Source organism: Paenibacillus germinis, assembly GCF_013141785.1.
Taxonomy (GTDB): domain Bacteria; phylum Bacillota; class Bacilli; order Paenibacillales; family NBRC-103111; genus Paenibacillus_E; species Paenibacillus_E phytorum.
Genome location: NZ_WHOC01000019.1, coordinates 1 through 57,671 on the forward strand (window position 1 = coordinate 1; position 57,671 = coordinate 57,671).

The 57,671-nt window shown below is 46.1% G+C and carries 50 protein-coding genes and 1 pseudogene (1 of these 51 running past the window's edge); 6 read left to right on the forward strand and 45 right to left on the reverse strand.

The window, feature by feature from the left end; all coding sequences use genetic code 11:
- Positions 1 to 375 precede the first annotated feature (375 nt).
- Both GC102_RS02260 and GC102_RS02265 read right to left on the reverse strand, forming a co-directional pair.
- The gene (locus GC102_RS02260) at positions 376 to 1,854 is read right to left on the reverse strand and encodes a protein adenylyltransferase SelO (RefSeq protein ID WP_171688553.1); all 1,479 of its coding nucleotides are present in this window, start codon (positions 1,852 to 1,854) and stop codon (positions 376 to 378) included.
- 89 nt (positions 1,855 to 1,943) lie between these two features.
- Entirely contained in the window at positions 1,944 to 2,924 is a 981-nt protein-coding gene (locus GC102_RS02265; protein WP_171688554.1) for an NAD(P)-dependent alcohol dehydrogenase, read from the reverse strand.
- A 233-nt stretch (positions 2,925 to 3,157) separates the two neighbouring features.
- On the opposite strand from GC102_RS02265, the gene GC102_RS02270 reads away from it, so the two are divergent.
- Together GC102_RS02270 and kamA are read left to right on the forward strand one after the other, a co-directional pair.
- Entirely contained in the window at positions 3,158 to 4,606 is a 1,449-nt protein-coding gene (locus tag GC102_RS02270; protein ID WP_171688053.1) for a sigma-54 interaction domain-containing protein, read from the forward strand.
- Positions 4,607 to 4,724: 118 nt separating this feature from the next.
- Positions 4,725 to 6,125, forward strand: coding sequence for a lysine 2,3-aminomutase (gene kamA, locus GC102_RS02275; RefSeq protein ID WP_171644015.1), 1,401 nt, complete (start codon positions 4,725 to 4,727; stop codon positions 6,123 to 6,125).
- Positions 6,126 to 6,451: 326 nt separating this feature from the next.
- Here kamA and GC102_RS02280 read toward each other — a convergent pair whose 3' ends face one another.
- From GC102_RS02280 to GC102_RS02310, 7 genes are read right to left on the reverse strand one after another with little or no spacing between them, the layout of a single operon-like run.
- Positions 6,452 to 7,870 carry an aldehyde dehydrogenase family protein gene (locus tag GC102_RS02280; RefSeq protein WP_171688054.1) on the reverse strand — a complete coding sequence of 473 codons (1,419 nt, stop codon included), beginning with the start codon at positions 7,868 to 7,870 and terminating at the stop codon, positions 6,452 to 6,454.
- A 17-nt stretch (positions 7,871 to 7,887) separates the two neighbouring features.
- A complete protein-coding gene (gene gabT, locus GC102_RS02285) occupies positions 7,888 to 9,258 on the reverse strand; it encodes a 4-aminobutyrate--2-oxoglutarate transaminase (protein ID WP_171688055.1) in 1,371 nt (456 codons plus the stop codon).
- A gap of 2 nt (positions 9,259 to 9,260) precedes the next feature.
- Positions 9,261 to 10,550 carry a peptidase gene (locus GC102_RS02290; RefSeq protein WP_171688056.1) on the reverse strand — a complete coding sequence of 430 codons (1,290 nt, stop codon included), beginning with the start codon at positions 10,548 to 10,550 and terminating at the stop codon, positions 9,261 to 9,263.
- 51 nt (positions 10,551 to 10,601) lie between these two features.
- Entirely contained in the window at positions 10,602 to 11,264 is a 663-nt protein-coding gene (locus GC102_RS02295; protein WP_171688057.1) for a 3-oxoacid CoA-transferase subunit B, read from the reverse strand.
- Entirely contained in the window at positions 11,231 to 11,959 is a 729-nt protein-coding gene (locus GC102_RS02300; protein WP_171688058.1) for a CoA transferase subunit A, read from the reverse strand. Before GC102_RS02300 ends, GC102_RS02295 begins: the two co-directional genes overlap by 34 nt.
- The gene (locus GC102_RS02305; RefSeq protein WP_171688059.1) at positions 11,959 to 13,311 is read right to left on the reverse strand and encodes an aspartate aminotransferase family protein; all 1,353 of its coding nucleotides are present in this window, start codon (positions 13,309 to 13,311) and stop codon (positions 11,959 to 11,961) included. The genes GC102_RS02300 and GC102_RS02305 overlap by 1 nt, the downstream gene beginning before the upstream one ends.
- 34 nt (positions 13,312 to 13,345) lie before the next feature.
- Positions 13,346 to 13,609 (reverse strand): YokU family protein, encoded by a 264-nt coding sequence (locus tag GC102_RS02310; RefSeq protein WP_171644022.1) that lies wholly within the window; start codon positions 13,607 to 13,609, stop codon positions 13,346 to 13,348.
- A 350-nt stretch (positions 13,610 to 13,959) separates the two neighbouring features.
- Here GC102_RS02310 and ablB point away from each other — a divergent pair, with 350 nt between their 5' ends.
- Positions 13,960 to 14,817: a putative beta-lysine N-acetyltransferase gene (gene ablB, locus GC102_RS02315; protein ID WP_171688060.1), complete on the forward strand. Its 858-nt coding sequence runs from the start codon at positions 13,960 to 13,962 to the stop codon at positions 14,815 to 14,817.
- An 18-nt stretch (positions 14,818 to 14,835) separates the two neighbouring features.
- Here the strand turns inward: ablB and rpoN are convergent, their stop codons facing one another.
- From rpoN to GC102_RS02380, 13 genes are all read right to left on the reverse strand, one after another.
- A complete protein-coding gene (gene rpoN / locus GC102_RS02320) occupies positions 14,836 to 16,161 on the reverse strand; it encodes an RNA polymerase factor sigma-54 (RefSeq protein WP_171688061.1) in 1,326 nt (441 codons plus the stop codon).
- Positions 16,162 to 16,280: 119 nt separating this feature from the next.
- The gene (locus GC102_RS02325) at positions 16,281 to 20,333 is read right to left on the reverse strand and encodes an FIMAH domain-containing protein (protein WP_171688062.1); all 4,053 of its coding nucleotides are present in this window, start codon (positions 20,331 to 20,333) and stop codon (positions 16,281 to 16,283) included.
- A gap of 210 nt (positions 20,334 to 20,543) precedes the next feature.
- Positions 20,544 to 21,461, reverse strand: coding sequence for a C40 family peptidase (locus GC102_RS02330; RefSeq protein WP_312883145.1), 918 nt, complete (start codon positions 21,459 to 21,461; stop codon positions 20,544 to 20,546).
- A 2-nt stretch (positions 21,462 to 21,463) separates the two neighbouring features.
- The gene (locus GC102_RS02335) at positions 21,464 to 22,564 is read right to left on the reverse strand and encodes a dipeptide epimerase (protein ID WP_171688064.1); all 1,101 of its coding nucleotides are present in this window, start codon (positions 22,562 to 22,564) and stop codon (positions 21,464 to 21,466) included.
- A gap of 77 nt (positions 22,565 to 22,641) precedes the next feature.
- The gene (locus tag GC102_RS02340; protein ID WP_171688065.1) at positions 22,642 to 23,574 is read right to left on the reverse strand and encodes a S66 peptidase family protein; all 933 of its coding nucleotides are present in this window, start codon (positions 23,572 to 23,574) and stop codon (positions 22,642 to 22,644) included.
- A 76-nt stretch (positions 23,575 to 23,650) separates the two neighbouring features.
- Entirely contained in the window at positions 23,651 to 25,294 is a 1,644-nt protein-coding gene (locus GC102_RS02345) for a peptide ABC transporter substrate-binding protein (protein WP_171688066.1), read from the reverse strand.
- 31 nt (positions 25,295 to 25,325) lie between these two features.
- Complete coding sequence (locus GC102_RS02350) at positions 25,326 to 26,372, reverse strand: ABC transporter ATP-binding protein (RefSeq protein ID WP_171688067.1); 1,047 nt, start codon at positions 26,370 to 26,372, stop codon at positions 25,326 to 25,328.
- A 5-nt stretch (positions 26,373 to 26,377) separates the two neighbouring features.
- A complete protein-coding gene (locus GC102_RS02355; RefSeq protein WP_171688068.1) occupies positions 26,378 to 27,295 on the reverse strand; it encodes an ABC transporter permease in 918 nt (305 codons plus the stop codon).
- A 1-nt stretch (position 27,296) separates the two neighbouring features.
- Complete coding sequence (locus GC102_RS02360) at positions 27,297 to 28,229, reverse strand: ABC transporter permease (protein ID WP_171688069.1); 933 nt, start codon at positions 28,227 to 28,229, stop codon at positions 27,297 to 27,299.
- 21 nt (positions 28,230 to 28,250) lie between these two features.
- On the reverse strand, positions 28,251 to 29,075 hold the full coding sequence (gene dppA, locus GC102_RS02365; protein WP_171688070.1) for a D-aminopeptidase DppA: 825 nt from the start codon (positions 29,073 to 29,075) through the stop codon (positions 28,251 to 28,253).
- 124 nt (positions 29,076 to 29,199) lie between these two features.
- On the reverse strand, positions 29,200 to 29,556 hold the full coding sequence (locus GC102_RS02370; RefSeq protein ID WP_171688071.1) for a DUF3870 domain-containing protein: 357 nt from the start codon (positions 29,554 to 29,556) through the stop codon (positions 29,200 to 29,202).
- A 147-nt stretch (positions 29,557 to 29,703) separates the two neighbouring features.
- Positions 29,704 to 30,855 (reverse strand): serine hydrolase domain-containing protein, encoded by a 1,152-nt coding sequence (locus GC102_RS02375; protein ID WP_171688072.1) that lies wholly within the window; start codon positions 30,853 to 30,855, stop codon positions 29,704 to 29,706.
- A 557-nt stretch (positions 30,856 to 31,412) separates the two neighbouring features.
- Positions 31,413 to 31,703: a DUF3888 domain-containing protein gene (locus GC102_RS02380; protein WP_171688073.1), complete on the reverse strand. Its 291-nt coding sequence runs from the start codon at positions 31,701 to 31,703 to the stop codon at positions 31,413 to 31,415.
- Positions 31,704 to 31,835: 132 nt separating this feature from the next.
- On the opposite strand from GC102_RS02380, the gene GC102_RS40500 reads away from it, so the two are divergent.
- Together GC102_RS40500 and GC102_RS02390 are read left to right on the forward strand one after the other, a co-directional pair.
- Positions 31,836 to 32,006, forward strand: coding sequence for a hypothetical protein (locus GC102_RS40500; protein ID WP_171688074.1), 171 nt, complete (start codon positions 31,836 to 31,838; stop codon positions 32,004 to 32,006).
- Between the two features lie 119 nt (positions 32,007 to 32,125).
- On the forward strand, positions 32,126 to 32,557 hold the full coding sequence (locus GC102_RS02390; protein ID WP_171688075.1) for a DUF6326 family protein: 432 nt from the start codon (positions 32,126 to 32,128) through the stop codon (positions 32,555 to 32,557).
- Between the two features lie 199 nt (positions 32,558 to 32,756).
- Here the strand turns inward: GC102_RS02390 and tnpC are convergent.
- From tnpC to GC102_RS02415, 5 genes and pseudogenes are all read right to left on the reverse strand, one after another.
- Positions 32,757 to 34,335: pseudogene (gene tnpC, locus GC102_RS02395) on the reverse strand (IS66 family transposase).
- Positions 34,336 to 34,402: 67 nt separating this feature from the next.
- Complete coding sequence (gene tnpB, locus GC102_RS02400) at positions 34,403 to 34,756, reverse strand: IS66 family insertion sequence element accessory protein TnpB (protein ID WP_171688076.1); 354 nt, start codon at positions 34,754 to 34,756, stop codon at positions 34,403 to 34,405.
- The gene (gene tnpA, locus GC102_RS02405) at positions 34,750 to 35,085 is read right to left on the reverse strand and encodes an IS66 family insertion sequence element accessory protein TnpA (protein WP_171688077.1); all 336 of its coding nucleotides are present in this window, start codon (positions 35,083 to 35,085) and stop codon (positions 34,750 to 34,752) included. Before tnpA ends, tnpB begins: the two co-directional genes overlap by 7 nt.
- An 80-nt stretch (positions 35,086 to 35,165) precedes the next feature.
- The gene (locus tag GC102_RS02410; protein ID WP_171688052.1) at positions 35,166 to 35,324 is read right to left on the reverse strand and encodes a hypothetical protein; all 159 of its coding nucleotides are present in this window, start codon (positions 35,322 to 35,324) and stop codon (positions 35,166 to 35,168) included.
- Positions 35,325 to 35,452: 128 nt separating this feature from the next.
- A complete protein-coding gene (locus tag GC102_RS02415) occupies positions 35,453 to 36,151 on the reverse strand; it encodes a hypothetical protein (protein ID WP_171688078.1) in 699 nt (232 codons plus the stop codon).
- A gap of 230 nt (positions 36,152 to 36,381) precedes the next feature.
- On the opposite strand from GC102_RS02415, the gene GC102_RS02420 reads away from it, so the two are divergent.
- Positions 36,382 to 37,365 carry a right-handed parallel beta-helix repeat-containing protein gene (locus tag GC102_RS02420; protein ID WP_171688079.1) on the forward strand — a complete coding sequence of 328 codons (984 nt, stop codon included), beginning with the start codon at positions 36,382 to 36,384 and terminating at the stop codon, positions 37,363 to 37,365.
- A gap of 87 nt (positions 37,366 to 37,452) precedes the next feature.
- On the opposite strand, the gene GC102_RS02425 is transcribed toward GC102_RS02420, so the two are convergent.
- The 18 genes from GC102_RS02425 to GC102_RS02510 form a co-directional block, all read right to left on the reverse strand.
- Positions 37,453 to 38,358 (reverse strand): dienelactone hydrolase family protein, encoded by a 906-nt coding sequence (locus GC102_RS02425; RefSeq protein WP_171688080.1) that lies wholly within the window; start codon positions 38,356 to 38,358, stop codon positions 37,453 to 37,455.
- Positions 38,359 to 38,669: 311 nt separating this feature from the next.
- Positions 38,670 to 39,557 carry a Gfo/Idh/MocA family oxidoreductase gene (locus tag GC102_RS02430; RefSeq protein WP_246320704.1) on the reverse strand — a complete coding sequence of 296 codons (888 nt, stop codon included), beginning with the start codon at positions 39,555 to 39,557 and terminating at the stop codon, positions 38,670 to 38,672.
- Positions 39,558 to 39,680: 123 nt separating this feature from the next.
- A complete protein-coding gene (locus tag GC102_RS02435; RefSeq protein WP_171688082.1) occupies positions 39,681 to 40,760 on the reverse strand; it encodes a Gfo/Idh/MocA family protein in 1,080 nt (359 codons plus the stop codon).
- Between the two features lie 27 nt (positions 40,761 to 40,787).
- Entirely contained in the window at positions 40,788 to 41,693 is a 906-nt protein-coding gene (locus tag GC102_RS02440; RefSeq protein ID WP_171688083.1) for an AraC family transcriptional regulator, read from the reverse strand.
- Between the two features lie 25 nt (positions 41,694 to 41,718).
- Entirely contained in the window at positions 41,719 to 42,570 is an 852-nt protein-coding gene (locus tag GC102_RS02445; RefSeq protein ID WP_171688084.1) for a sugar phosphate isomerase/epimerase family protein, read from the reverse strand.
- Complete coding sequence (locus GC102_RS02450) at positions 42,570 to 43,748, reverse strand: N-acetylglucosamine-6-phosphate deacetylase (RefSeq protein ID WP_246320705.1); 1,179 nt, start codon at positions 43,746 to 43,748, stop codon at positions 42,570 to 42,572. Before GC102_RS02450 ends, GC102_RS02445 begins: the two co-directional genes overlap by 1 nt.
- Positions 43,738 to 44,508 carry a glucosamine-6-phosphate deaminase gene (locus GC102_RS02455; protein WP_171688085.1) on the reverse strand — a complete coding sequence of 257 codons (771 nt, stop codon included), beginning with the start codon at positions 44,506 to 44,508 and terminating at the stop codon, positions 43,738 to 43,740. Before GC102_RS02455 ends, GC102_RS02450 begins: the two co-directional genes overlap by 11 nt.
- Positions 44,509 to 44,568: 60 nt before the next feature.
- The gene (locus tag GC102_RS02460) at positions 44,569 to 45,588 is read right to left on the reverse strand and encodes a Gfo/Idh/MocA family protein (RefSeq protein ID WP_171688086.1); all 1,020 of its coding nucleotides are present in this window, start codon (positions 45,586 to 45,588) and stop codon (positions 44,569 to 44,571) included.
- 4 nt (positions 45,589 to 45,592) lie between these two features.
- Positions 45,593 to 46,444, reverse strand: coding sequence for a sugar phosphate isomerase/epimerase family protein (locus GC102_RS02465; RefSeq protein WP_171688556.1), 852 nt, complete (start codon positions 46,442 to 46,444; stop codon positions 45,593 to 45,595).
- 185 nt (positions 46,445 to 46,629) lie between these two features.
- Entirely contained in the window at positions 46,630 to 48,996 is a 2,367-nt protein-coding gene (locus tag GC102_RS02470; RefSeq protein ID WP_171688087.1) for a hypothetical protein, read from the reverse strand.
- 110 nt (positions 48,997 to 49,106) lie between these two features.
- A complete protein-coding gene (locus tag GC102_RS02475) occupies positions 49,107 to 50,723 on the reverse strand; it encodes an extracellular solute-binding protein (RefSeq protein ID WP_171688088.1) in 1,617 nt (538 codons plus the stop codon).
- A gap of 47 nt (positions 50,724 to 50,770) precedes the next feature.
- Positions 50,771 to 51,667 (reverse strand): carbohydrate ABC transporter permease, encoded by an 897-nt coding sequence (locus tag GC102_RS02480; RefSeq protein ID WP_171688089.1) that lies wholly within the window; start codon positions 51,665 to 51,667, stop codon positions 50,771 to 50,773.
- 25 nt (positions 51,668 to 51,692) lie between these two features.
- Positions 51,693 to 52,643, reverse strand: coding sequence for an ABC transporter permease (locus tag GC102_RS02485; protein WP_171688090.1), 951 nt, complete (start codon positions 52,641 to 52,643; stop codon positions 51,693 to 51,695).
- Positions 52,644 to 52,821: 178 nt separating this feature from the next.
- Positions 52,822 to 54,528: a sensor histidine kinase gene (locus GC102_RS02490; protein ID WP_171688091.1), complete on the reverse strand. Its 1,707-nt coding sequence runs from the start codon at positions 54,526 to 54,528 to the stop codon at positions 52,822 to 52,824.
- Between the two features lie 3 nt (positions 54,529 to 54,531).
- A complete protein-coding gene (locus tag GC102_RS02495) occupies positions 54,532 to 56,079 on the reverse strand; it encodes a response regulator transcription factor (RefSeq protein WP_171688092.1) in 1,548 nt (515 codons plus the stop codon).
- A 157-nt stretch (positions 56,080 to 56,236) separates the two neighbouring features.
- The gene (locus GC102_RS02500; protein ID WP_171688093.1) at positions 56,237 to 56,890 is read right to left on the reverse strand and encodes a M48 family metallopeptidase; all 654 of its coding nucleotides are present in this window, start codon (positions 56,888 to 56,890) and stop codon (positions 56,237 to 56,239) included.
- A 144-nt stretch (positions 56,891 to 57,034) separates the two neighbouring features.
- Positions 57,035 to 57,571 (reverse strand): NADPH-dependent FMN reductase, encoded by a 537-nt coding sequence (locus GC102_RS02505; protein WP_171688094.1) that lies wholly within the window; start codon positions 57,569 to 57,571, stop codon positions 57,035 to 57,037.
- A gap of 37 nt (positions 57,572 to 57,608) precedes the next feature.
- On the reverse strand, positions 57,609 to 57,671 hold the 3' end of the coding sequence (locus tag GC102_RS02510; protein WP_171688095.1) for an ester cyclase. It continues 339 nt past the right edge of the window; the window shows 63 of its 402 coding nt (coding positions 340-402); the start codon falls outside the window, past its right edge — the gene reads right to left on this strand; its stop codon occupies positions 57,609 to 57,611.

Consider the following 57,671-nt stretch of genomic DNA (forward strand, 5'->3'; position numbering starts at 1 on the left):
AATAACTGCATGGCTTTGAGCAACACCGCATCTTCATCAAATTCCTTAGTTCTAGCCATTCCAGTGACTCCTCCTTTCGATTTGATCTTAGCATATTGAGAACGATCGGTAAAGAATTATTTACACCAGAGGATTTGCATTATATTCTTTCTCTTTAAGAGTAACTATTTTCCATTTTACGTCGAAAATATTATAAAGCTAGTTCGAAGTCAATTTAAGATTACTTAACATTTATTATGTAAACAAATACCCGAGTTCCTTCCTGCTATTATTTTTATTTACGAAATTAACGATTCAATTAAAGCTAAAATTGCAAAAAAAATAACCTATCAATGAGGTTATTTTTAAAAGTTCCGAAATTCCTTACCTTCTATCTCAGGTACCGCAAAAGGTTTGGTAAGGACGGTCTGATAACTCAGGCAATGTATAGTAATCAGCCTGTTCGGTGGAGTGCGCATAGGGTCTCGAAAGAACATCAAGCAGTCGCTCCATCACACTATAATCTCCTTGTTTCACCGCGGCTTCTAATGCATCTTCTACCCGATGGTTACGGGGGATTATCGCAGGATTGCTGCTGCGCATCAACTGCTGTGAGGAGTCTTTTGTTTCCTGCTGTCTGCCTAGCCTCTCCTGCCACTGCACATGCCATTGAGCAAATTCTGTGGTGTCGAATAAGGCTATCTCTTCCAGCTTATCAAAAGTTAGTGCGCGGAAAGTGTTGGTATAGTCCGCATTAAACTTCTGCATCATAGTGAGCAGGTCTTTAATAAGAGATTCATCCTGCTGTTCTTCATTAAAGATTCCCAGTTTTGCCCTCATGCCGGCAAACCAATTGCGGTGATACACCTCGGAAAAACTTGCAATTGCATCCTCGGCTAGTTTGACTGCTTGCGCCTCGTCGTCATGAATCAACGGTAGTAGGGTTTCAGCAAATCTCGCGAGATTCCATGCGGCAATATATGGCTGGTTACCATAGGCATAGCGACCCTGCTTGTCAATGGAACTGAATACCGTTGCCGGATCATAGGCATCCATGAAGGCACAAGGACCGTAGTCAATAGTTTCTCCACTAATCGCCATATTGTCGGTGTTCATCACGCCATGAATAAAGCCAACGAGCTGCCATTTGGAGATGAGTACGGCCTGGCGCTTGATCACTTCCTGAAGTAGTAAAAGGTAGCGGTTCTCAGCAGCAGCTTCAACTTCTGGAAAATGTCTTTGCAAAGTGTAATCAGCAAGGGCTCGGAGATCCTGGACATTGCCAAATTTAGAAGCAAACTGAAAGGTTGCGACACGCAGATGACTCGCAGCTACGCGGGTAAGAATGGCACCAGGCTGCTCGGTTTCACGGAATATGGACTCACCGGTTGTTACCACGGCTAGACTGCGTGTTGTAGGAATACCAAGCGCATGCATGGCTTCACTGATGATGTACTCGCGCAGCATCGGTCCAAGTGCCGCTCGACCATCGCCCCCGCGGGAGTATGGTGTCCTACCTGAACCCTTCAACTGAATATCAACCCTCATACCTGCGGGAGTGATCTGTTCGCCAAGAAGATGAGCCCGGCCGTCCCCTAACCGGTTAAAATGCCCGAATTGATGCCCTGCATAGGCTTGGGCAAGAGGCAAAGCGCCTTCAGGAATCTGGTTGCCAGCCAGCACCGCTGCACCATCATTGCTTTGCAGTGACTGGACAGTTAACCCCAAGGATGTTGCCAACTGATCATTAAGAATAATTATCTTCGGTGAGCGAACAGGAACTGGATTAAGTCTGGTGAAAAGTGATTCCGGTAGACGAGCATAGCTATTGTCGAAGTTCCATCCTGTTTCTATCATTGTTTTTTTCTCTGTCATCATAGCTCCTTTTTCATTTGTCTTTTGTATTTTTTCTGACCGTTAGACTTATATTATCACAGTTCTCCGCAATCAACTGCAAAGCTTTGTTAGCTCTTACTATTATGTCCCATCGTGATGACTACACTTCCCTTTTTGTGTCCTTTATCTACATATCGGTGAGCCTCGGCAGTCTGCTCCAGCGAATAGCGTTGATCGATGACCGCTTTTATCTTCCCCGCCTCATACAGCTCTTTAAGGAAGATTAGATTTTCTTTGCTCTGCATTAAGCCAGCAGTCGTAAAAATTGCTTTTTTGCCGCCTAACATTGAAGTCCATAACATTTGCAGCACAATGGAAAACGTAGGGACAGTAGAAAGATAGACACCCCGTTGCGTTAGCGATCCTTTACACTGAGCAAATGAACGCTTGCCTACCGCGTCGAAAATAACATCATAGGACTCGCTGGCTTTGGTAAAATCCTCTTTGGTATAGTCAATGACCTTATCTGCTCCCAGTGACTTCACTAAACTTACATTCGTTGTACTGCAAACCCCGGTAACTTCTGCCCCATAGAACTTGGCAAGCTGAATCGCATGAACACCTACCGATCCGGAAGCGCCATTGATCAGGACTTTTTGATCGCTCTGAATCTTTGCCATATCTCTAAGGAAAGTCAACGCAGTTGTTGCCCCATCGCAGACGGCTGCAGCTTCTTCATAAGACATAGAGGACGATTTGATTGCTAATGGGGCGTCTTCAGGCAGACACTTGTAATCGGCATGTGCACCAGAGATCTTTGCGCTTAAACCAAAAACCTGGTCACCTACTCTATATAATTTCACATCCTTACCTACTGCCTCAATTTCCCCGGCTAGCTCAAACCCTAGTATGGGGTTTTTCGGTTTGCTAAGACCGTAAAAAAGTCTGACAATAATCGGGTCTCCCTTTCGAAAGGCGCAGTCCGCTGGACCAACTGTTGCCGCACATATTCTGATCCGTATTTCATTGTCCTTGGGGGTAGGTTTTTCTACCTCCCTAAGCTGAAGAACATCCGGCGATCCGTATTTGGTGCATATGATTGCTTTCATTCGGGTATTCATGCATTTCCCTCCTCAAACTGTACGTCACCCTTTACATAATGTAAAGTATTATATACACAATGTATTTTATAATATACTTAATGTCAATATAAATGTACATTAATTTGTCTCTTGTTTAGCCGATTTCGCCTTTTGTTTTTCCACGGGTTATTTTTCCAGACAAAATATCATAAGGTGTTAATTGAACCATTGAACCATTCTTCGTAAGGCGGGTGAACATATTGTTCGAGCAGAACGATCATGGATCGAAGTATTTTGAGAAAATGTTGAATATCATTGATGTCGGTGTTCATCTGATTGATAACAAGGGAATAACCATTTTTTATAATGATAAGATGGCTGAAACCGATGGTTTTAAGCGAGAACAAGTGGTAGGAAAGAACTTCTTCGACCTTTTTCCTTCCCTAACGAATGAAACTAGCACCTTCATTAAAGTTCTACAAACAGGCATAGAAATACGTGAAAAAATACAAACATACGTGAGTGTAACAGGGAAACGGATCACTACCATTAACAGTACATATCCTCTAATTGAAAATGGCGAAATCATCGGTGCCTTAGAAGTGGCAAAGGATATAACAAGCATTGTTCATCTCCACGACCAAATCCTAGATCTCAGGCATCAAATCTACGAATCACCGTCAAAAGATAAGAAAAACGCCAGCTCCGCTCGATACCATTTCAGTGATTTAATTGGCAAAAGCGAAGCCTTCTTACATACAGTCTCCTTCGCCAAAAAGGCATCACGTACAAGCTCGCCTGTTTTGATATCCGGACCTACCGGTACCGGTAAAGAATTGTTCGCCCAGAGCATACACAATGCTGGAGCCCGCCGAAACCGTCTATTTATTGCTCAAAATTGCGCGGCAGTCCCCAACGAGCTGATGGAAGGCATTATGTTCGGAACTGCAAGAGGCGCGTTTACTGGCGCTATTGACCGTGCTGGATTATTTGAGCAAGCTAGCGGCGGAACACTTTTTCTAGATGAGCTAAATAGCTTGGATTTATTTTTGCAGGCCAAACTATTGCGGGTGCTTCAAGACGGGATTGTTCGACGAGTCGGGGGAACCCAGGAACAGCAAGTCGATGTCCGCATCATTACCGCTATGAATATAGATCCGAAGGAAGCGTTAGACAAAGGATTACTGCGCAGCGATCTCTTCTATCGGCTAAATGTCGTGAATCTGTACCTTCCTCCTCTTGTGCAAAGAAAAGAAGATATTCCTCTGCTCACTTACCATTTTATTGATACATTTAATCACATATTCGGCATGAAAATAACAGGCATTACCCCAGCTGCAATGAATAGCTTAATGAACTACCATTGGCCCGGCAATATACGGGAATTAAGCCATGCCATCGAATCCACCTACAATATGATGGAACTGGAATGTGAAATCATTGAAGAAAATCACCTTCCCGCTTATTTCTTAGGGAATCATTTACAAACAGCCTCTCTCTCTCTACGATCCGCTCCGTGGGATGACCAAATGACAACTATCTCTGCCGGTAGATTGACCGATAAAATGAAGCAAATGGAAAAGGAAACCATCACCGATGCACTGGAAAATCATCAATATAACATCACGCTCACCGCACAAGCTCTAGGAATCAAGCGCCAAGCTTTACAATATAAATTGAGCCGCTACGGCATCGTGAAAAAGCCTTAACCATAATCAGATCAAGACTCCGACAGGAGTCTTTTTTGCTTTTCAGTTTGCGGGGAAATGTTGGCACGATTTTTGCATCTTCTTATTATAAGAAGGCATCATTACTGGAGGTGCAATAATGGAACGACGTGACTGGAAGCAAGTTGAGCTATGGAAAAACGTAACGGATGAGCAGTGGAATGATTGGCTTTGGCAGCTGACACATACCATTCGTACTCTGGAAGATCTGAAGAAAGTAGTGAATTTAACCCCCGAGGAAGAAGATGGCGTTCGGATTTCAACGCAAACCATTCCATTAAATATTACCCCCTATTACGCATCATTGATGAATCCAGATGACCCGCGGTGCCCGATTCGCATGCAATCTGTTCCCATTTCCGCCGAATTATTGAAAACAAAGTATGATCTCGAGGATCCTCTATACGAGGATGAAGACTCCCCTACCCCTGGTTTAACACATCGGTACCCGGACAGGGTTCTATTTTTGGTAACGAATCAATGCTCGATGTACTGCAGATACTGCACTCGCCGTCGTTTCTCCGGTCAGGTGGGCATGGGGGTTCCCAAAAAACAATTGGATGATGCGATTGCTTATATTCGAAATACGCCAGAGGTGCGTGACGTTTTGCTTTCTGGTGGGGATGGACTATTGATTAACGACAATATTCTGGAGTATATTTTGAAAAATTTACGGGCAATTCCCCATGTTGAGATCATTCGTATTGGTACGAGAGCTCCGGTTGTTTTCCCGCAGCGGATTACGGAGCATTTGTGCAGCATTATCAAAAAATATCATCCGGTTTGGCTGAATACCCATTTTAATCATCCTCTGGAAATGACGGACGAAGCGAAAAAGTCCTGCGAAATGCTAGCGAATGCGGGAGTACCTTTGGGCAATCAGTCGGTGATTCTGGCTGGTATCAACGACAGCACCTATATTATGAAGAAGCTCATGCATGATCTTGTGAAAATTCGTGTTCGTCCTTACTATATTTATCAATGCGACTTATCCGAAGGAATCGGTCATTTCCGGGCACCTGTTTCCAAAGGCTTGGAAATTATCGAATCGCTTCGCGGCCATACCTCTGGGTATGCCGTACCAACATTCGTCGTCGACGCTCCAGGAGGAGGCGGGAAAATTGCGCTTCAGCCCAACTATTTGATCTCGCAAAGCCAGGATAAGGTCATTCTGCGTAATTACGAAGGTGTCATCGTCGGTTACCCCGAGCCGAAAAACTATATGCCGGGCCGGGCAGACGAATATTTCAATGAAATATTCGGCATCGAGAAACAGCCGGAAAGCACCGGAATTATTGCGCTTATGAAAGATGAAAAATTTAACCTAGTGCCAGAAAATTTGCGCCGGATCGGCAGAAGGAAAATTTATCAGGATACACCGGAGCACGCGTCGTTGAAGGATCGTCGGCCAAAGAGAGATGAAATGAAGGACAAATTGATGAAAGCTCAGCAGAAAGAGATTAAGGAGGATAAAGAGAGTATTCCAGATACAGAGAACTAGAGCAATCTCGCTCGATTACCATTTCGTTATCCGAGTAGCGCAGTTACAAGTAGAATAGATGGATTTCCTGTAGCTAATTTAACGGAAATGGCCTTCTTTGAGAGGATAACTGGATTTCCTACCGTTAATTCGGAAAAATCTCTCCAGAATAGCCGAAATTGGCTGAATTAACTGGATTTTTTCCATTTAGTCCCCGCTACAGAGAGAAATCGATTTGCTGGAGCGGGCGACAACACTAGTAAAACCCCAAAAGACACCCCTCTGGGTGCCTTTTCCACTTTCAATAACTATATTATTCGTCTCCCGTCTATCCAATTACATGTAGCCTACTTTTTAAAACAAATCAATTTCAACTCCGTCAATTCCTGTATGGCGTACTTCACGCCTTCACGCCCAGTCCCGCTTTCCTTAACGCCTCCATACGGCATATGGTCCAAACGGAACGTGGGAATGTCATTAATCATGACGCCCCCTACCTCTAAAGCTTCGGCAGCGGCAAGCGCCGTTCGGATATTTTGTGTGTAAATACCTGCTTGGAGTCCATATTTGGAGTCATTAACCAGCTGTATGGCCTCCACTATCGTCGAAACTTTATTGATCATCACAATCGGGGCAAATACTTCTTGGCACGATATTTTAGATGTAGCATCAACATGAAGCAGGACCGTTGGGTGAACGATATTCCCGTCTTTCCTGTTACCGGTCGAGACTATGGCGCCAAGCTTCTCAGCTTCTGCGATCCATTGCAAAGAACGCTCAGCGTCACGAAGACCGATTAAAGCCGACACATCCGTAGCGAGATCCAAAGGATCACCTATTCGAAGCGTCTCAGTCTGCATTACGAATTTCCTGACGAATTCATCGAAAAGCTGCTCATGAACATAAATACGCTGAAGGGAGATGCAAACCTGACCTGCATAGGAAAATGCGCCTGTGACCGCCCTTGCAATCATGGCATCCACATCAACCCCTTGATCCACAATGAGAGCGGAATTGGAACCTAGTTCTAAAATCACCTTTTTCAATCCTGCCTTATTGCTGATTGAGATCCCTACCTCCGGACTTCCAGTGAAAGTCACAGCCTTAATTCTTTCATCTGTCACCAGGCAGTCCCCAATCACGCTTCCGCTGCCAGTAACCACGTTTAGAGCACCTGCTGGAAGACCAGCCTGCTGCATAAGATCTGCCAAAAACAAAGCGGTTAAAGGCGTTTGACCTGCCGGTTTCAGTACGACGGTGTTGCCCGCAGCTATGGCAGGGCCAACCTTGTGCGCAACCAGATTCATCGGAAAGTTGAATGGCGTGATGGCCGCAACGACCCCCAAGGGTTGACGGATCGTATACGCTACACGGTCCTCTCCTCCGGGGGCAGCATCCATGGGGATCGTTTCGCCATGAATCCGCTTCGACTCTTCAGCGGCAAATTTGTAGGTTGCGATTGTTCTCTCTACCTCGAGCCTCGCCGTTTTTAACGGCTTAGCTGCTTCAAGCGCGATCAGACTTGCGCACTCTTCCGACTTATCTCGGATTAAAGAAGCCAGCTTCTCTAAAATCGCTGCCCGTTCATGCGCCGGCATACCCGCCATTAGAGGTCTGGCTCTTTCGGCAGCCTCAATCGCACGCTCAACTTCGGCAGCTCCTGCATACGCGACTTCAGCGATTTGTTCACCGTTGTAGGGAGAGAATAAGGGTCGATACTCGCCCGCTTCCACCCATTCCCCGTCGATAAATAGATGCTTCTTCATACTGCAACCTCCTTCCTTTATGAAGGAATATTCTTACTGGTACACGCCTTGACAGCCTGCTCCAGAACATCCAAGCCTTCAGCAAGCTGCTCATTCGTAATGACCAGCGGACTTAGAATACGAATAACATTGCTGTAAATGCCGGCCCCCATCACGATGACTCCGTGTTGATGCGCCTCCTGTAAAACCCGAGTTGTTAGCTCTTTATCTGGTACTTTCGTCACCGGATTCTTCACCAGCTCTATCGCACTCATCGCTCCCAATGTACGCACGTCGCCAATGCAGCCAACTTCCTGCTGCAGCAGGAGAAAACGTTCGCTGACCGCTGACCCAATGGATACCGCACGTTCAGCTAGGCGTTCCTCTTCTAACATTTCAATTACTTTTAATGCAGCTACGCAGCCAAGCGGGCTGCCTCCATAGGTACCCCCGATTTCACCGATACCAGGTGCGTCCATGATTTCCGCCCGTCCGGTCACAGCACTAATCGGGAGCCCGGCAGCAATCGATTTGGACATGGTCATCAGATCCGGCACAACGCCGTAGTGCTCCATCGCAAAGTTTTTCCCTGTCCGTCCGAATCCCGTTTGCACTTCATCGGCAATTAGCAGAATACCGTATTTCTCACACAACGCCTTCACACCTTGAATAAACCGGACGGTTGGGATGACAAAGCCACCTTCTCCTTGAACCGGCTCCAATATGATAGCAGCAACCTCTTCACCCGGGACCTCAGCCAGGAAAAAATCCTCGAATTTCTGCAAAATCTGATCATCCACCTCATCCCGAGACATCCCGGAAGGAGCACGATAGTAGTATGGATAGGGCATTTTGTACGTATCAGGCGCAAAAGGGCCGAAACCATTCTTATAAGGCTTTACCTTGCTGGTTAAAGACATTGCCATATAAGTTCTGCCGTGAAAGCCGCGCTCAAAAGAAATCACGGCTCTGCGCCCCGTATATTTACGTGCAATTTTTACTGCATTCTCAACGGCCTCCGCACCGCTGTTTAGGAAGATTGTTTTCTTCTTATGGTCCCCCGGGGTCAACGCGTTGAGCTTCTCAGCCAATGCCACATAAGGCTCATACATCATGACATGAAAGCAGGGATGCAGATATTGGTCTAGCTGAGCCTTCAACGCTTCCACGACTTTGGGTGGACAATGACCGACATTTAAGGACCCTATCGCCCCCGCAAAATCAATAAAAGTATTCCCGTCAACATCCGTAAGCAGCGCCCCTTCCCCTTTGGCCGCAAAGGTAGGAAGCGTATTGAAAGGACCTCTCGGGATATTCGCCATGCGCCGCTCCAGCAGTACCTGTGCCTGAGGACCCGGGATCGCCGTCTTCATATCAATGTACTTCGTCTGTTTCGGGTTCCGATCCATCCCTATGCCTCCATTCCGTCAAAACCACACCAATGAATCAGGGTCAATGCGATGATTTCCGCTGCCTCAAACACATGATCAAGCGCAATGTGCTCGTTAGGATAATGGGCCACTTGTGTGATGCCTGGGCCGAAAACAATACAAGGCGTTTCGCCGAGCTGTGTGAGCAAACCGCCGTCTGTTCCCCATGGCGATGCCTCTATCGTAGGTTCTTCTTGCTTAACCTCCCGATACTGCTCTATCAGAACTCGCATCAAATCATGCTCCGGATCAACACTGCCTGGAACCCACCGGGCTCCAAACCATTCAACTACAACCGGATGTTCTTCAAACCAAGGGTCTTTTCCCTTAAGCCCCTCCATCCACCGGGCCATTTCCTCCTTAGCGTCATCAAGCTTTTCCTCAGGTGCAACTCCCATTCTTCCCTCTAACTTTACGGTGTCCGATACAGATGAAGGCCAATTTCCTCCTTGAATGACACCTATATTAATAGGGATAGGAATTGGGTTTTGAGCGTACAAAGGATCCGAGATCCGAGCATTTCTTTGCTCCTCAAGCTCCCGGATATGCTGCAGCACGATCATGCTTTTCTCAATGGCACTAACCCCTTCGTACCTGGTTCCGCCATGTGCCGAACGGCCTTTGATCTCAACACGGAACCACATAGAGCCCTGCTGCTTCGGAAATATGCGTAAATTGGTAGGCTCCGGGATAAGGGCAGCATCTGCTCGATATCCTTTCACAATCGCAGCCAGTGTCCCTACTCCTCCGCTTTCCTCTTCAATTACGCTTTGAACAATGACGTCGCCCTTCAACTTGATACCAAGACTCTGAATAGCCCCCACAGCAAGAAGAAGAGAGAGATTTCCGCCCTTCATATCCGTTGCCCCGCGTCCATATAGCTTCCCGTCCACCACATTGCCACTAAAAGGATCCTCTGTCCATTGATCCAGATTTCCTTCCGGAACGACATCGATATGGCCATTAAGTAGGATAGAACGTCCACCGCCGGCCCCCTTCATGACACCCACTACATTGGGACTGCCCGTAAAACGGTTTCTAGGGGAACTAAAATATGGATGTTTCTCCAGGGCCTCACCATCCGGCTCCCAGACATCAACTTCTAATCTCAACTCTCGAAATTTATCAGCAATTAAGACCTGAACCTCCTTCTCATTGCCTTGCGTACTGGGGATTCTGACCATCTTCTGCAGTAAACAGGTTCCTTCTTCACGATGAAGACTAATCCATTCATGAATTTTCTTTTGGAGTTCAGCGTTAAGATTGGGCAAAGGAATTCCCTCCTTCAGATAGGCATGAGAAATCGATTTTATAACACACGGTTATTGAATATATGTGATGTTCTCCGGAATGATTAATGCAGCTTCCGTGTGATTTACAACGTCCTCTATCGTATAAGGCAGCATGATTTCTTTTAAAAGCAATCCTTGATCCGTGACCTCCATCACGGCCATTTCCGTAATAATCAATTTGACACATCCCCGCGCTGTTAGCGGCAAGTCACATTGATTTTTAACCTTGGATTCCCCCTGCCGGTTGACATGGTTCATAAGAACGATGACTTTTTTGGCTTTTTGCGCAAGCTCCATCGCCCCTCCGATCCCTGCCACCCGCTTCCCCGGCACGATCCAATTGGCCAAATCCCCATGCTCACTGACCTCTAGTGCCCCAAGTATCGTGATATCGATACATCCCCTGCGAATCATGGCAAATGCAATGCTGCTATCGCAGTAGGAAGCTCCATTGGTAATCGTGACGGGGTATCCTCCCGCATTGCAGAGAAAAGCATCTTCTTCCCCAGGAAGCGGGGCTCCCCCTGCACACAATATCCCATTTTCCGCATGAAAAACGACATGAATACCTTCAGGAACGTAATCCGCAACCTGGGTCGGGATGCCGATTCCTAAATTGACGGCCATGCCGTCCTTTAATTCTTGAGCAGCCCGCATAGCTATTCGGACGCGGGTTTCTTTTCCCATACCCATTCCCAAGTCACCCCTCTGCTCAATATCACCATATCCACGAAAATGCCCGGCGTTACAATGTTTTCGGGGTCGAGCTCGCCTAGCGGTACAATCTCATCGACTTCAGCAATCGTAAATTTCCCGGCCATGGCGACCAATGGATTTAGATTTCTGCCGCTTTTATCATAGACAAGATTCCCATACGGATCAGCTTTTTTAGCATGAACAATAGCAACGTCTGCCGTCAAAGCTGGCTCCACCAGATACTTTTTCTCGTCGATGGACACGGTCGCCTTTCCCTGCTCCATGATCGTTCCGACGCCGACATCCACCAATATCCCGCCAAGACCTACGCCGCCTGCCCGAATTTTTTCCGCTAATGTTCCTTGCGGGTAAAACACCACCTCCATCGTCCCTTCCTCCATCCTTAGGCCGGCGTTAGGATTGGATCCGATATGGGAGGCAATCACCTTCTTGACTCTGCCTGCTGTGATTAAGCGACCAATGCCGATATGCGGAAACCCGGTATCATTCCCAATGATCGTGAGATCTTTAATCCCCTTTTGCAAAATGCCTTCGATCATCGTCGGAGGCGTTCCAATGCCGCCGAACCCGCCATACATCATCGTACAGCCATCGGTTATCGCTTGAAGCGCCTCTTCCAAGGTCCTTACCTTTCCGCATATGACCGAATGTGCGTTCTCATGTGACTCCATTATATCTCCTCCAATTCGGATCGGGTAACCTGGGCCATGACTTCCCGAATGGATTCATCCAAAATCAGCACGAGTTGGTCGATTTCTTCTTCTGTGATCACGAAAGGAGGGGCCACAATAATGGCATCTCCTGCCCCGTCCACCGCGCCTGCCGCAGGATACACGAGAAGGCCTTTATGAAAGGCTTTTTCGACGATCCGAGAAGTGACACCTAGCCCAGATGGAAACGGCAGCTTATCGGTCCGATCGGAAACAAATTCCATGGCCAGAAGAAGTCCTTGGCCCCTTACATCGCCGATGATCTCGATCTGGTCAGCCATTTGGCGCATCTTGCCCAGCAAATAGCTGCCTTTGATCTCTGCTTCCCTGACTAACTGATGCTTTTCGATATAGGCAAGAACGGCCAGTGAAACTGCCGCCGATTGCGGATTTGCGCTGTAAGTGTGGCCAGACATGATGCTTTTGGATCCCTTCAAAATGGGTTCCATCACGTGATCTTTGGTAAGTGTTGCCGCCATCGGCGTATATCCGGCGCTCATCCCTTTTCCTAGAGCTATCAGATCCGGTTCGACGTCATAATGCTCCATGCCGAACATAGCTCCTGTACGGGCAATCCCTGTCATGACCTCATCGGCGATGAATAGTATTTCATTCCGTTCGCAGATCTCCTTGATCTTCTTGTAATATCCTTCAGGTGGAACAATAGCGCCGCCTGCAGCACCAATGATCGGCTCTGCAATAAATGCAGCAATATATTCGGCACCGATCCGCTTTATGGCGGTTTCCAAATCGTCCGCACACGCTAATTTGCAATCCGGATAAGTCTTGTTCAAAGGACAGCGGTAGCAATAAGGGGGCACGACGACCGGAAAGTCCTCCAATAAAGGAATAAATCGTCTTCTTCTAAGTACATGGCCTGACATCGAAAGAGCGCCCATCGTTATACCGTGGTAGCTCATTCGTCGTGAAATAACTTTATTTTTTCCTTGGCGACCCTTCTCCTGCCAGTGCTGAATGGCAATCTTCATAGCCGTCTCCGTAGCTTCCGATCCGCTGTTCACAAAGAAAGCCCAGTAATCATTGCCTGGCGCCAAATCACTTAGCTTCTTTGCCAGCTTTTCGGCTGGTTCACTTGTAAACTGAGAGCGGTAGACAAACGAGACCTTGCCCGCTTGCTCCAGCATCGCATCGATGATTTCTTGAACCCCGTGCCCGATTCCAGCTGTCACAGCCCCCGAGGATGCATCTATATAGGCTTTGCCTTGATCATCGTACAAAAAGACGCCTTTTCCATATTGAATGGTGGGATAATGGTGATCCAAAACCGGCTTGATTAAATGCTCCCGCTTCATAAAGCACCCCCCATTGTTAACCATCGCTACAATTTTATTTGAGAAACATATTCTTAACCCGCGGAGCCTTCAACAGATCTTCATAGCGAAATGTCGTTCCTAACGCAGACACATCATGCCAATAAAGTGTCTCTTCGATTTGCTGCGCGGTGCTCTCCAATACGTAAGTACGGCAGTTGGAACATTCGATAGCGGGAACATCCAGAATCTGAACCGCCACTCTCCCATCCGGCAAGACCCAATAGCAATCTTTCACACTTTCACGAATATCCTCCGTATCACACCACATGCAATTCATATTCCTCCGCCTCCTCAATGTACCCCACAAAGTGAAGTAATGCTTCGAAGCTTAGTCCTATTACTTTGCGGGGGCCCCAGAATATATTTATTTAGAACATTCTTATCGCTACCTGATTTCTATGCAAAATAAATGCCAACTTTTCGAAATAGGCATCTAGACTTCTTTCAGGGTAAGTTTTCGCGGGAAAAGCCGCCAAACATTTTGCAGTTGCTAATTTTTTGGCACCAAAATTAATAATTCATACGAATTGTGCGTACGCTGTACCAAATGTGGTCTGGGTGTACAGATGGCACTATTTTTGCAGATAGTTTGAATGTAACGAATTTAGGAAGAAAGGGGAATGTTGGATGCCAAGTAATCTCCCTACGTATACGAATCAGGTTGAAATTGGCGAGGATTATAAAGTAAGCTTTTGCCTAGATTTTTTTAACAAAAGGTTACGGGTGGATGACTATTTGGGAAATGTGGATGCCATCTGCAAGCGAATAACCGAAATTGCCATAGCCAATGCCTTGACCAAAGTGTTTATTAAATCGCGAGAGGATGACTGGCAAACCTTTCTATCGAAAGGCTGCATGCTGGAGGGGATTTATAAAGGATATTTCAACGGTCGTGACGCTTACTGTATGGCTTTGTACGATGATCTTGAGCGGCGGACTAGCGATTATTGGATGGAGGAGGATCACATTCTAAAGCAAGTGCTCGCTCTTTCCCTCAAACCAGATCGGCCTTTGGTTCCGGAACAATGTTCACTGCGTATAGCTCGGATGGAGGATGCAGAGCGGCTTTCTGTTTTATACGATCAAATATTTCAAACGTACCCGACACCGATGAATGATCCTTTGTACGTCGAAAAAACAATGCAGGAGGGAACGATTTATTATCTCGTAGAATCGCCGCATCAACTGATTAGCGCCGCCTCCGCAGAGATCAATACAGTCTACGCCAATGCGGAAATGACGGATTGCGCCACACTCCCTGCTTATCGTAATCAAGGACTCATGAAACTGCTTATGCATGCCTTGGAAGATGAATTAATCGTACGAAACATCACATGCGCTTACTCCTTATCCAGAGCCCTTTCTTTCGGTATGAATGCCGTTTTCTTCCAAATGGGCTATCGTTATTACGGCAGACTAACGAAAAATTGCGATATCTACGATAAATTTGAGGACATGAATTTGTGGGCCAAAATCTTGAAGTGATTTTAACCCCTTTAGAAACTATATGCGTTTCCTTCTCAGGGAAGAAGAAATGCCTAATTCCTCCCGATATTTGGTTACTGTACGGCGAGAAATTTGAATACCTTCCTTCATCATTAGCTCTGCCAGCTTCTGGTCGGAGTAAGGCTTCGCATGGTTTTCCCTATGGATCCATTCCTTTATTCTCGCTTTTACGTGTTCTGAGGACGCAGCATCTCCAAGGTCCATTTGCAAACCGGAGGGAAAGAAGTGCTTCAGCTCGAAGATGCCCCATGGCGTTTGAGCATATTTGCCTGACGTCGCGCGGCTGACCGTTGATTCATGCACACTCAGTTTATCGGCAATACGCTTCAAAGTCATCGGTTTGAGATGAGAAGTTCCCTTCCAGAAGAAATCGGTCTGCTCCTCCACAATGGCTTGCGCTACGCGGAATATAGTCTTTCGTCGTTGCTCCAAACACTTTAGAAAGAACATCGCAGAATTTATTTTACCAAAGAGGTACTTTGTTGCCTCGTTATTGTCGCTGCTATCCTTCACCATTCGTTCGTAATAACCATTTAGCGAAAGGCGGGGCGACGCTGCTTGATGAATCAACACAACGAGCTGTTCACCTGCCTTTTCAATGATGACCTCGGGAATAATATATGGCACTGTTTCTGTATGAAATGCTGCACCGGGTCTAGGATTCAATCCTTTGATCACATCAATCGCAGCCTGAATTTCTTGTGCTGTCACTTGAAGCATCGCCGACATTTTATGAATGCGATAATCCGCAACATCCTTCAGATGATTACGAATTAGTAAGGATACTAACGGAAAGCACTCCGACAAGGACTGGACCTGAAGAAGCAGACATTCTCTTAAATTTCTTGCGCCTACGCCGACGGGCTCAAAGCCCTGCAAGATCCTTAATGCAAGCTCCGCTTGAGCAAGATCGACCTTAAATACGTCGGATATTTCATTTAAAGAAGGTGCAAGATATCCATTATTATCCAGATTTCCGATCATAAAAGCGATCATATTACGTATGGATGGCTGAAGCTTTTTTACAAAGCCCAACTGCTCCTTTAAATGCCTTTCCAAGGATACCTCGTTCGATGCTGCGTGAAGTATGGGGTCATAGATGTGATCACGCCTGACTGCCGCACTATGGATTGTATGAGAGGCGTTATAAGCTTCCCATTCGTTTCCGGTGAATTCCAATACCGGGTTATCATTCATCTCCTGCTGGACAACCTCCAACAATTCTGGTGTCGATAGTTGGAGAATCGTAATGGCTTTTCGTAATTGCGGAGTCAACCGCATTTTTGCGGCTTGCTGTTGGAACATCCCGTATCCTGGGCGCATGTACATCACCCCTTTATGTTTTTGCTTATATATGTATTCAAGTGCGATCCCGTTTTGTCCATTTCGATTAGAAAAGAAAGAAGACGCCGTTTAAATTAACGACGTCTTCTCATCTTACACTACGATACAGTCCACAATGCGATCAGGTAATTTGCGATCGCATTGAGAATAGATGCGGCATGATCCGTTACATGATCCTTCGATGTCTGGTTAGTCAGATGTTTGATGAAATCGCCTATATGCTTCGCCGCCTTGTCTTTCGAGCCTTTATTCAGCTGATGTTCTGCTTGCTGCAAGCTATTCTCAAGCTGAGTGAGCACAGTACCCGTCAATTCACCTGAAGCTGCGAAGCGGTTTAGAAGCTCATTCATCGCACGAACGCTTGTGGTTACTTTGAAGGTATATTGTATTTTACGCTCGTTTCCTGCATTGTCCGTTACGGTAATCGTAACGGTATGCGAACCGAGTTTACCGGTCAAATCAAGTGCCGTTCCGGCGGCATATGCCTCTCCATCAAGCAGGATGAAGTTTCCGTTAACACCCGACAGGTTATCTTCTGCTTGTACTTGCAGCGTTAAGGTCTGATCATTCTCAAACTGAGCTCCTTCGCTTAGATTGGCGCCATTTGCATTCAGCGACACAACTGGAGCAGTCGCATCTATTCTTACCTGTAAGTATTGATCAGCTTCCACATTCCCAGCCTTATCAACAGAGCGGTATGCGATGGTGTAAACACCATCCAATAGCGTGATCGGTCCTGTATATGCAACAAATCCTTCTATCGGAGCCGTCGAACCATAGACAGACTCGGTTACGACGGAGAGCTTATACTCCGTTTTGCCAATACCTGAAAAATCGTCCGTTGCGCTCAGCGTTACCGTAACGGGGGTTAGGTACCACTGGCTATGCTGCACACCTTCCAACTTCGCGACAGTAACTGGAGGCACGATAAAATCAACTCCAGCCGCGTTGCTGAAGCCCGACTCACCAGCTGTGTTAACTGCGGTCACTTGATAGGAGTACGCCGTATCCAGCGTAACACCTATGTCCGCATAGCTCGTGCCAATAACAGCAGAAACGTTTATCTTCTTAAAGGTTCCGTTCTTTGAATCAGCACGGTAAACATTGTAGCTTTGAGTCCCAGCCACAGCTGTCCAGTTCAGCGTAACTTCTTTCGCTCCATTCACTGCAGCCGTTAAACCAGCCGGTACATCAGGGATGACAACTTCCTCGACTGTTACAATCGCCGTACCTTGGCTAATCGCAACGATCTTTCCTTTGGTGTTCACTTCGGCAACAGCGATATACTGGCCGTTTGCTGCATCAATGGCTTGACCATCAACGATAGAAGACCACGAAGACGCATCGTCACCGTAATAGTTAGCAGGAACCGGGTTCGTATCCGGCGACAACTTATATTTGAACGTGTTCCCCGCTACGGAAGGCGCATTGAAGTGAACGATGGTCTTGCCATTGTTCCAATAGCCTTGTGCATCTGAGAAGGTGAGTCCTTTTACCTTGCTTGGCTCATAGACTTCTCTCGTCGCAAAAACTTTCACTTCATTGAAACCTTTAGACCAAGTTTGCGTGCTATTGTCTGACGCTTTTTTAATTGCTGAGATCGTTACCTTGATGTAGCGGTAGATCCCCGACAAGGTGTTGCTTGTAAAAGCCACTTGCTTGTTCGAGCTGTTATTTGAGAGCACGGTGTACGTGCTTCCATCCTTGCTGCCCTCCACAATGTATTGAAAATACATTTCAGATCCATTCACTTGCGGGAAGCTCAAATCGATTCGGCTTAGATCGTACAAGCCGTCAAGATCGACCTGCCACCAATAAGGAACGTTGGTGTTTGCCGTATCGAATTTGGTGGCATAATTGCCGTCAACCGAATTGGCTGATGGCAGCGCAGCGCTTTCGGTTGACGCTATCGCAGTTTTCCCTTGCGAAGCGTTGATGTAAAGGGACTGATCGATGATACCCGTCTCGGCGTTCAAGCTCCAATTGCTGCTGTATTCCATGTCAAGGGTCCGGCTCTCGGTATTAAGTTTGAGCGGAAGCCAAATATATTGCGAGCTTCCCAATTGATTTGCGTACCATCGGTCACCAGCATAAATGTAGGACGTTTCCTGTGAGCCAAGTACTGTAATAATAAATGATGGCTGGCTGTAAAAGGTCGAATTTTCTCCGAAATTCTTCAGATCCGACCACTTATTCTCCTTGATGGAGGTTGAAGTTGAATACTTCCCTTGATTCGGGTACCAACCAGATTGGCCGGAAGTAAGCAAATAATAAATACCGTCTTTCTTCAAAATGGCAGGCGCTTCTCTTCTCTGTCCGGCATACAGCGTATAAAGAGGCTTCTCTACTCCCGTGTAGTCCTCAGTTAGTTGATAAATACCGAGATCTTTATTGCCGTTCGTCGAAGAAATCAAGTAAGCCGTACCATCATCGTCCTGAAATACGGTAAAATCCCGATTGTCCTTTCCTAACCGGCCATCTGCTTCATATACCCCTTTATCTGCCAAAGGTCTGAACTTCGCGACAAATTGGTAATTGCCGTCGACTGTATCCGATACAGCCACATAAGCATTCGCCTCGTTGTAATTACTGCCCAATTCCCAGTGGCCCCACATGACATACTTTTTCGTTTTCTCATTGTACAGCACTTTAGGACGTTCGATCTTGGCGTCGGTGATGTTGGCCGTATCCGACGCAATCGTGAGCGCCTGGTTGCGGAATTCCCAGTGGATCAAATCCTTAGATGCATACACCGATACCGCCTTGAAGACAGCCGAATTGTGGCTCTTGTCTTCACCGAACCAATAGTAAGTATCGTCCGATTTGATGACACCGCCGCCATGGGCTTGCATCACATTGCCGTCCGTGTCTAACCAAGGGACGCCGTTGGCAATATTCCCCTGCTCCGTCGGGTCTGGGATTTGATCATCCGAATCCGTTGGCGTGACCGTGGTCGTCTCACTTGCAGCTTCAGACAGGTTCGATTCATCAAAGGCATTTTCTTCCGTCGCCTTAAAGGACAACTTGTAATAATACGTCTGTCCCATTCGGAGACTGGTATCCACATACGAAGTGTCGGTGCCCGTATATACCGCATTCGTGAATGGGCCAGACGCGCTGCCGCCCCGGTAAAGAACATAAGCGCTTGCACCGCTTATTGCATGCCAGTTCAAGGAAATGGAATGGTCCGTTGGATTCGATGCGGTTAGACCCGTCGGAGCGGCCGCTCTCGCAGTTGTCGTAACGTCCTTCGCTGTGGAGAATGTCGATTCCAGCGCACTAACTACCGACGATACTTTGTAATAATACGTTGTTTGCGCATTAAGTCCTGTGTCACGGAAGGCGTTAGCCGAACCTTTGTAGACTTGTGCAAACGTACCGTTAGCGCTGGTGGATCGGTAAACACGGTATGCTGTTGCGTCAGCTACATTATCCCAGGTCAACGGGATCGACGTCGCCGTTACTGTCCCAGCAGTCAAGTTGGCAGGAGTGGCAGGTAGGTTAGAGGCGTCTGTGATTTTCACGTCGTCAAACTGGGCCAGTCCCCATTTGGTACGAAATCCGACCTTGCCCGTCGTCCATTTGCTATCCGTCACATCGAAAACCAAGACGTCGTCGATATAACAGCGAATTGAGGTACCTTTTAGTACCATCTTCAGTGTGTACCATTTATTCGATACGCTGGCAAAAGGGACAGCAGCCGCAAGCATAGTTGACGTACCGGCCACATTTTTGCTGAGTTCGACTCTGGCTTCACTCGTTTTGTTTACCCTGAACATATAGTAATTGCTCGCATCTGTGTATCGGGTCACTATACCAGGATATGCGCCTCCATCTGTCAGCTTCACCCTAGCCTCAATCGCATAGTCGGCAGCCGATAGATTGTTCGCAATAGCAAAAGCTTCTGTTGATGTATTGTTCTGATAAAGTACCTTGTTGGCCGCATTGTCGGTGTCATTTGTAGCGTTTGACCACGAATTGGCCGCGCCGGTAAGCGTCCATTTGCTTGTTGAACCGCTTTCAAAATTATCCTCGAATAAAACAGTCGGCGCACTTGCGGATGCAGATGGTAAAGCAATGACTGGATACACCATCGAAAGGATCAGAATGGCCATCATGATCTTCGTTCGAAGGTTATTAAACTTCGTCATACTATGTACCCCCTTAGTTGAATTAGAATTCTACTGAAGTATACACAGCCCGCTTCAATCATTAATAGTGAATAATCTATACAGTTATCAAAAAGTATGTTAAATCACATATATAAAATATTGCTTTTTATGAACATTCTTAACTATTCACTCCTTTAAAATGAAAACAGCCCGTAAGATCATCATCTTACGAGCTGTTTGAACACTGTGCTAGCTCCAGTACCGCCTTGACACGCAGTGCTCTTTGGCTAACTTATAGCTGCTTAAATCCACAATTTCAATTGATTTGATCGATTCAGGGGAATGGATCATCCGATTGTCTCCGGCATAGATCCCCACATGGTGAATAGCTCCCTTGCCTTCTTCATAAGCGAAAAAGAGCAAATCCCCCGGTTCCAGCTGTTCCTTTGCAATGAGCATTCCCTGCTTAGCTTGTTCAGAGGCGTCTCTTGGAATTGAAATCCCAAAATATCTGTGCATGCTATAAGCAAAACCGGAGCAATCGTAGCCAAATGAGGACATTCCGCCCCATAAATAAGGCAGATCAAGAAATCTTCTCCCCTGCTCCACGATTCCACGCCCGATGTGGCCTTCACCTGTCTCAGGGATCAGAGAGCCATCGATTAAGCGAACCTCGTTCGCTTTTAAATAACCAGCCCCCTCTGGCGTCTTTACCTTTACCCATTCTTCGGTTTCATCAAGGACAGGTAGTAAGGTCAGATAGCTCAACTCGATCAAGCGCTCGGACGGATTCCGGTACAGCCATGCTTGTGCTGTTATCACTTCCGCGCTCTTCGAGCCAGCAGGGGCTTCCGGCTCTGTAACCAGCTGGCATCTTGGCACCCAGCCGGGGTAACCCAAAGCTTCCTTATGTGTTCCCTGCTGCGGAATGAGCACTTTGATCCAATCTTCCAGTTCTTCCACAACCAGCACCTTGGTACCATAAAGAATTTGAGTCTGAATTCGGTTCCCTTCCCACAAGTCCAGCTTATCGTCTATCGTCATGAGCTTCAGCCATTCTCTAATTTCAACCGGATGCATTAGAGCAGGTTCATCCAAAGGCCGTGGAGATTCGGGCTTCGTCCAAACCGTTGCGACGGACACAGCGACTGTCATCCTCTTCTGCATACTCATGACCCCACTACACTTTCGCTGGGGACCACATCACGAATGCCAAGACCTGCTTCTTTCGGGAAGGTCATCATTCTACCGTCATACTTCACACCGCCTATCACGATATCGTTCAACATCATGAGAGGAGCATCGAAATCGAACCGTGTAATGTTCTTCTTGCTAGCTGCCAGATGAGCTGCTGCTGTTACAGCCACACGGGATTCGATCATACTTCCCACCATGCACTCGACACCGAATTCTTCCGCGATATGGTTAATAATTTGCGCTTTGTAAATACCGCCGGATTTCATCAGTTTGATATTAATCAAATCGGCTGCGCGGTGTTTCAGCACTTCGAAGGCTTGTGCGGGAGAAAATACACTCTCATCTGCCATAATGGGGGTTTCCACGCTATCTGTAACCATTTTCAGCCCTTCAATGTCGTTAGCTTTCACCGGCTGCTCTACCAATTCAATATCAAGCCCCAAATCCTCCATGCGGCGGATCGTCCGGATGGCGTCCTTTACCTGCCACCCCTGATTCGCATCTATGCGAATTTTCACACTGCTTCCGACACAGCTGCGGATTTCCTTAATTCTTTCGATATCCTCTTGGATATCATCTTTGCCAACCTTTATCTTCAGTACATTGAAGCCTTCCTGAACATAACGGATAGCGTCTTCTCCCATTTCCTTAGGTGAATTTACGCTTACTGTGTAATCCGTCTCTATCTGATCCTTATAACCACCGAGGAATTGGTATAATGGCAGACCGCAATACTGCGCGACTAGATCGTATATAGCCATATCTACTGCCGCTTTAGCACTGCTGCTGCCTATCATGGAATGATGAATCTCCTGCAGAATGCGTTCGTACGCCAGTAGGTTTTTGCCAATAAGCAAGGGGGTGAACGTATTTACAATTGCTGAATGGATACTATCCAGGCTGTCACCGGTTATAACAATCGTTGCCGGTGCCTCTCCCCATCCGATCCTACCATCGTTAGATTGAATACGAACGATGATAGACTCCGTTTTATACACCGTACGCAGTGCTGTTTTAAAAGGCTTAATGAGCGGAGTCGATTGCCGCATTACTTCAACACTTTGAATGTTCATGTTTGCCTCCTGAAAGTTTTGTGCAGCTATGCAAGCGAAGCGGGCTTATGCCACAAAACGACTTCGGAAGCATAGGCCTATGCCTCTACACCGGGTTCCGTACATGCCAGCAGCTTATCATACGTACTCATTCTTGCTCCTATGCCCATCGGAACCGCAATATTGGGAGAGCAGTGGCCGATCTTAAATCCAGCGAGTGTCGGCTTCCCAGCAGAAATGATGTGATCGTTAAATATTTGCTCTAAAGTAAGCGAGACCTTCCGTTTGTTCGGCATACAATTGTTAAAATCGCAGATTAGAATTCCGGCTGCATCGGCGAATTTACCTGCTAGCCTTAACTGGTTTAGCATCCGATCCAACCTATAGGGCTCTTCGTCAATATCTTCAATAAAAAGGAGTTTCCCCTTCGTGTCCAGTTCGTAAGGAGTTCCAAGCGTACTAACAATCAAGGAAATGTTCCCTCCCACGAGGGCACCGAACGCTTCTCCTTCAACTAAAGTTTGTAGAGGAGAAATCTCCTCCGTATAGTGAAGAACGGACGGGCGAAGAAGCGTTTCATAATTTTGAATCGTGAGCGGGTGCACATCCTCTTTTCCTAGATCGATCAACATCGGACCGTGAAAGGTAACCAAACCCGCTAAACGTCCAATCGCCGCATGTAGAAAGGTAATATCGCTGTAGCCCCAGAAAATCTTCGGATTAGCGCGAATGAGCTCATAGTCCAGCAAATCCGCCATTCTCCCAGTACCGTAACCGCCACGCGCACAAATGATCGCTTTGATCATCGGATCGGCGAACATGGCATTCAATTCCGCTGCACGCTGCTCATCCGTTCCTGCCAAATAGCCATGCTGCATAGAGATAGTCTCTCCCAGCCGCACATGGAGACCCAACTCCTCCAGATAGGAAGAAGCAGCTTTCACTTGATCCTTGTCTGCCCAACTAGCCGGGGCCGTTATGGCTACCGTATCGCCAGGGCTTAACCGCCTAGGCTTTATAAGCTCAACCATCCATGAAGCACTCCTTTCACGCCTGAAAAAAAAGGGAGAAGCACCTCTTACAGGTGCATCCCTCCGTCATTCAATTTTATTTCAAATCTGCCCATTTAAAGTCGAGGAAGCCGAAAGCGTGTCTAACGACGCCTTCCAATTTATCGCTTTGCAGGTAAGTGGAGTTATAGAAGTAAAGCGGCAGAACCGGAGCTTCGTCCATTAAAATCTTCTCCGCATCATGCATCATTTTGTATCGTTTAGCCTCATCCGATTCTACATATGCGTCTTTGATCAATTTATCATAAGAAGCGTTAACCCACCCTGTTCGGCTGAACGGATTCGTCGATTGGAAGCCGTCCAGGAAGTTGATCGGATCGGCAAAGTCCGGGAGGAACGAAGAGCGCGACAATTGCAGCTGCAGAGCCTTTTGTTCTGTAGTCAGAACTTTGCCTTCTTTGTTTGCCAGTTTCACATCAATACCTAAGTTATCTTTGAGCATAGCTTGAAGCGTTTGTGCAATTCGTTGACTCACATCGTTCGTGTTATAAGTCAAAGTAACTTCAGGCAGCTTCGTGTAACCGGCTTCCTGCATCCCTTTCTCCAAAAGCTTTTTCGCTTCGGCTGCATCAAACTTGATCAGGCTGCCGCCAACCTTGCGGAAGTCTCCACCCGCAGGATCCTTAAGTCCAGGAGATACATAACCGTCTGCCGGTTTCTGCTTTTGCTTTAATACCAAATCTACTAGCTTCTGTCTGTCTACAGCCGCAACAAAAGCTTTACGGATGTTGATGTTATTGAAAGGTGCCATTTTCACATTAAAGCGGTAGAACGCAGTTCCTGCGGCATCTTCAACCTTCACTTTGTTTTCTGCAAACAATTTATCGCTCATGTCAGCCGGAATGGATCCAGTTGTATGAAGCTCTCCAGTAGTGAAGAGCTGGTAAGCGGTGTTGGTATCATTGATCATTTTGAAAGTAACACCCGTCAGTTTTACGTTTGCGGCATCCCAGTACTGGTCGTTTTTCACCATTTTCAGCTCGCTATCGTGCTTCCATTCGGTAATTTTGAACGGCCCGTTACTTACAATCGTAGCGGCTTCGCCGGCCCATTTGGCATTGCCCTCCACGGTAGCCTTATGCACGGGAAAGAATGCTGGACTGGAAACCATGCCAACTAACCAAGAAGCGGGCTGAGTCAAAGTAACCTCTAGCGTCTTGTCATCCAGAGCCTTAATTTTCACATCACTGGCTGTCCCTTTACCGGAGTTGAAAGCTTCTGCACCTTCAATAGGATATGCGAGGAAAGCCGCATCAGAAGCTGTTTTTGGATCCAAAAGACGCTTCCAGGCATACTCAAAGTCGGCAGCTTTAACGGGATCTCCATTGGACCACTTAATGCCGTCGCGCAGCGTAAACGTGTACTTTTTCCCATCAGGACTGACTTTCCACTCTTTCGCCATAGCCGGCTCAGGAGCCTGGTTCTTGCCAAGACGCGTCAATCCTTCAAACGCATTATTGACAACGTCGTAAGAAACTTGGTCAAATCCTTTTGGAGGATCGAGAGAAGTTGGTTCTTTTAAATTGTTGTAAAGGAGGATTTTGGACTTCGTTTCTTTGGCTGCTTCCGTCTGTTTGGCTCCAGACTCTTGCGTTCCGGACCCTGGATCTTTGCTGCATCCGGCTAGTAACGTACCGAATACTAATACGGAGCTGATTAGCAATGCTGAAACTTTTTTCATGAGCACATCTCCCCTTCGTTCATGGTCTTATTTATCCTAGAGCCGACATAATGTTACTCTTCATCGGCGGCTGGAATACAAATTGAGAGCGCGGATCCTGAAGCCAGCAGGCTACCGAGTGGCTGCCTGATACGGCTGACTGCGGCGGCTGGTATAAACCGCAAACCTCCATGGCATAATGGCAGCGCGCCGCAAAAGCACAGCCTTGTGGCGGAGCAAACAAATCCGGCGGTGTTCCCGCAATCGGAGTGAGCGGAAGTGACTTATCAGTGTCCAGACGCGGCATGGAAGCTAGCAGCCCTTTGGTGTAGGGATGCTGGGGATTATGGAACAGCTCATCCACTGTCCCTGCTTCAACGACCTTACCGGCATACATCACATTGACCCGATCAGCCATATTCGCAACAACACCAAGGTCATGCGTGATGATGATAATGGAAACACCTGTTTTCTTCTGGAGCATTTTGAACAGCTCAATGATTTGGGCTTGAATGGTGACATCCAGTGCCGTAGTCGGCTCGTCCGCAATAAGAACGGAAGGTTTGCATACCGCAGCGATAGCGATCATTATCCGTTGTCTCATGCCTCCACTGAACTCATGCAAATATTGCTTCAAACGCATCTCGGGGTTGGAAATGCCTACCAATCCGAGCATTTCAGTGGCTTGCTTACGGGCTTCTGCACGCGATATTTTCTGATGGCGGATGATTCCTTCTATAATCTGCTCACCAATGGAGATGGTGGGATTTAAGGCTGTCATCGCATCTTGGAAAATCATAGAAATTTCAGAGCCTCTCAGCTCTCGCAGCTGCTTCTCACTGAGTATTGTCAGTTCCCTGCCCTTATAGCGGATGCTGCCTTGGCTGATCTTCGAGCTATGCTCGGGAAGAAGTCGCGTCATGCTGCGGGCGGTCACACTTTTACCGCAGCCAGACTCGCCTACGATAGCCAAAGTCTCTCCTTTACTTAGCGTAAAGCTGACTCCGCGAACCGCCTTCACTACTCCACCATGTGTGGTGAACGAGACATGAAGATTGTCAACTTCCAATAGAACATCGGATGAGTTCGTTGCATTCACGTTGGCTACCTCCTCCTCTTCGGATTAAAAGCGTCCTGCAATCCATCGCCCACCAGATTAAAAGCAAGCATTGTCATCGATATGAAAAACGCCGGATAGAACAGCCGCCACCATTGGCCTGACAAAATGGTTGACAGACCGTCATTGGCCATGACGCCCCAGCTTGCCAAGGGAGGCTGAATACCTAGGCCAAGAAAGCTTAAGAACGCTTCTGCGAAGATGGCTGATGGCACCGAGAACGTCACTTGCACGATAATGACACCTAGCGCGTTGGGCAGCAAATGTTTGCGGATAATATACCCCGCGCCTCCGCCTAACGTCCTTGCCGCTAGCACATACTCCGATGATTTCAAACTAAGCACTTGTCCGCGCACGATGCGTGCCATTCCGATCCAGCCTGTGGCACTTAAAGCCACGATGATGGTCAATAAGCCAGGGCCCATGACGACCATCAAGAGGATGACGACAAGCAAATAAGGGATCCCATACAAAAGATCAACGAACCGCATCATGAGATTGTCGATCCGTCCGCCTAAGTACCCGGCGATGCCGCCATAAATAATGCCGATGACGAAATCGATTAAAGCAGCCATGAGGCCGATAAATAGCGAGATGCGTGCTCCGTAAAGAATACGGGCATAGACGTCGCGCCCAAGCTCATCCGTACCAAACCAGTGGGCTGCCGATGGTTTTTGATTGGCATCGAGCAGCACCTGTTTCGAGTAGCTCTGGTCGGTAAGGAACGGTCCAAAGATGGCCAGCAGTGACATTAATAGAACGATGATTAACCCCACCATGGCCAGCTTGTTTGCCCGAAGCCTAATCCATGCTTCCTGCCAGAACGACAGCCGTATTCGAACAATCGCTTCAGCCGTACCTTTATTCTTTCTCATTGGGACAAATAAGGAATCTGGAACGTTCATCCTACCCCTCCTTCCTGTGCAGCTTGATGCGGGGGTCAATGATGCCGTAGGCGATATCCACCAGGAACATCATAAAGACTAAAAGAGCGCTATAGAATACAGTCGTGCCCATAATTAGCGAGTAATCCCGATTATTAATGCCATCAACGAAATATTTACCCATTCCCGGAATGGCGAAAATCTTTTCGATAACGAAGCTCCCCGTGAGAACGTTAGCTACCAAAGCGCCGAGTAAGGTAACGACCGGAAGTACCGCATTGCGAAGCGCATGCTTCAAGACAATCGTTGCGGGCGACAAACCCTTGGCCCTTGCCGTTTCGATATAGTCTGCGGTCAATACCTCGAGCATGCTGGCTCTTGTTAATCTAGCAATAATCGCAAGAGGTCCTGTAGATAACGCAAGTGCAGGCAGGATGACATGTTTCCAGGTTCCCCAAGTAGCTACCGGAAGGAGCTTCCATTCGACGGATACATATTTGATCAGCAAGGTCGCCACAATGAAGTTGGGTACCGCAATGCCAATTACGGCAAAGATCATGGCGAGATAGTCTATGATTCTGTTCTGCCTCAATGCAGCAACTGTGCCGAGTGCGATACCGGTCACGATAGAAATAAGGATGGACACGATACCGAGCTTAAACGAAACCGGAAATCCCCTATCGATCATGGAATTGACGGTGTCGGGAAAGTGGCCAATGGACGGTCCAAGGTCCAATGAAAGCAGCGATTTTAAATAAAGCACGTACTGAGTCGTAATGGGTTGGTCCAAATGATAAAATTCCATCAAGTTCTGAACCGCCGTCGGATTCGAATTCTTGCCCTCCTTTTCGAAAGGTGAACCCGGAACTGCATGCATCAGTGCAAAAGTAACCGTAATAATTAGCCACAGTGTGACAATCATGGAGATAAATCTGCGAAGAATATATTGTGCCACGCTATCACCCACTCCCGCTTTTTAACAAAATGCCGTTCTCATCGCCAATTCCGTCATGACCAGCATGGCTTGGTAAGCCTCCAAAATATGCTTAGCCTGAAAAGTAACAATTGGGCTATTATTATCAATGGTCGTACCCGGCATCAGGTGAGCCCACTCCGCTTGACCATAGTTGGCAAATTCAATCTTCAGCACCGGATGATCTGGAGGTACGAGCGGCTTGACCTTACTGCGATTAGCCAATGCTTCCTTCGTTTTCTCCCGGAGCAGCTGGCCGCTTTTTTCCGGGGTTAGGCACAAAGCCGAAGTCCGGGAAATCCGCCTTTTCACAATCGCTGTCGTGATTCCCGGAATAAGTTCCTCTGCTTCAATCGCAGTCTCATCGTCCCCAGCTACCAATAGAACAGGTACGCCGTAATGTCCAGCAACATAAGCATTAAAACCCAGCTCGCCAATTACTCTATCATTAATGTACATATTACGAACGCCGAAGATCATCGTATGGCTTAGTACCCCTTTGGTAGCCGCTCTGGTGTGATAGCCTAGAAAAGCCGCTCCTGCAAATGAGGCGTCTAATCCCTGTACCATAGAAAAAGGCTTCACATCTCCTGAGATCAACTGTGTTTCGGGATGGAGCTTCTCGATCAATAGATTGTTCATTTTGGAGTGACTATCATTGACAATGACTTCTTTGCAACCTTCATCAAAAGCGGTTCCTATAACATGATTGGCTTCTTCCGTCATGATGTGCTGCCCACGTGTGTAGTTGTACTGCTTAGAATCGATAAACGTGTTATCGACAAGCCCGGTGATGCCTTCCATGTCAATGGAAATATACAGTTTCATAGGTTATCCTCCCACATTGTAGAGTTGCAAAAACCCAGCAAACAGCCTTGGGAACATTCCTCCCAAGAGACTATTTGCTGGGTTTTATTTACGGGTATGTTTCCATACGGATAAATAAAGCAGCTTACACTGTACCGGAAGATTGGAAACCCAGTTCTTCTCGGCCGTTAAGTGCTAATTTATATTTTTTTTGCGCGTCTTTGTACGCTACGCTCAGAGCCTTTTGAGATGATCCATGATATCTGCGTCGGATTTCTTCCGTCACCACATCAAGGAGCAGCATATTGTGACCGATAAAGATCGAGCGGACAAAATCCGATGTGAGCGGAATTGTAGATGAACAACCTGCATCGATAATTTTATGGCTGGTGGTATCTACGACAAGTCCGATAAAAAATGCGTTGTACTGCTGGGTAATAGGATTGTTCACTGAAGCTTGAGCGTCGCCGATAACATAAATTGTGTCTTTGTCGTATAGCAAACGACCACTCTCCTAATTAGCATTCTGTTCGCTTTCCGAGCGGGATGTGGGAAGGGTTGATCTTCCTACGACCGCCAGAAGCTAGAACACTAGTGATGTAATATATTCTAACATTGAATTAACATGATGTAAATAACGAATCACTTACTAAGCGAAAGTGGCATGCAATAACCGAGCAAGTTCTTCTTCTGCCTCAAAATAAACGCCCTGATCTTTTCTTTGGATAAGGCCGTTCATGAGCAGAATGAAGCCCCATTTTTCCTGTTTATGAAAATACATATCGCTAAGCAGTCCATAAGCATCACCGGAATGTCCAATAAGTCTGTGCCCCGGGATCAGATCGTCTGTAATCTGAAACTGGAGCCCGCAATTACGGAAGAAGCCATCTTGCCTATGCCCCAACCAATGAGGGAAGTGCATGAAATCCACCGTTTCTCGCTTCAAAATTTGAACATCGTTCAATTTACCCGCGTTCGTATGCGCTTCCAAAAAGCGCGTCAAGTCATCCACATTTGTGCGCAGTCCGCCTTGAGGGCTGAAAAGCGCTCCGTTGGTGCCCGGAACATATCCGCTGTAATCGATCGCGTCCGGTTTTCTTCCACGAAAATCGTCCGTTCCTACAATAAATTGATCATCGACTTCGGAATATTCATACAGCACAGCAATGGAATCCATCTCATTCAGATCGCCGATATGAAAACTCGTCTCATTCATTTGAAGCGGTTCGAACAGATGCCTTTTGCAATATTCGTCAAAACGTTCATACGAAAGCTGTTCCACGACAGTTGCTAGAATGACGGCACCCAGATTTGAGTATTCAAAGCAATCCGGATCCCCGGGCTTCCCTTCTCCCCAGAGGTTGTCCGTGTAATAAGTCCCGCCTGGCAGCAAAATATCCGCAAGACGTTTTTGGGGTGGGTTCTCACTTCGCGAATCAACGACAAATCGAACATATTCATCTTGCAGCCCCGAAGTATGGGTCATGATGTGTTTGAGCGTTATCGGGTTATCTGGATACTTTGGATTACGCACCGGAAACCCAAGTAGGTCTCCTACATCCTGATCGATACCGCATAAGCCCTTCTCCACAAGCTGCATAATCGCTGACGCGACCACTGTCTTCGATATTGAAGCAATCCTGAAAATGGTTTGAGTCGAAACGGGTATGCGCCTTTCCACATTCGCCCATCCATACCCTCCGCTCCATATCTTACGCCCTTCGTAAATCATCGAGGCTGCTAGACCAACGATCCGATGCTTGTCCATAATCTGTTGGATCCGTTCATCCAAAGATTTCAAGGCGTTCCTCCTTTGTCCTTTTTTGGCAAAAGAATTTATCGATATATTTACATTATAATAAAGTCTATTCCTGCTGTGTAGCATTTTTTTTGTTAGGAAAACATGGGCTTAGTGAGCAATACACAAAAACAGTCAAACCTCGACTGCTGCCGATGGTTTGACTGTTTTCTTAGGATTATGCTAGCAATATCTTTATTTATCTATATTAATTATTAACATCATTAAATTGTTTCATATTCAGGCTTGATAGCTGATTATGCATCAAAAGTCACAAAAATAAAGTAATAATCAAGATTAATTTTCTCAGCATGTTTACTTCAATTTTGCACTCCAAGGCATATCAACTTCACCAAATCCATCTGCACCTTTAATCTGTTCCTGTTTTGCAATTCGCCTTCGTTCCGTAGCTATCCAGAACAAATGTAACTTTAAAATACATTTCCGCTTCAACCGTAAAACTTGTCGAAGAACAGAAGAATAAAAGTTAGCATGGTACTCCTAATACACCGATAAATCAATTTCATCACCTTTTCCCAAATCGTTAGTTCTGTAATGCTTTATTTTAAGAGGTCTTGATAATTCGGTGGAAAGTCTTTTTTGTTGGGTCCCTTCAAATGTTCAAATTTGACGAGTTTAACTCCTACTCCGGATTTCACTTCAAACGTAAAGAGATCCTCGCCAACAGCAATATGAGGTCCCACAGTAGAAGTTGCTTCAAGCGTAATCTGAAATTCAAACCCTCGAAACCCATTTAATCGATCTATATGTTTAACATCAATAAAATAAGGATACAAATCAGGTGCAACTTTTAAATCCTTGGAATACACCTCAGAGAGTTTGTCATTCATATATGGGTGAGCGTATTTGAGCTGCTAGATTGTTTTTCAGGTGCTGGAGGGTCTTTTATGCATTAACTTTGAATAAATTTAATATTACAGGTAAGAATTCTAATAAATAGTAGTAGAAAGAGGTGACTAGAGTTGGGTGATAAAAAACGTGAGGACTCCTGGAATGACGAGCATGATCAATTATTAGCCGAAGTAGTATTATCTCATATTAGGACTGGCAGCACACAATTGGCTGCTTTTGAGGTGAGTGGAAAACCACCAATGGATGTGGATGGACTTGTTGATGAGCGGCAAAACCCATGAACCCTCAAAATGTTATATTTTAGAAAATTTTTAGAATTGCTTTCGAGGGTGTTTATACTTCTCATTTAGACTAAGGTTGTATGCAAGAGAAACCATATAACCTTAAAGGAGAGATTAATATGAATACACAAAATAAAGCACAAAATGCACTGGAAGACATCAAAGTCAGTTCGAAACTGAAGATTGCTACGCTGTGGGCGAGTTTTATGTTTCTCTATATTTATGTTGATTATTTCGCCTTATATATGCCGGGCAAAATAGAAGGTATTCTGGCAGGAAAAATATTTATATTTGACATTTCATATGTCTTTCTATTGATAGCACTGATTTCGGTAACAATTCCAGCTCTTATGATTTTCCTTTCTGTTGCCCTGCCGGCAAAAGTAAGTCGCTGGGCAAATATCATTATTGCCGCGGTGTATATTCCCTATACATTGTTTAATTTGACAGGAGAGGCTTGGGTGCACATGGTGTTTGGCGCTGTTGTAGAAGTCGCTCTTCTTTGTCTAATTATCTGGTATGCATGGAAATGGCCTTCTTCGTTACGGTAATTACGTTACTAATTATCTTTACTGCATGGAAGTGGCCTAGGCAGGATAGCTAGCAACGCGGGTTTCGGGCATTACTAAGAAGAATGATGATGACATAGTCGCAACTTTTGCATATCGTATGCGAAAAACTGGCTATCAAGAAAAAAATGAATATCAAACAACCCCCACCTCGGGATGGGGGAGAAGAAATGTCTACTGTTTAAGAATTTAGCCGGCAATGCGTTGGCAGCGAAGCTGACCATGGCATGAATGGCTCCAGTGCCTTCGGATCGAGCTGACCTGTTAGTTGAGGTAGCTGTTCAAAGAGAAACTTCAAGTAGTCGAATGGCTTGAGTCCATTTTCCTTGGCCGTTTCGACAACGCTGTAAATGTTAGCGCTGGCCTTTGCGCCTCGCGGCGTGTTGCTAAAAAGCCAATTTTTCCAACCAATTACAAAAGGTTTAATCGACCGCTCGCTTCTGTTGTTGTCGAGATCGAGTCGTCCGTCCGCAAGGAATGCCGTTAGTTTCTCCCATTGATTTAAGCTGTAGGTGATCGCTTGTCCTGTCAAACTCTTAGGTAACGTTCGGGATCGCTGTTGCTTCAGCCACGTATGGTACGCTTCGATCACAGGAAGGCTTCGTGCCTGCCGTGCGGCAAAGCGTTCTTCCGGCGTTGCTTCCTTCAGATCCCGCTCAATGGCAAAGAGTTGATTACAGTATTTCAGGCCTTGCTTCGCCACCGTTTCCGGATTGTTCCTTGCCTCTGGCGGCGCCGCCTTTAAAGCCTCGTCATATTTACGCCGTGCATGTGCCCAGCAGGCGACAAGTGTCACACCGACCACTTTGTGATAACCTGGGTAACCGTCGACATGAAGGTAACCCTTAAATCCGGCCAAAAAGTTTCGCGGATGCTCACCGCCTCGGGTTCTCTGGTAATCGAACACAACAGCCGGGTCTTCTCCGCGTCCGCTGCGATATAACCACAGATATGATGTGGATTCGGCCGATTTTCCTGGCTCACGCAATACCTGTAAAGTGGTCTCATCTGCATGTAAGATATCTTTCTTCAGTAAGTTTTCTTTCATGGCGCTAACCACTGGCGTCAGCCACTTCTCCGCTCCGTAGATCATCCAATTCGCCATCGTTTGCCGGGATAATGTGAAGCCTAGGCGAGCAAAGTGCTGTTCTTGCCGATAAAGCGGTAAGCTTTCCACATATTTCTGGCACATCACATGCGCCAGAATCGATGGTGAAGCTAGGCTGCCCGGATAGACAGGCTTTGGCATAGGTGCTGTGACGATAGGTGTCTGAATTTCATTGCGCTCGCATGATCGGCAGGAATAAACCTGCCTCACGTGGCGGATAACTTTGACTTGAGGCGGCACAATAGCGATTTCGCTGCGTGTCTCGGTGCTCATCTCATGGAGCGCACCGCCACAGCACGAACAGACCTGATCCGCCTCAGTAAGTTCATAAGTCACCGTTTCAACTGGCAAACGTTCAAAATCCGCCTCACGCTTACCGTTCGTTTTCCGGCGCTCGTAGGTCACTTGCTCCATCGGCGGCTCTTGTCCTTCAGGCGACGCAAGCACCTCGGCTTCGTTAAACAGATTTAGTTCCAATTGGTCAGGACTCGTCTTCTCGCTCGATGCACCAAAAGCGTTTTTGTTTCGCAAGACGGTTTTGCTCCTCATACCATTTGAGCATAGCAGTAAGCTCAGCAATTTGCTGTTCCTGCTTGGCAATTCGCTGATTCAGTTTTTCGATTGTTTCCAAGTTTTCCGCTCGATTTTCCATACCATATACTTCGGTAAATATCGCTTCATCCCTGCCGCAAGGTATGGCGATACAGCGAACATTCAAGTTAAATGACCGTTTCGGCTATAACTTTTTGGTGTGCCTGACGCTGACTAAGCGAAAGTCCATCCAACAGCCAGCGAAGCTCGCGGGAGGTAATTGTTGTGGTGCCCACGCTTTCGTTCGGCCACTGAAACGTGCCTCGTTCAAGTCTGCGGTAAAACAGCCAAAAACCGTTGTGCCCCCAGTGTAAAATCTTGAGCTTGTTGCACTCGCGGTTGCAGAAAACAAACAAGCATGAAGAAAAGGGATTGAGTCCAAAGCCTTCCTGTACGATTGCGGCTAATCCGTCGATAGACTTTCGCAGATCTGTTGATCCAGTGGCAAGATTGACATTCTGGACACTGGATAATGTTAACATGGCTTTTCCAGTGATTGCACAACTTCTTCTCTAAGCAACCGTGGGTCAAAGCCAGGACGGATCTCAATTTGGACTGAACCGATACGAACGACAAGTGAAGATTCATGGGTGGTAGACTGGATTGGATCGGAAACCTTTATCGGGACCCAGCTAGAGAAGATAGGGCCATCAGCCTCTGAATGAACTACTTTTAGTTTGCGTAGCCAGTACTTCAACTGCTCTTTGGTTACTTGGTGAGCATCGCACCAAGCTGCCATTGAAAGATCACTCGCTCGATAATCGGCGATACGAGCTGACCAATCCTTGCGACGCTGTTCTTTTGTGGTCATAAGGCAACCTCCAATTTAATTGGGATGCCTTCATTTTCTCATATATATTTGGGTTCTTGAAGGTGTGCTGAATTTGACGCTTACATATATGGTAATAAAAACAGGACAAGCATATCTTGAAATTTCAATTCCCTAGAATCTTTTTCGGGGTTTTTATTTGCTGCAGCAACACAAGAAATTTTGAATGTAATTAATGATGCTATGATTAGAACACAAACAATGACCCATTTGTTTCTCATTGATAATCCCCCTTTGTTAAACTACATTGATAAGTTTTCCAAAAGGAATGATATTCATCACTTTAACCTGTCCACTATCACAAAAAAATAGCAGGTCGCCGCGGCACCTGCTTCATTAGCGTTTTATATTAGTTAACGTTCCTCGTTAGATACTTATTAGCATTAAACCCAACCCGAACGACCATCGCCCACTGTGCGCTTTGAAGAGTCTCAGCAATTGAAGAGTAAGATAACATCTGTTGCTTATCAGTACCCTGCAACCCCCAAACTATCGTACTTTCATTAAGAGGGACTTTTTCCTTCTGTTGCAATCTCATCTCCCCTGTCATGTTGAGCCCAGCTGGTTTGTCAACTCTGACAGCCGTACTGGCGTAACCACTTTCGGAAACAAATGCATAAACCAGTTCACTATATACAGTTCCACTCGGATCATGACGGTCCTGTAACGAATATACGAAATCTCCATCATATTGATAATTACCCTGATTGTTTTTTCCCTGAAAGGTCGTTCCCATACCACTCGATATATTTGTTTTCACGCCGTCCTTCCAGTATTCAATGTTAACTTCTACCGTTTGACAAGGACCTTCGTAATGTAGTGCAACTGCCCCTGACATCAGGCCGAGTAAAGGCTTCAGTTTCTTGTTTTCATTTCCGTCAAATAACGATTCTGGAGAGGCTAACCATGTCGAAGCGTCTGTTTTGTTATCTATTGATATCGCAAAGTCCTTAACTTTACGGTTTACAGCATCATGTACAACGGCCAAAGAGATCGTGCCCGTAATGACAATTAACGCAAGTATTCCTGTAAACTTATTTGCTCCCATATATCCCCCCCCCTTTCCATTAACACTTCAACATAATACCATAATTTGTAATATAAATGTGATGTTACTACCTCTGGATCACACATTATGCCTGATCACGTGATACTAGCCCTCCCTACTACTTAAAAAAACACCAATAAAACATAAAAAATGCCCTACAGTTAAAAATCCATTCTGATATAATCAAAAATTGTAAGCGATTACATTTTGAATAATGGGAGGAATTATTAATGAATTTAAAAGTAAAGGCATCTTCACGATTACTACTGTCTATCGCATTGGCCGGTGGTTGTTCACTATGGGGCGCAGGCACAACGAACGCCGCCACTATCAATTGCAGTACGAGCTCTTGTTTGACGAACGCTTTGGCAAACGCCATGCCCGGAGACATTATTGTACTGGCTGCGGGTGTCACATTCAATGGCCAGTTCACTAGCGCTGTGAACGGAACTTCATCCGCACCGATCACTATCAAAAGTGCCAGTTCTTCGAGCAAAGCGATTTTGAAAGGTCCAAGCACCAGCAGCGGTTACGGCCTGCATGTGACAGGTGATTATTGGATGGTTCAAAACATCAAGGTAACCAATTCTCAAAAAGCCATCATGCTCGACAATTCCAACCATACGACGATCGACGGAGTGGAGGTATATAATATCGGTGCAGAAGGTATACATTTCCGTGACGGCAGCTCTTACAACACGCTGAAGAACTCGAACATTCACGACGTAGGCAAAGTGGATCCAGGCTATGGTGAGGGAGTGTACGTCGGTTCTGACGAGGCAGCCTCTTACAACCACACAGTCAAGAACAATTCAATCCTTAACACGACGATCGGTCCAAACGTCACCGCCGAGCACATTGACATCAAAGAAGGTGCGGATGGTACCCTCGTTCAAAATTGTACTTTTAACGGAACAGGTATCAGCGGAGCCAACTCAGCAGACAGCTTCATCGATATCAAGGGAGTTAATTCCAAGATTTACAATAACACCGGTAATCGAAACGGTAACAGCAATATCGCAGACGCGTTTCAGAACCGCATTCACGGCTCCAGCTATCCAACAGGCACGAATAATGATTTCAGCGGCAACTCGGTCAACCTCAACGGCGTCGGTTATATCGTGAACGTAGCTTCCGGCAGTGCAAAGGTGCACGCTAACACCCGCTCCGACGGCTCTTCAATGCTGTACAACGGAAATTACACACCCTATTAATTATTAGCAAAAAAAAGAAGCTCAGTTGTTCAAATACACTGAGCTTCCCTGTTTCGAATAGGATTTACTTCCCTTTATCGTTGTTCTCTATAACCATTTTCGCAAAAAAGAAATACTTTCTTTTCGCATTTCTTCCGTTTCTACATGTCCTACGTCGTATCTTAATAATTTCCACGCATCTGTAGCATTGTGATCTAAGTATACTTTCTTCAGTTCGTTATCAATTTTGGTCAATCCTGCGTATGGAGTCAATTTATCAAGATTGCCTGCTAAGCTCAAATGAGGACGAGGAGCGATCAATGCATTAATTTGTGCTGTAGTAAAATGGTTCAATAGATCAGGTACATAATAATATACGCCGTGTCTATCTAAACCACGTTCGTCTAATAATGCCCCATAATCCGTCAGGCAGCATATATCGATGGTTACTTTAATTCGCGTATCCAAAGCGGCTAACCACCAGGCCATTGTACTTCCCATCGACATGCCCAATGTGCCGATTCGGTTAGGGTCTACATCAGGCCGGGATACGAGATAGTCTAATGCACGTAAGCTGTCATAAACCATCATTCCCCACATGTTTTGACCCTTCCAAAGCATTTCCTTAAACGTCTCCGATTCGGTTCGATCACTTCTCTCTCCGAAAGCCCAACAGTCGATGCACAGAACGGAGAACCCTTGTTGAGTAAGAGTTTCACCGTAAGATGGCTTTTGCATATAAGGTGGGGCTGACAATAACTCATCCTTCCCGACAGCGTAAAATCCGCCATGGGAATGGTTATATAGGATGGTAGGCGCTTTACTCCCCGCTTTCTTGGAACTCAGAAAATAGGCGGGAACCAGTTGAATCCCATTGAGTTCCAACAACAGCTTTTCCAATATATAATTCTCATGCTCTTCCTCATGTATTTTAGTAACCTGAATAAACTCCACGTTAGTTGGCAGTTTACCGAGGAGCCCATATAATTGATCTCTACGTATCTGGTTATTCATTGTTCACCGCATCCCCTTAAAAATCTGCTCTAGATCAAATCGATATATGCATCCGTTCTTCTTTCTTTTTTAAACAAGCTGCGAGATTCCCAACAGCTTTGTGAAAATGGAAAACCACCAATTTTGCCAATTTAATCGCATGGACATCGTGAAGCCCCTCTTTCTCAAATCCTAAGAATCGATCCATCATATTTGACAGTGTTATTCGACAATTAACTACGCTTTCCTCTTACGCAAAAAAAATCTGCTCGAGCATTCGAATAGCTCGAGCAGACAATTTAGTTTTGTGTATTCCGTTTATGTAATGATTACTAAAGGCTGATTTCCACAACATTGTTCTCGGATCTAGATCGTTCTGCTGCAAAGACGATTTGGTGGCCATAAATCGATTTCTCCAGAGATGTCGAAGACAGAGAAGGTTTATCTCCCCGTAAGGTGCGAACAAAATCTGCAATCAGCCGCAAATCGCCGCCACCGTGCATGTCTGATGTGACATTAGACTCGATCCGTACTTCCTTGTATAAATGACCAGGCCTTGTATCCGGTTGCCTAACCAAGAAGTAGCCATCTTCCATATTGCCGGAAATTTCGCCTTTGGTCCCCGTGATATGAATCGTCCGGCACGACTTGGAGGTGGCGCCAGTTAGATTGTGCGATGCCGTACTTCCGTCTTCGAATTCGATGATGACCGTTTGATGATCGACAACATCGTTATCGCAGCGCCATACGCAGCGTCCGTATGGATTGGATGTTCGCAACGATTCAATTTTTTCTTCGTGGGTAGGGACTGTACCTAGGTGCATATTGTCCCATGCATAAATGCCCCACAACTCTTGTTCCATATACATTTTCTTAGCGGAATACGTACACGTGGCTTCAATCGGACAATCAACAAGACACCTTGTACCAGCGCCTTCCGGGGCTTTCTCCTCACGAAACTGGAATAATCCGCCAAAACTGCTAACTTTCTTCGGTCGTATACTGCCTTTCATCCAAGAAATCATATCTAAGTCATGGCAGCATTTGGCTAATAGCATGGAGGAATCACAGTTCGCTATACTATTCCATTTCCCCCGTACGAAAGAAGTCGCCATATGGTGGTAGCTGACATTTTCCTCTGTCTGAATGGCGATGATATCCCCGATGATTCCGCTTTCGATTTGCTTGCGGATTTCCAAATAAAAAGGTGCATAACGCATGACATGACAAATCATCACGGTACGATTATAGGAGTTCGCTGCTTCGTACAGTTCAAATACTTCCGTTTCACTTACGCCGATCGGCTTCTCTAACAGAACATATGCTCGTTATCCCCCCTCGATTTAAACAAGGTAGATATGCGGATTTTGACGGCGGCATTCTTCCATTACCCACATCTGCTGCCGTACTTGCTGCGGTGTGATTTCTAGTGGGGCACCGTCGCTTAACGTACGATAAAGCATCAAATACAATTTCTCCGTCATATGCTCAAACGCCGACTTGCCCTCTGGGATCGACACGTCCCAACTTTCAGTGTTCCACGTCAGTGTCTCATTACAGTAAGCAGGCATTCCATTGCTATCGAATAGCGGTTCTTTCGTCAACCGTTGAGCCGGCGCTTCCTCCGGTTTGAAATATTTCCATTCTAGTTGCCCAGCAGTACCGTGGAGACCGCCATTCGTGCCTTGAATATTAAATTGCTCATTAGGGAAAGCAGCGCACGATGATATTTCAAGATCGATAATCGGATAGCCTTGTTTTCTGAGAATCAGCTTCACATAATCTTCCGCATCCCCAAACGTATTCGTTCGATCCATCATACACGTTACTTGAGGTAGCCCATCGGTTCCGAGAAATTGCAGCGCTTGATCTACAGGATGCGGTCCGGTGTTCATAAGGTTGCCGCCATTGTTACTTTGCAGCGTCTGCCAATCCCAACGACGAGCGAAGCCGTTCAAGGAGAAATCAATCTGGACGATACGGCCTAGCACGCCGGAATCTATTACTTTTTGAATCTGGACAAAAGCAGGCTGATAACGAGATTGCTGAAATACCGCCAATATTTTACCGGATCGCTTCGAAGCTTCAATTAGTTGATCCACTTCTTCCACAGATTTGGCTAGCGGTTTTTCGCAAAGCACATGAAACCCCTTATTTAACAACTCCAGGGTGATAGGGAAATGCAAATGGCTTGGGGACGCGTTGACGACTAAATCCAGCTCCTCGTTCGCAACCATTTCCTCCCAGGTATCATAGGCTTTGCAACCATACTCCTGTTCCGCACGCTTCTGACGTTCTGGAATCGAATCGGCTACGGCGACAATCGTATAATAATCCTTAATTTGTACGAGCAAATTACCATGAATGTCGCGACCGCTGCGGCCTTGTCCGATAATACCAACCTTCAATACCTTTTGACTCATAAATGGTACACCTCTTTCTTTGTCAATTTACAGTTTATTGCCGAATGTTTTCTTGTATTCCGTAGGTGTGATTCCACATCGTTTCTTAAAAGTTCGGATAAAATGGCTCAAATGATGGAATCCGACCTGAAATCCGATCTGTGTAATCGTATGCGTATCGCGCCGGATAAGCTCCATCGCCCTCTCAATCCGTACCTCAGTGACGAAATCTACAAACGTTTGTCCCGTTTCTTTTTTGAACTGATGGCTGAAATAAGCAGGCGCCATATTCGCTATGAATGCTCCATGCTCCATCGGAATATCTTGACTGAAGTTATCATAAATGTATCTTTTCACATCATTAATCGGATGTTGGTCCGCAAGTGCTGGTTGTTTGGCAGGCTTCCGCTTCGTCTTTCGATATTCGCGGTCGACTAAGATCAGCAACTTGGCTAAGTTAAGCAGGATCGAGTGTTCGAATCCGACTTCACGATGCTCGTATTCATCCTGAATATCCTGAAGGAGCTGCTCGACGAAAATCTGCTTGTTTTTCCCGAAATGAAGCCAAGATTGGTGTACGAAAGGAATCTTGTAGTCCTCATCGGAATGCTGAAGTAAAGGATTTAGTGTATCGGAAAAGGGCTTTAATTGCTCCTGTACTAGACTAGGTATAAAATCGACAAGCACCACCTCGAATTCTTTATCCTCGATCGCACTCAGACTATGCCCTATATTGGGAGCAATGATGAAAATATCTCCTCTGCTTACTGTAAGCGACTTACCGCGTAATTGATGATTGCACACCCCGCGAAGGACATAAGCGATCTGAACATAATCGTGACTATGCATGGGCTGCTTCAGCAGACTGCTGGAGTAACGCAAGATTTTAAAAGGAAACGCTTTATTAAGCTGATCCTTGCTTTGATAAAAGGGTATTTCCCCTTCCATCCCCATATCACTACCACCTACTATCATTTCATTATGATGGACTCATCAGCTTCTTCACGAATTGAAAATCGTGTGCCAATCGTTCATAAGCGGGAAACGGTGCATGGCATTCCAACGTAACCCAACCTGCGTAGCCCGTTTCGAGAAGAGTATCAAACAGCGGCTTGTGATCAGCCTCTCCCTCACCTAGACGACATTGAAGGAACATCTCTTCACCACGGTGGGTGACATTGGTAAAGGTGCCTGGAGCGCCAACTTCACTGACACGCAACTCATCTTTGACATGCACATGAAATAAATGCTTGCCCAATTTCAAGACGGAATCACGGCCATAATCAGTGTCGGTAATATACATATTTCCCGCATCATGGATCATGCCAATATTATCGTAAGCGATAAGGTCAAGTAGACGCAAGCTGCTATTTACGGTTTCGATGAGTGATTGATTATGAATTTCCATTACTATATCGACCTGATGTGCTTTCGCTTCTTCCGCACATCGATTGAGCCAGTAAGCTGCCTTAGCGTAGTGGTAATCTTGTGCCATAAAGGCATTTGGACCACCTGGTGAAACACGAACCATCGAGGAACCTAGCTGATCTGCAATATCAAGCAGCCTTTGAAACTCGTCGAACGTCTGTTGGCATTCTTTATCGCTTGCCGTAGAAAACCCACCAGTATAGGTGGCCAAAACAGGAATCTCGAGATTCAAGCTTTCGGACAATGCTTTAATTTCATTGATCCGGGGTTGACTGATCGATGAGGATAGATGGTGCTCACGGACAGCGATTTCAATGCCATCCATGCCTAATCGTTTAGTGAGCAGCATCGCCTCTTGAATGCTATGCTCCATAAATACGCCACTAAATGCCGCGAACTTCATTATATTTCCTCCCTTAAGAAGACTTGTTTGCCCGACTTAAACGTACGTTCCAAACGAATTCGGCTTCCTTCTCTACGGAACAGAACCAAATCGGCCGGAGCTCCTGGAGTCAGGCCTGCAGCAGAAGGCAGCTTCATAAATCGGGACGTTCTTTCTGAAGCCATGTCCCAAGCTACCGCTAATTCGGCTAGATCCCGATTCGTTACATGCTCAATGCCCCTAAGCAGCATTTGCGCCGATCCAGCTAAGATGTTCTCGTTATCAGCGAGATGCAGCTTGCCCTCAGGTGTCAAAACGACGGAACCGCCAATGTGCGATGTGTAAGTACCCGCTGGCAGTCCACTTAGTGAAACCGCATCACTTACCAGCATGGCTTGAGCACCTTTCACTTTAAACACAACCTTCAGTACTTGATCGGGCAAGTGGAAGCCATCAGCGATCACACAGCTCCACAACCGATCCTGAGCTAATTGCTCCCAGATATAATTAGGATGGCGCGGCATCATCAGGTGAGCACCATTGCCAAGATGAGTTGACATCCGGGCGCCTGCTTCCACCGCTTCAGCTATTTGTTCCGGTGTCGCGGATGTATGCCCGATCGAAACCGTTACGCCGTTTTCCGTACATTTGGAGATAAATTGAGCACTGTTTGGCCATTCTGGTGACAGAGTGATAATCCGGATTCGTCCACCGGATGCTTCCTGCCAACGGTTAAACAACTCCCAATCCGGCGGTCTTACATAATCACAATTGTGTGCTCCGCGAGCGCCGTCATTCGGCGAAATGAACGGACCTTCCAGATGGATTCCGGCAATGCCATGATCTGCAACAGGATCCTGCAGGCACGCCAAAGCTATCGATTCCAAAGCTTCTTGTATCGCTTGATCACTATTAGTTATGACCGTCGGAAAGCAGGATGTCACCCCTTCCTGCCAAAGCTTGCGAATCACTTCCCCAACCATCTTGTCAGGATACGGCACTTGATTAAAATCATGACCTGCATAACCATTAATCTGCAGATCGACTAGTCCTGGAGCGACAATCGCCAGCTCTGACGTATCTCGGTTCTCCGATTTAACCGGCTCTATGCTCTTGATAACCCCCTGCTCCATGCAGATCGAGACAGGCTCACCCGTTGCATAATGAATGGCCTTCAAGTTCATGTCTTTAATTCCCATAAGAATCCCTATCCACATAAAGGGTACAATCCGGATGTTTCCGCAATATCGTTGACGGACATTCGGTTGAGATTGATCCATTAAGCGTACGCTCGACCGCTTTGCGTTTCGTAGGTCCGGGAACAACGCAGAACAAATGTGAGCCTGAGAGCAAGGCCGGGATAGTCAACGTTAGCGCATGGGTGGGGACATCCTCGAATGAAGGGAAACAACCGTCATTCACCTGCTGCTGCCGACAAGCATCATCCAGTTCTACAACTTTGATAACCTGTTGATCGTTAAAATCGGCTACTGGCGGATCATTGAAAGCAATATGCCCGTTCTCACCGATTCCTAGACAAACGATATCGATAGGAGCCTGCAGCAGCAATTCTCCGTAACGGCGGCATTCATCTTCACTCTCATTTGAGCTGTCAATCAAATGAACCTTACCCGGATTTACTTGATCAAACAGGCGCTCACTCAAAAAACGACTGAACTTTTGCTCCGCATGTAGCGGCAGACCGTTATATTCATCCATATGAAAGGCTGTAATTCGGGACCAGTCAATGGATTCATCCTCTGATAAATACTTCAAAACCTCATTTTGTGACGGTGCCGCTGCAAAAATGATTCGAATGCCATGTTTTTCGGACAGCAATTGCTTGATCTTTGCGGCAACTTCAGCGCCTGCGGAAGCCCCTAGAGCACGACGGTCGTTATATACGTTAACCTTCAAAGAATCTACCGTTTGTTTAAAGACGATTGGTAATTCATTCATATTTCCATACTCCTTTCGATCATCCGAATGGCTTTGTGAAAGAGATCAATCTAGATGCCATTATTCCATGTGGAGCTGAACACCTTTGGCCGAGCTTTCATAGATGGCTTCAACCAATTGCACAGCTCGTAATCCGTCCTCGCCAGTAACGAGGGGGTCTATGCCGTTTTCGATAGATGCTATCACATCAATAAACTGGCTTTGATGAAAATCGGAAACAATACTGCGAGGATCAGACACTCCTCCGTAAACTCTAGCTTGGGTCCAGTTGGGCTCGGTTCTGCCAGGAACTGTCCAGTGAACAATTGAAGAACCTTCCAACTTAATCGTCCCTTTTTCCCCATAAAGATTAATGGTTGCCGGGAACCCAGGTTGGATGTTGGTTGAAGCCATAATCGTGCCGAAAGCACCGTTTTTAAATTGCAGAATCGCCAGCCCCAAATCTTCCACTTCTATTTGATGTGTTTGAGTGGCTATTTTACCGAAGACCGTATGAATCTCTCCGGCAAACCAAAGCAACAGATCCAAAATGTGTATGCCTTGATTCATAAGAACGCCACCATCCTCGGCAATCGTCCCCCTCCATTCGGCTTCATCGTAATACGCTTGCGTCCGAGAAAATGACAGAGATGCTTCCACGAGCAGAAGTCTGCCAAGAGCCCCTTCATCTAGCACACGTTTGACTGCTTGATGTTGGGCTTCAAAACGCCGTTGGGAAATGACAGACAGTGTAACTCCACGTTCTTTCGCCGTGCGTACAAGCTCCGCAGCATCATGTTTATTCATGGCAATCGGTTTTTCCAGCACTAGATGCTTTCCAGCGTTCAAAACGTCTAGCCCAATGCGGGCATGACTTCCGCTTGAAGTCGTCACACAGACGATATCTACATCCGGACTATGGATCAACTCTAGATAATCGGTCGTCCAGTCGCAATTCTCCTGCTTCGCAACCGCTTTCACTCTTGCTTCTTTACGGCTGGAAACAAAGGTTAAGCTTGCGTCCTCTATCTCGCGGATTGCCTCGATATGAAAGTCAGCGACGGATCCACATCCAATAATGCCAAATCTCCACGTTGTCATAGTGCTATACCTCACTTAGAAGCGCACGCAGCGCATCGAGTGTCATACGAGTACCCGTCATCTGACTTCCACCCTCAGGAATGAAATGTGTTTCGATGGTGAAGAGGCCAACATATCCGTCTGCCAACAATGCTTTGAGATGTGGAATCACAGGTACGTTGCCTGAGCCAAGTGGCACACAACGGGCTGTCCCGTCTGCGCAGATATATGCATCCTTTAGATGAACATGAGCCAATGTATCCTTCATGAATCCGTAACCTGCCGGAAAAGCTTCACGACCGCCGTATGCCTCGTTGCCCGGGTCCCACAAACCCCTTAAAGCGGGTGAATCAACACTGCGCACAATTGCAGCCACTTCTTCCGCAAAGCCGCCATTGCAGGAAGGCTCATTCTCTAGCAAAAGCTGCACCCCTTCGCGCTGGGCTTCTTGAGCAGCTCGCCGTAGATGATGGACAATATCTTCCTTATAGAGCTGCGGATCCGTTTCACGCCAAAAAGAAAAAATACGAATCCGTGTCGTGCCTAGCAGCTTTGCTAACTGGATCACGCGTTTCAGCTTGCCAAAGTGTGCATCCACGCTCTCTTCTTTCTGGCCGAAAGTGTCTCCAGTGGCAATCGGTCTGCTCGGATCCAGCGCACATTTAAACAAAGGAGAGGCAATCGCGGAAATGAATAACCCGCGGTCTTCGACTTGACGCCGGACTTCCATTGCTTGATCGTCATTTAGAGTGACGACATTCAGTCCGTTAATGACACGGACTTCAACATGCTTTAAACCCTGTTCAACTGCCCAATCCAACGCTTCCTCGAAATTAGCTGAAACCTCATCCGTCAATACTCCCAATCGTTCCAACATCAAAATTTAAATCCCACCCGTCCTTTTGTTCTATCCACAGTGCATTATCTTCTTGTTTCTTGATTCTTATCATATCAATTAAGCTTTATGAAAAGTTGACGTTTTTTTCGAAGTATATTGATATTTTTTTAGCATTACAAAAGGTACCTGCTTGGAAATCAATCCACAGGTACCTCTGAATGTTCTTATCTAGAACTATCTTCTACCGTCTCAGGCTCGCCCCAAGTAAACACTTTGACGCTGACCGACGGCTTCGGATCGCCTTCGAATTTGCAGCTGAATGATATCGGCTGTCCGCCGTTTTGAACGATCGGCGCATCTACCGACGTTTCCACCGTTTTCAGCAGATTCCAGTTCTGATCATAAATTTTGCCAGTCCGGTCGCCATCGCAAACGAGATAGTGATTCGCGAGAATTTCCGCCTCAAAAGTCATATAAACGCCGTTCACAAAAAAGGACGGCCGTTTCACCGAAGCATCGTCATTGCCGTACGAAGGCCTCACACGCAAGCAAAACTTGAGAGGCTGATCGGCATGGCGGTTATAGAACGTCCAATCCGCACCTCCGGGCTGCCCAGGCTGCAGCTCGGCCGGGTTGCACACGAACGGCTTGGAAATGTTGACCGGATATAGGTTCCATCGTCCTTCGCCCGCAGGCTGCAAATGCCAGTCGCCTTTCGGGTCACGCAGCCGTTCCTGCTGCTCCGGTGTAAACGCTCCGGCCCGCCGTGCCATCTCCCATTGTCGTACTGACTCAAACAGCACGTTAATATTGCCATTGCGCTGAAGTACGCGCATATCAGCTACAAGCGCGAAACCCGCGTTAAATCCTGCCGCCTTCGACAGCACCCATTCGATTTCGTCCGGCACTGTCGCTTCGAATTGATCGTTAGCTGAACGAACGAGGAACCAGCCGAGCATCGGCGGAATAAAGTTCCGCGCAAAAAAACGCTGATTGTTGAGCCGCCATTCAAGCTGGCCTTCGCGCGTTTCGGCTCCCCACGGCTCTCCCCAGTTGAAGCGCGTGAAAATGTGCCACAAATAATTCGGAACAACGATACTCGCATCATTGATCACTTCTTCTCCCCAGCCTTCGTAACACATCTTCACGAACCGGTTGACACCGTAACCATCGTGTCCGGATGCGTAGCAGCCTTCCAGCCCATCGAATGATATTTGTTTGAGGCCCGTCTTTCTGAAAAGCTCGGCAATTCGCTGGCAGTATTCGTCCTGAAGCTCAATATTTGGGAAGAAGACGTCATACCCGTGATCCCACAACCGACCGATTGCCACACCAGCTTCATGCGCTGCAACGGCCGTGCCTTTCACACCACGCCGCACGCCAAGCAGTTTCCATGGCGCGCTCTCGGAAACCCCGTCGTATTCGATCAGCTCCCTGCCGATCCGCGCCGAACGCCGGAACATATTCGCTGCGAATGGTCGAGGATCGTCGACGACAATATACCCAGTGTCTATGCCGACCGGCTCGATTAGCTTTGCCTCTCCAACTGATTGCAGCCGCTCGTCCGGCACTGGCGTCACATACGGATCGTTCAGTGTTGTAAAGTTGGTCAATGTATGAACGCCGACGTGAACGCCCATCCCCTCCGCCATGTCTACGCAGCTTTTCAGACCTTCATCGCCGTTCGGAAAGTTGTGCGGCTTCAAAGAAAAATGTCCCCATTGTCCGAACGGATCGGGATGATAAACATATTTCAGACCGGCCATCTTCGTATAATGAACGGCATCCGCCATCGTCGATTCGGAGAAATCGGTGATCAAATACGACTGGTTCGCCGCAGGCGACGTTTTCCCCCAGATGCCTTCGATCATCGGATGCGGTAGCCCTTCCCCTAGCTCGACGGCTTCGATCGTATCCAGTACCCGGTTCACCTCACAACCGAATATAGCGATCGCCGAGCCGACAATTTCCGCTTCTATCCCGCTTATCGCAGCAACTTCAATATCCGGCAAATTCCAAACCGGGCGCCTTGCGGCTTTGGTCCGGTTCCTTGTGAACATTTGCAGCAAGCTGCCTTCATCGGTCGGCCATGCTGAACACGATTCATATTCAAACTTGGCGTCCGCAAATGATTGATCGGCGAATGGAAGCTTTTCTGCCTCCATGGGCCAGCCGCCAATCGTCTTCACATTTAACGCCTGAATGCCGATCGCAAACTGCCCGTCGTGAACAACGCCAACCGACTCGCCGATCGAACCGGCTATCATTGTCGCATACGGCCCCCAAATGATCGCTTCTGCATCTGCTCCATCGATGCACGTCACTGTAAATGTCACATACAGTTCCTTTACCTTTATCGCAACGCCTACCTTAGCGCCGCTTTCATCAAATCGAAACGTCAGTATGCCGCTCCCTTCGTTGTAATCTGCTGCAATAGGCGCCTCCAAACGCCCGTCGATGACAACACGAATGAATGGTGTTGCATGTGTCGCAGATGTGTACGATTTTCCGCTGCCCGCATCGGTCATACCTGTGATTTGGCCTTTTCTGTCTAGAACAATGATCAATCTTCCTAATTGCCATGAATACATCTTTCTCTCATCCCCGTTTCGAGTTTAGGTTTAGTTGCCCAGCGTGTAGCCATAAATTCGAATGTCCTCCCCAATTCTCGCGAATTTGGAAAGGACATTCGAATACTTTATTATTTTTTCAAGTTTTTGTCGTATACTTTTTGCGCTTCTTCCAGCACTTGATCTCCACCCATCTTCTTCCATTCCGTTACAAAATTGTTAAATTCATTCAACGACTTGCGGCCGGTAATGAAGTCGATATAAGTTCGCAGCGTAAACTGTTTCAGCTTATCTTGGGTTTCATTGTAGATCGGTTTGTTAAACGGCGCCAAAATATCGATGTTTCTCGTTGCTTTCGCACGTGTGTCCTTCGCTAGCTGGCGCAGATCTTTTTCAGAAGTATACGACGTTTGGAAATCGTAATCGTTAAACGAACCGGCCATCGAATAGCCGCCTAGACCTGCTTTTTTACGTTCTTTCTCATCCGTATAAGGCGCAATATATTCAACTGTTCCCTTGTCGCTTACTTTCCATTGCTTACCTTTTTCACCGAAGTTCATTTTTTCGTAAATCTCAGGATCGAATTGGGTAGCTTCGAAAACTTGCATATATTTGACCAGTTTGTCTTGATCTTTCTCCAATTGCTTGCCGAACATGACGCCTGAAGCATACGCCGGATTATATTGCGACATGCCATATTTGCCGTCTGGTCCTTTAACGCCGCCTACAATCGCAAAGTTGAACCCCGGATGAATTTTTGCCAGTTTGTCGTGCCATTGCTCTCCCCCGAGGAATGCATTGCCTGGTAGTAACGTCCACCAATAATATTCGATGGCGCCGATTTTGTCGGTAAGCACTTTGTCCTCAACGTTATTGCCCTTGTTGACAACAAACTCAGGGTCAATCAGCTCGTTCTTGTACCAACGATTCAACACTTCGAGTGCTTGCTTCGCCCCAGGCTCGATTTCGCCACGAATAACTTTGCCATCTTTCTCTCGGAAAATGTTCGGATAAGCGTCAAATGCGCCGAACACTGAGCTGAACATGCTTTCGATATTGTCGCCTGAAGAAGTAATGCCGTACGTGTCTTTTTTGCCATTGCCGTCTGGATCGTCGTTGCGGAACTTCATCAGAGCGGCTTCCATTTCTTGAACCGTTTCTGGCGTTTTTGTGATGCCGACTTTATTTAACCAATCTTGCCGAAAGCCGAGCTGTAAACCATCGATGCCTATATCCCAGATGACTGGCAAGCCGTAAAGTTTACCATCTCTTCTGACGTATTTAAATGGATCGTCTCCGAGAAACCGTTTTAACCAGCTCATGTATTTCGGCATATTTTGCTCGATCAGCTTTTGTGGGATTTCTGCCGCCACGTTCTGTTGAAGGAACTTGTCGTAGTCCGTAAACGACGGTTCTTTCCACCAATCTGGAATTTCGCCCGAAGAAATCATCAGGTTCAATTTTTCTTTCATCGCTTCTCTTGCTGTTGAGGTAAAATCGATATCGATGCCGAATTTTTCTTTAAGTGCATTTACGCCGACGGAATCCGGATTTTGATTCTCATCCAGGTTCCAAAACGTCAACTTCATTTTAGGCTTCGGTTTTTGTCCGCTATTTGTGGACTCGGAAGTTTGCTTTTTTTGACTTTCGGCAGTATCGCCGGACGATTCGCTTTTGCTGCATCCGGCCATCACAGACATGAACATAAATGCGGACAGCGCTCCAAACAACCAACGCTTTTTATTCAATATAACCAACCCTTTCTTTTCTTTTATGTATTCTATTAATAGGGGGATTACCCTTTAATAGCGCCGATCATAACGCCTTTGACAAAATATTTTTGAATAAACGGATATACAATCAGCATCGGAATAATCGAAAACATCACGACCGTCGCTTGCAACTGCCTGCCGGAAAACTCCGACTTGTTGCCTATATGTTGAATGACGCTGTTAATGTCCGCCATGTTGTTTTGAATAATAATTTTGCGCAATACGATTTGCAGCATTTGTTTGTTCGGATCCGAGATATAGATCATACTGTCAAACCATGCGTTCCAATGGCCGACCCCTACCCATAAAGCAATCGTTGCCAGGACCGGTTTTGATAACGGAATGACGATTTGGGTGAAAATCCGCAAATATCCAGCGCCGTCAACCCGCGCTGACTCCTCCAGCTCATCGGGAATCGATCGGAAAAAGTTGCGCATAATCAATACGTTAAATGCTCCAATCATCCCTGGAATGACTAGTGACCAAATCGTGTTAAGCATGTGCAGTTGCTTGATGAGTAAATAAGATGGGATCGTACCCCCGCCGAACAGCATTGTGAATAAGATGAAGCTCGTAAACGTACGATTGAAGGGCAAATCCTTCTTCGCTAGAGGATAAGCGGTGATCGCCGTGAAAAATATAGACAATACGACACCGAGAGCCGTTCTAACCATCGTATTCCTGTAACCCATCCATAACGCATCGAACTTGAAGGCTAGCTTGTAGCTATCGAACGTCAGCTGAGTCGGCAGCAATATGAACCCTGAAGAGTAAGCTGCGCTTTTGGCTCCAGCACCGTCCAAGGAAATAACAACCTGGGACCAGAACGGGTACAATGTGCAGAACATCATGATAGCCAAAATGACGTATATAAAGAAGTCAATAACTTTGTCGCCTCTCGATTTTTTCACATTTATCATCTTTCTCGCTCCTTTAACCGACGGACTACCATATGGCGTGCTCCTTTCCGCCGATCCATTTAACGATTCGATTGACGGCAATAATTAGGATTAGAGCGACGACCGATTTGAACAGCCCAACTGCCGTCGCATAGCTGTAGTTTAGTTCGATCAGCCCTTTGCGATACACATACGTGTCAATAATGTCGGATACGTTATACACTTTGGCATTGTACATATTGAATATTTGATCGAAGCCCGCATCTAGAATGCCGGACATGGACAAAATCAGCATAATCGCAATGATAGGAACGAGCATTGGGATGGATATGTAAATCATCCGCTTGAACCTCCCCGCCCCATCGATAACAGCCGCTTCGTATAACTGTGGGTCAATGCTGGATATCGCCGCAAAATAAATGATCGAACCCCAGCCGAACCCTTGAAAAATGCTCGTAACTACGAGGATTGTCCGAAAGTAGCGGTCGTCCGCCAAAAATAACATCGGATCACCACCAAATAGTTTCACGATCGCATTGACCGGACCGTCCAGCGAAAATATCGTAAAGAAAATGCCGGCCAAGACGACCCATGATATAAAATGCGGCAAATACGAAACCGTCTGCACTACTTTCTTAAACTTCATATTTGAAATTTCACTTAGTAATAGGGCGAAAACGATCGGTACCGGAAACCCGAACACCAGCTTGTATAAGCTGATGACAACGGTATTTTTCAATACGGTGTAAAAATACGAATCATGAATGATTTTCTCAAAATGATGGAGTCCAGCCCATGGACTGCCAAGAATACCCTGCGTAATTTTAAAATCTTTGAATGCCAACAGCACGCCGAACATCGGAAGATAGTGGAAAACGATGTAATAGACGATCGCTGGGATCATCATGATGAGCAGCACGCGGTATTGCTTGAATTTTCTGTTTTTTTCTGGCTTCAGTGTTCGTTTCGTGCCGACGGTCGCCACAGTCTCGTTCATTGCTGACATTCCCTCCTTTATGTAATCGCTTCCGATTGGATAAATTAACTATAGCATGTGGTGTTGAGAATAAAATTATCTAATATTTTAGAAATTATCAGTTTTTTACGGAATTGAAAAAAGCCTGCCTTGCGGCAGACTTAGGTGGGAGAATGGCGTAACTGATTCTCTGATATCACTATGAAACATTCATGTATTGTGGGATAACAACGGTCATGACCGTTCCGTGGCCGATCCGGCTTCGGATGCCTATGCCGTATTCGGCGCCAAACCGTAGCTGAAGCCGTTCGTTGACGTTGTTCAGCCCGTATCCGACTGACTGAATCGTCAGTATGGTATCGATCGTCTCCTGCGGCATGCCCGGACCATTATCTTCGATTGCGAATTCGACCGTACCTTTGCCTAGTCGGGCGCTCACTTGCAGCAATCCCCGCCCAGACATCTTCTGATTGATGCCGTGCTTGATTGCATTTTCGGCCAGCGGCTGCAGGATGAGATTGATCGTCGAATATTCGTAAACCGCTGCGTCGATTTCATAAACAACATCAAAGTTATTTTCACCCATAACCTGAATAATTTCTACATACGATTTGATATTTTCCAATTCGTCCCTTACGGAGATGATATTATTGCCCCGATTGAGCGCTGTTCGGTAAAATTTTGACATGGATGTGACAACATAGCTGATGTCGTGGGCATCACTCCCCAAAGCCTTCCAATTGATGAATGAAAGCGTGTTGTACAAAAAGTGTGGATTGATTTGCCACTGAAGCGCTTTCATCTCTGCTTCTTTTTGTACGATTTTGCTGCGAAACGATTCTTCAATCAATTCATTCAGGCGGATCAGCATGTTGCCGAACCGATTCGTAAGCTCGCCGATTTCATCTCTTGACGAACTTTGCACCCGCAAGTTCAATTCCCCCATCTCGACCCGCTTCATCATTGCATTTAACCTGAAGATGCGCCGGATCATCGTTTTGGAAAATATCGAAATGATGACCAGTAAGCTGACGATACATAACAGGATCACAATCAACGTTGCATTGATGATCGTTCCGGCGTTTGGGGACACTTGCCCGGCTGGTACGAAGCAATACAATGTCCAATTCGTTTGCGGCACCATCTTTTTGACAAGAAACATCTCGGTTAAACCGATCCTTACCAATCCTTCGCTTAGCTTCATCATTTCTCTAGAGTCTAAGGTGGACGTTTTCATTGCGCTTTGGTTCGCGTAAATGATACGGTTTTGTGCATCTGCGATGACAATACCATAATCCTGAGATATATCGGTCACACTTTTGAAAAAGCTTTTGTCGTTTATGCGCATATAGACGATACTCGTGTACCGCTCCGCGAAAAATTTCGGGAATTTAGCGGTCACAATCAGACCTTTATCATAAAACCATTGATTTTCGCTTCCTTGCACTGCCTCACTGTACCACGGTTCGTTTTCGACACGTTTATAGGAAACAACGGAATCGCCGTATTCCGGCACATTACTTTGCGTATAAAACGTTATTTTTTCGATTTCCTTGTCCAGATTCATCATCATGATGAAATAAGGCGATAAGTAATTGTTCAAATCACCCGACAGATTGACAAGATCGAGATAATCATTGGCGACGATTTTTTGAAATGTCTTGTTGTAGACGATCGACCGGATCGTATGGTTGTACCGTTCGATAGAATTGTTGATGCTTTCCGAAATCGTACTGACGTTTTTGTCAATTCCTTGAAAAGCCTGGTAATTCAGCATTTGCTTCGATTGATTGTAGGCATATACGCCAAGCACCAAAATCGGAATAATGATAACGATAAGATAGGACAAAAACAACTTTTGGTTAAAGCGCAGCCGATTAAATAGTCCGAATATGGCCCGTTTCATCAGTTACGCCTCTTCCCTGAATTGGGACGGGGTTTTGCCGTAATGGTTTTTAAACAACGCGCTGAAATACGGAAAATTGCTATAACCGACGTCTTGTCCGATGTCGACGATTTTTCGTTTTGTCGAACACAGCAGCTCCTTCGCCTTTTCCATGCGGTACAATGTGATGAACTTGTTGAGGCTGATCCCTTTTTGCTTTTTGAACAAATGGCTTAAATAGCTTGGCGACAAATAGACCTGATCAGCTAACGATTCCAAAGACAAATCGGTATTGTATTCGATTTCAATTAAGCGAACGACCTCTTCAATTGCTTTCGGCATTGCTTCGGCGCCGGTTCCGCCGGATGATTCGTTTTCCTTCAGGATTGTCAGCACCACTTTGCGCAGATCGCTCAGTTTTGTTGTCTTATAAATACTTTCCAAATTCACCTTGAATTTATCCGTGTTCTTTTTGGTAGAAACGTCGAATATCGCTTTGACGATTTCTGAGCAAACATATTTGACGTAAATGACCGAATAATGATCGCTGTCCTGCAGTGCGTCAAACAACTGTTCGAACCGCAATCTCGCTACATCATAACGGTTGCGCTGAATGTTCAACGTTAGCTCTTCCAGTGCGTCGTTGACCGAAGCGGTCACATCACCTGTGGCAAATGATGTGCGGTTTGCCAGCAGCACCGTTCCTTCGTCGAAAAAAAACTTGTTTTCCAGCATCGTTTCCATAGCGTGGTATTCTTTGTACAGTTGTTTCACATCGTCCACCAAACCGCTGACCACGATACAGATTTCCTGTTCATACTTGTCGCGGAACCATCGGATCAATTGCTGTCCAAGTTCCGATAAAGCTTCCAGCGATTCATCGGCAAAAGCTTCCATGAGCAGCAAACCTTGAAATTCATTCAAATGGATGAAATCAAAGCCTCGACGAACCGTTTCTGCAAGCTGGCGTTCGAGATCGGCATCGAGCCGGTCAAATATACGGCTGCGCGAATCCAGCATCAGCATCCTCACATAACCGTATCCATCGAACCCGGTGATCGGCATGGATAGCTCCCTGTCTTCATCCGGCACCTCGACTTTGCCGAGAATCAAGTCGGTCAGCAGCTTTTGCTTCTCGTAACGGACCTCTTTCCTATACGCCTCTTCCATCCGCTCCTGCTGTGCCTTCGACTTCAGCTCCTGCTCGCATAACTGAATGACCTGGGAGACAACCTTAATAAATTCGCTCACCTGAACCGGCTTCAAAATATAGCGGATCGCTTTCAAATCGATCGCCCGCTGCGCATATTCAAACTCACCGTATGCACTCATAAAAATGACTTTAACCGGCCGTCCGAGTTCACGTACCTTTGCCGCAAGCTGCAATCCATCCATCCCCTTCATCCGGATGTCGGAAAACAATATATCGATGTCGTTGCTTTCGATGTACGCTAGTGCGCTTTCCCCGCTGTCCGCTTCGCTAATTTCCAGGTCCAAGTTGTATTTGTCGATTAAAAACTTGACCCCGTCCCGCTCGAATTTATCGTCGTCGACCACAAGCATTTTCAGCATCGGTCCTACCGCCTTTCGCGCAAAAAAAGTGTTTATAAAGGGAGTCTACCATAAAATGGAGGGAAGAAAATAGCTGTGAAAATCACGATATTAATTTACCTCATTAATAATTAATGACATAAATAAAAAGAAAGGCTGAGAATTTTATCACATAGTCTCAAAGCGTCATAGCATGTCCATGCCTTGCTAAGTAAGCTTCCTTTTCTTTATAATCCGGCATAATACTTCCTACACGCCTCCAAAATGATCGATCATGATTCATATGAAGGAGATGACATAGTTCATGGATGATGACATAATCAATAACTTCAACTGGAGCCATAGCTAACCGATAATTAAAGGTTATTTTTTTATCCGAGCTGCAGCTTCCCCACTTGGTTTTGGACTCATCGATCTCAATCGTTTTGGGTTTTACTTTCAGTTGTGTTTGATAAATTTTGATTCGTTCCCCAATTATCTTCTTGCAGCTTGAGAAATAGAACTTTTTAAGATTCATTTTCAATTCTTCTTCATTTAACTCATACGTCTCGATTAATTCATGGAGAAAAACATATTTTCCAAGATGAAGGAACTTTCCTTGGTCTTGATACTCTCTTGTCTTCGGGGTTTCTCGGGCTTTGGCAATGGCATGTAATTTCTCCAAGATTGTTTTCCCATGATGTTTCACAGCACTCATAACCATTTCCTTACTTGTATCATTAGGAGCTTTTACAGTTATGAAACCCATAGAATCGATATGAATCGAAATCTTTTTTCTAATTCCATATTGAACATTAAATGCTATCGTATTATTTTCAAATTCAATTTTCATCATCATCGTTCCTATAAGGTTATTTATAAATCGTATAAAAGTATCAAATCACTAATCCGTTTATTTTGCAAATCAAAAAAAACGCTTGATCCCTAAGTAAATAAGGGCCAAGCGTTTCTTATCTGATAACTGTATAGTCTGAACCTACTTGCGTAGTGTTTGAAGCGCTCCACTCCATGCGATCACTTGATCCAGCATAAGTTTAATATTATTGAGATGTAAATCAGCTGGTTTAAATGTGCTATAGTTCTCAAAATCGGTAAATATCGATAAGGTTGGATGTGCTTTCACATCAGCAACTAGTAGCTCTCCTAATATCCCTCTCAGATGTTCCGCCGCTCGTGCCCCGCCAGTTGACCCATAACTAATGATACCCGCAGCTTTGTTATTCCATTCCTCACGTGCTAAATCGAGTGCATTTTTTAAAGCACCAGTAATGCTGTGGTTGTATTCCGGCGTAATAAATATATAACCATCAAGACTGTTCAATTTTTCAGTCCAATTTTTGATTTGTTCTTCGCTACCCGGGTCACCAAAGAAGGGTAATTTGTAGTCTGCAATATCCACTATCTCGTAGCTTGCATCTCCTCGTTTATCTGCAATTTCTTTGACCCAATTTCCCACTTGTGGACTGACCCGTCCAGGTCTTGTACTTCCCAATATGATTCCAATTTTCAGCATATAAAGAGCCTCCTCATGAATTCCTATTTTGAATTAATTAGTTGCCTTGTATTTGGCGCCACATTGTCATCATATCGATCCAACCACGATGTTCGGCAAT

Coding starts and splice junctions, on each gene's coding strand:
- GC102_RS02260 (WP_171688553.1), bottom strand. CDS start 1,854: ATGACAGAGAAAAAAACAATGATAGAAACAGGATGGAACTTCGACAAT.
- GC102_RS02265 (WP_171688554.1), bottom strand. CDS start 2,924: ATGAAAGCAATCATATGCACCAAATACGGATCGCCGGATGTTCTTCAG.
- kamA (WP_171644015.1), top strand. CDS start 4,725: ATGGAACGACGTGACTGGAAGCAAGTTGAGCTATGGAAAAACGTAACG.
- GC102_RS02280 (WP_171688054.1), bottom strand. CDS start 7,870: ATGAAGAAGCATCTATTTATCGACGGGGAATGGGTGGAAGCGGGCGAG.
- gabT (WP_171688055.1), bottom strand. CDS start 9,258: ATGGATCGGAACCCGAAACAGACGAAGTACATTGATATGAAGACGGCG.
- GC102_RS02295 (WP_171688057.1), bottom strand. CDS start 11,264: ATGGGTATGGGAAAAGAAACCCGCGTCCGAATAGCTATGCGGGCTGCT.
- GC102_RS02300 (WP_171688058.1), bottom strand. CDS start 11,959: ATGGAGTCACATGAGAACGCACATTCGGTCATATGCGGAAAGGTAAGG.
- GC102_RS02305 (WP_171688059.1), bottom strand. CDS start 13,311: ATGAAGCGGGAGCATTTAATCAAGCCGGTTTTGGATCACCATTATCCC.
- GC102_RS02310 (WP_171644022.1), bottom strand. CDS start 13,609: ATGAATTGCATGTGGTGTGATACGGAGGATATTCGTGAAAGTGTGAAA.
- ablB (WP_171688060.1), top strand. CDS start 13,960: ATGCCAAGTAATCTCCCTACGTATACGAATCAGGTTGAAATTGGCGAG.
- rpoN (WP_171688061.1), bottom strand. CDS start 16,161: ATGCGCCCAGGATACGGGATGTTCCAACAGCAAGCCGCAAAAATGCGG.
- GC102_RS02325 (WP_171688062.1), bottom strand. CDS start 20,333: ATGACGAAGTTTAATAACCTTCGAACGAAGATCATGATGGCCATTCTG.
- GC102_RS02330 (WP_312883145.1), bottom strand. CDS start 21,461: ATGCAGAAGAGGATGACAGTCGCTGTGTCCGTCGCAACGGTTTGGACG.
- GC102_RS02335 (WP_171688064.1), bottom strand. CDS start 22,564: ATGAACATTCAAAGTGTTGAAGTAATGCGGCAATCGACTCCGCTCATT.
- GC102_RS02340 (WP_171688065.1), bottom strand. CDS start 23,574: ATGGTTGAGCTTATAAAGCCTAGGCGGTTAAGCCCTGGCGATACGGTA.
- GC102_RS02345 (WP_171688066.1), bottom strand. CDS start 25,294: ATGAAAAAAGTTTCAGCATTGCTAATCAGCTCCGTATTAGTATTCGGT.
- GC102_RS02355 (WP_171688068.1), bottom strand. CDS start 27,295: ATGAACGTTCCAGATTCCTTATTTGTCCCAATGAGAAAGAATAAAGGT.
- dppA (WP_171688070.1), bottom strand. CDS start 29,075: ATGAAACTGTATATTTCCATTGACATGGAAGGCATCACCGGGCTTGTC.
- GC102_RS02380 (WP_171688073.1), bottom strand. CDS start 31,703: ATGAATGACAAACTCTCTGAGGTGTATTCCAAGGATTTAAAAGTTGCA.
- GC102_RS02390 (WP_171688075.1), top strand. CDS start 32,126: ATGAATACACAAAATAAAGCACAAAATGCACTGGAAGACATCAAAGTC.
- tnpB (WP_171688076.1), bottom strand. CDS start 34,756: ATGTTAACATTATCCAGTGTCCAGAATGTCAATCTTGCCACTGGATCA.
- tnpA (WP_171688077.1), bottom strand. CDS start 35,085: ATGACCACAAAAGAACAGCGTCGCAAGGATTGGTCAGCTCGTATCGCC.
- GC102_RS02410 (WP_171688052.1), bottom strand. CDS start 35,324: ATGAGAAACAAATGGGTCATTGTTTGTGTTCTAATCATAGCATCATTA.
- GC102_RS02415 (WP_171688078.1), bottom strand. CDS start 36,151: ATGGGAGCAAATAAGTTTACAGGAATACTTGCGTTAATTGTCATTACG.
- GC102_RS02420 (WP_171688079.1), top strand. CDS start 36,382: ATGAATTTAAAAGTAAAGGCATCTTCACGATTACTACTGTCTATCGCA.
- GC102_RS02425 (WP_171688080.1), bottom strand. CDS start 38,358: ATGAATAACCAGATACGTAGAGATCAATTATATGGGCTCCTCGGTAAA.
- GC102_RS02430 (WP_246320704.1), bottom strand. CDS start 39,557: ATGCGTTATGCACCTTTTTATTTGGAAATCCGCAAGCAAATCGAAAGC.
- GC102_RS02435 (WP_171688082.1), bottom strand. CDS start 40,760: ATGAGTCAAAAGGTATTGAAGGTTGGTATTATCGGACAAGGCCGCAGC.
- GC102_RS02440 (WP_171688083.1), bottom strand. CDS start 41,693: ATGGGGATGGAAGGGGAAATACCCTTTTATCAAAGCAAGGATCAGCTT.
- GC102_RS02445 (WP_171688084.1), bottom strand. CDS start 42,570: ATGAAGTTCGCGGCATTTAGTGGCGTATTTATGGAGCATAGCATTCAA.
- GC102_RS02450 (WP_246320705.1), bottom strand. CDS start 43,748: ATGGGAATTAAAGACATGAACTTGAAGGCCATTCATTATGCAACGGGT.
- GC102_RS02455 (WP_171688085.1), bottom strand. CDS start 44,508: ATGAATGAATTACCAATCGTCTTTAAACAAACGGTAGATTCTTTGAAG.
- GC102_RS02460 (WP_171688086.1), bottom strand. CDS start 45,588: ATGACAACGTGGAGATTTGGCATTATTGGATGTGGATCCGTCGCTGAC.
- GC102_RS02465 (WP_171688556.1), bottom strand. CDS start 46,444: ATGTTGGAACGATTGGGAGTATTGACGGATGAGGTTTCAGCTAATTTC.
- GC102_RS02470 (WP_171688087.1), bottom strand. CDS start 48,996: ATGTATTCATGGCAATTAGGAAGATTGATCATTGTTCTAGACAGAAAA.
- GC102_RS02480 (WP_171688089.1), bottom strand. CDS start 51,667: ATGATAAATGTGAAAAAATCGAGAGGCGACAAAGTTATTGACTTCTTT.
- GC102_RS02485 (WP_171688090.1), bottom strand. CDS start 52,643: ATGAACGAGACTGTGGCGACCGTCGGCACGAAACGAACACTGAAGCCA.
- GC102_RS02490 (WP_171688091.1), bottom strand. CDS start 54,528: ATGAAACGGGCCATATTCGGACTATTTAATCGGCTGCGCTTTAACCAA.
- GC102_RS02495 (WP_171688092.1), bottom strand. CDS start 56,079: ATGCTGAAAATGCTTGTGGTCGACGACGATAAATTCGAGCGGGACGGG.
- GC102_RS02500 (WP_171688093.1), bottom strand. CDS start 56,890: ATGAAAATTGAATTTGAAAATAATACGATAGCATTTAATGTTCAATAT.
- GC102_RS02505 (WP_171688094.1), bottom strand. CDS start 57,571: ATGCTGAAAATTGGAATCATATTGGGAAGTACAAGACCTGGACGGGTC.